This window comes from Pseudomonas sp. BCRC 81390, assembly GCF_030341915.1.
GTDB lineage: Bacteria > Pseudomonadota > Gammaproteobacteria > Pseudomonadales > Pseudomonadaceae > Aquipseudomonas.
The window spans coordinates 111,965-169,033 of sequence record NZ_JATAAG010000009.1; the positions used below are offsets into that span (position 1 = coordinate 111,965).

The following is a 57,069-nucleotide window of genomic DNA, read 5'->3' on the forward strand; positions in this document are numbered from 1 at the left end:
TGTACAAGAACGTGGCGCGCGAGCGTGACTTCTATGGTTTTCTCGCCGCCGACCGGGCACAGACGCCCTACCAGCTGAACAACAAGCCACTGGTGCTCAGCCCGCAGCTGGTCAACAAGGTGCGCAACACCCCGGGCATCCGCCGCGCCCTGGAATTCCATGCCCGCGGCCAGATCGTCGAAGGCCGCCGCGAGTGGTATCACGTCAGCCGCCACTTCACCCGTGACGAAATGGTCGCCCAGGCGCGTCTTGGCTACGACCTGCGCTGGTACTTCCCGGCCATCCGCACCATCAGCCAGGCGCAGTACTGGGACGACCTCGACATCCGCTTCCCGATGGCCCACCGTGACACCCTGGTGCGTGAGGCCAAGGTACGCGGCCTGCACTCGAGCTGGGTATTCGCCATTACCCGCCAGGAGAGCGCCTTCATGGAGGATGCACGCTCCCCGGTGGGCGCCAGTGGCCTGATGCAGTTGATGCCGGCCACCGCCAAGGAAACCGCGCGCAAGTTCAGCATTCCACTGGCATCGCCGGCCCAGGTGCTTAACCCGGACAAGAATATCCAGCTCGGCGCCGCCTATCTGAGCCAGGTGCACAGCCAGTTCAACGGCAACCGGGTGCTCGCCTCGGCGGCCTACAACGCCGGGCCAGGACGGGTGCGGCAGTGGCTCAAAGGTGCCAAGCACCTCAGCTTCGATGTGTGGGTGGAGTCGATCCCGTTCGACGAGACCCGCCAGTATGTGCAGAACGTGCTGTCGTATTCGGTGATCTACGGGCAGAAGCTCAACTCGCCGCAGCCGTTGGTGGACTGGCATGAGCGGTACTTTGACGACATGTGAGGGTCGCTGTACCTGCACCGGCCTCTTCGCGGTGAACCCACGTCGAGGCCGGTGCTGGCAACCCGTCATTCCAGGATTTCGACTTCCATCCCGACTTCAAGCTGTCCACTGCCATCCACCGCCAGGTTCTGCCCGAACAACACATCGCCCTCGCGCTCTCGGAACGTCCTGAGCGTGGCCATCGGCTCGCGGTCCGCACTGCGTTCGCCAGTCGCCGGGTCGATGGTGGTGAAGATGCACCGCACACTGGGCTTGAGCACACGAAAGTCCAGGCTGCCGATACGAATCCGTTTCCAGCCATCCTCGGCAAAGGGTGCCGCCCCCTGCACCACCAGGTTGGGCCGAAAGCGCAGTATCTCCATCGGCCGGCCGATACGCCGGCTGAGCTCGTCCAGCGAGCCCTGGCCGATCAGCAACAAGGGAAAACCGTCCGGAAATGCCGCCCGGTCACTGTTCAAGCCATAGCCATTGGGCAGGTAACGCGCGCGTTGCTCGGGGCAGTGCACCAGGCGCACAGCCTTGCCCAGCAGCTCGCTCAGCCAGGCCGCCGCCGCATCGCCCGCATCCGGCACGCGCAAGGTGTCGCGCCAGATGGTCACGCCGCGCAGCGCATCGTCGGCGGACGGCACCGGCACCGACAACGCTGGCTGCCCCGGCGCCTGGAGCAGCAACTGGCCACTGTCGTCATCACTCGCCCTGACCTGGCCAAGCTGTGGCCAGGCGCGCTGGGTGAGGAAGCGTCCGTTCTCCTCCTCCACCACCATCCAGCGCCGATCGCCCTGCAAGCCTAACAACCCCACCGCCGAAGCCTGCAGGCGTTGCGCCTGCCCGGACTTCACCGGGTACCGATACAGCTCACTGAGAAACATCCCTGCCGCCTTGCGTCATGTCCAAAACGCCAAGCTTATACCGGCAGGGGCCCGGGATCACGCCGTGGCGGTATCCAGCAACAGGCGTTGCTTGACCACGTCGACCAGGCGATCAGGCTGGAACTTGGACAGGAAGTTGTCGCAGCCCACTTTCTTCACCATGGATTCGTTGAAGCTGCCCGACAACGAGGTATGCAACACCACGTAGAGACGACGCAAACGGGCATCGCCACGAATCTCGGTGGTCAGCCGGTAGCCGTCCATTTCCGGCATTTCGGCGTCGGTGAAGATCATCAGCAGCTTCTCACAGACATCCTCACCGGCATCGGCCCAGCCCTTGAGCATGCGCAGCGCCTTCAGCCCGTCACTGGCCACGTGCAGTTTCACGCCCAGCTGGGACAGGGTGTCGCGCAACTGCGCCAGGGCCACGCTGGAGTCGTCCACCAGCAGCACCTCGCGGCCGCGCGCCCGGGCCAGTATCGGGTCAGCGAGTTTATCGCCGGAAACCCGGGCGTTGTACGGCACGATCTCGGCCAGCACCTTCTCCACGTCGATCACTTCGACCAGCTTATCGTCGACCTTGGTGATGGCAGTCAGGTAATGCTGGCGCCCGGCACTGGTCGGCGGCGGCATGATCGCCTCCCAGTTCATGTTGACGATGCGGTCCACACCGCCCACCAGGAAGGCCTGCACCGAGCGGTTGTACTCCGTCACGATGATGGTGCTGTCGGGCCCCGGCTGCAGCGGGCGCATGCCAATTGCCTGGGACAGGTCGATCACCGGCAGGGTCTGGCCACGCAGGTTGACCACCCCGCAGACGAACGCGTGACGCTGTGGCATCAAGGTCAGCTTGGGCAACTGAAGCACTTCCTGGACCTTGAACACGTTGATTGCGAACAGCTGGCGACCGGCCAGGCGAAACATCAGGATTTCCAGGCGGTTCTCACCTACCAGTTGCGTGCGTTGGTCTACCGTGTCGAGAATGCCGGCCATTGGAAAACCCCCAGGCTTGAGTCGGAAAAATAGAAATCATCCACCCTGTATCGGCGGCTTCAGGCCCAGCTTGACCCTTGCTGGAAAATGCCATGAAGACAATTGATATCACTTTACCATCATGCTTTACTGCCGATACCGCCACCGCGAACCAGCCGCCCGGCAAAAGTTCCACACCTTAGCCAAGCATCAGGGAAACCCTTAGCGACAATCGGGTGCAACCTGATGTTCGCGCTATCCTTTAGCCATTAATGTGACGCCATTCTCACTGCATGAATGGAGTCAGGCTTTTGCTAGCTATCGTTTCGGCGTGCCCGTCCTCTGCACCCGTCCCACGCGCGGGGGCATCATGAAGGACAGTGCCTTATCGTTCGATGATGCGCTGCAGAGGTTTCTGCTGGACGCGCAGGTGCTGCTGACCCAGGCGCAGGAGTGCCTGCAGCATCTGGACCTGATCGAAAACGACCCGGATGCCTGCCGTGGCCTCGACAACGCGCTCGATAGCCTGGCCCGGCAAGCCATGCACCTGGGCTTGCGTGAAGTGGCCCATTATACGACCGCCCTGCAACAGCTACTCGCCCCGGCCTGCCACGGCGGTTGCCTGCAGCGCGAAGCGCTGCCAGCGGTAGGGGAGTGCCTGACCCTGCTTGCCTGGCAACTGGAACTGGTCGACCCGTTTACCGGCCGACTCAACCTGGACATCGGCGAGCAACTGGTGCTGCTGGGTGAACTGGCCAAGGTCGTGCAGCAACCGTTTGCGCAAACGTGCACGTATTGCGATGAACAGGGCCGCGTGTGCATCCACCCACCTGGCAAGGCAGCAGACGACACGCACACCGACGGTTCATCGTCCAGGTACTGAACCGGCGCGACGTGCAACTTGCCACGTTCACCAAACCCGGTAAGGCGAACTTGGGAAAATGCAGGAAGTTGGCGGGGCCAGGGTGAGCCACTACCGCACAAGTGATGTGTGACGCGGCAAAAAGGTTAGCACTTTGCCACCCGACAATACCCGACCAGCAGGTATTGCAAAGCGCTACCCAGCCGCGACCGCTGCAATGCGAAGTGGTAATATGCGCAGCCGTGAACCCCTGCAAGCTGTTGAAAGATTGCAAGTTCATGTGTTCGCCAAAAACATCGAAAGTAACTGCGCCAAAGCTCCTGACCAGCATTGTGCAACGCCCTCCATCAGCAATACTCCAGTGGCTTCCCTACCTATGCTCGCACGCTTGATGACTCCTTTGCGCTGCCACTCCCGCGCTGCCCTGCTGCGCTGGGCAACAGTCGGGCTGTGCGTGGCCTCGCTGGTGGCCAACTTGGCGCTGTACCTGAGCAGCCAGGCGATCCCGGTCAGCCTGCTGGTGCTCCAGTTGGCAGCCACGCTGGGCACGGCCATGCAATTGGGCCTGGGCGCCGGCTCGATCAGCCTGCGCCCGGCGGAGCTGGCCGAGCGCATGCTCAAGGTCCAGGAAGACGAGCGTCAGCACTTGAGCCGGGAATTGCACGACGACATCGGCCAGTTGCTCACCGCTGCCAAGCTGCAGTTGCAGTGGTTGCAGCGGCGCATGCCCGACGAGTTGCAGGGCCACTGCGATGCCCTGCGCAGCACGCTGGATGACACCTTGGGCAACGTGCGCAATGTGTCGGCCCTGCTCAACCCGCGGCAGTTGGCCAGCCTTGGCCTGGAAGCCAGCCTGCGGGCGCACCTGGTACGTACCCTGGCCAACAGCGGCGTGCACTGGAGCCTGGCGTGCAACCAGCGCCTGGGCGGTATCGACGAGGCCGTGACCATGGCGGTGTTCCGCATTACCCAGGAAGCCGTGACCAACATGCTGCGCCATGCCCAGGCTCGCAACCTGGTGATCGGCCTGCAACGCACCCCCGAGGGGCTGGCGTTGTCGATCCGCGACGACGGCCGTGGTTTCGTACCCGCCAGGGACCCGGCCGAGGCCGGCCAGCGCGGCCTGGCCGGCATGCAGGAGCGGGTCACCGCACTGCAAGGCAGCCTCGCCGTCACCAGCCAGCCCGGCCAAGGTACGCACATCGAGGCGGTGTTCCCATGGCCACCGCGTACTCAGCAACGCGCCAGGAGCACTGCTACCCATGACCTGTAGACTGCTGCTGGTAGACGACCACTCGCTGATCCGCGCCGGGGTGCGCGCGCTGGTCTGCGACATTCCCGGCTATGACGTCATCGGCGAAGCCGACGACGGCAGCCAGTTGCTGGAACGGGTGCGCATGCTGGCGCCGGATATTGTCCTGCTGGACATCTCCATGCGCTCGACCAGCGGCCTGGATGCGCTCACCCAACTGCGCGCCAGCGGCAACCCCTGCAAAGTGCTGATCCTGTCGATGCACACCGACCCGGACCTGATCATGCGCGCCCTGGAAAGCGGCGCCCACGGCTACCTGCTCAAGGACGCCAGCGCCACCGAACTGGAGCAGGCCCTGGCGGCGGTGCGCAACGGCGAACGCTACCTCAGCCCGGCCATTGCCCACACAGTCATCAACCAGGCATTGCAACTCGCCAGGCAGGGCAAGCAATCCTCTGCCGAACGGTATAGCCTTACCGCACGACAGCTGGAGATCCTGCGCCTGATCGTGCGCGGCAAATCGACCCGGGAAATCGCCGCCGGCCTGGGCCTGTCGATCAAGACCGTGGAAACCCACCGTTCGCAGATCATGAAACGCCTGCAGATCCATGACGTGGCCGGCCTGGTGCTGTTCGCCGTGCGCGAGAAGATCATCAGCCTGGACGACTGAGCAACGGCGACCCGACGGGCAGATGCAAGCGCAATGCTGCGGGCCTGGCCTGGAAGCGCAGGGTGTCGGCCTGCACCGGTTCACCATCGAGGTTGATGTCCAGCCCCTGCGAGCACCTGATCTCGACCCAGGGCAACCTGGCCCGGACGAACAGGCCGTCCCCGGCCAACAGGTCCCGCAGGGTCCCTACCACTTCCTGGGGTGCCGGCAGAATGGCGATGTCGAGCAAACCGTCATTCACCACTGCGTCAGGACACAGCACCTGCCCGCCGCCTGCCTGGCGGCCATTGCCGATACCCAGCGCCAGCAAATCCCCCTGCCAGTCGAAGCCTGGCCCGTGCAACGTCACCGAAGCCGCCTGCAGCTCGCTGAACCGCGACAGCCCGGTGAACAGGTAGGCGGCAGCGCCCAGCACCTTCTTCAGGTCTTCGGAGGTGTTGGCCGTGACCTGGCTGCCAAAACCGCCGGTGGCCATGTTGAGAAACAGTTGCTCACCGGCCTGCCCGAGGTCGATCGGCTGGGCAGGAACGTTCAGCAAGGCCAGCGCCGTGGCGGTCTCCTGGGGGATGCCGGCGGCCTTGGCAAAATCGTTGGCCGTGCCCAGCGGCAGCAGCGCCAGGCTGGCCTCGGTACCCGCCAGCCCCATGGCTTCGGCGACATCGCGCAACGTGCCATCCCCGCCCCCCGCTACGATATGGCTGTAGCCGGCACCCAGCGCCTCGTTGACCAGGCGCCGGGCGTCACCGGCCTCCCAGGTAACCCGCACATCCAGCACCCAGCCGCTGTCGCGCAGGCCTTGCACGGCGCTGCGCACGTCTTCGTTCATCGCCTGCTTGCCGTGCAGGATCAACATTGCCTTGCGCCCTTGCATCTAAGCCCCTCCAGGAATGGACCAACCCAGATCTCGACCCTCGACCAGTGCCGATCGTTGCACGCCCCTGTGCAATTGATCGCCTGAACCGGGTATTTTTTCAACATCCGAGAATGCCCGACTATGCTCTGCTAATGCATGCGACAGGTTTTTGACCCAGGCGCGGAGTTCTTCCAGGCCCGTCGTCCTCTTGACGCTGCGCACCTGCGCCTGTCGCAATCCTGGCCAAGGACGCGCGCCCTGCGGCGGCGCACGCCCCTCATTCCGTGACCTTCAGCGAGGACCCCGGGTCATGCGCATTCTCTGGACGCTGCCTTACCTGCCCTGGCCTACCACCAGCGGCAGCAAGACCCGGCAATACCATCTGCTGCGCGCATTGGCCCAACGGGGCCACCGCATCACCCTGCTGGTGCAATCGAAAATCCCTCTCGACGATGCGGCCCGCGAAGCCCTGGAAGCACTGGTCGAACGCCTGATCGTGCTACCCCGGCGGCCCTTGCACAGCCCGCTCAACCTGCTGGCCGCGCCCATCATCGACTACCCGATGCGGGCGATCATCCATGGCCTGGCGCCCTGCCTGCGGCACCGTTTCGAGCAATTGCTGGACGAGCCCTGGGACGTGATCCAGATCGAACACAGCTACAGTTTCCAGCCCTTCGAGAAGGCCCTGCAGGCGCGCGGGCTACCTTACATGCTCAGCGAGCACACGCTGGAGTCAGTGATGGGTGGCGCCAATCACGATCGCCTGCCGCTGTGGCTGCGCCCGCTCAACGCCTTCGACCGCTGGCGCTACCGGCGCTGGGAGCAGCGGGTATTGCGCCAGCCCACCGAGCTGGTAGCGGTCAGCAGCCACGATGCCGAACTGATCGCGCAGATCAGCGGGCGCCCGGTGAATGTGGTGGTCAACGGAGTGGACTGCGATTTCTACCAACACGTGCAACCCGCGCTGCACAGCCAGCGCCTGCTGTTCGTCGGCAATTTCGAGTATGGCGCCAACCTGGAGGCGATAGAATGGGCGCTGGAAGAGATCATGCCGCAGGTGTGGATGAGCAACCCGGCGGTACGCCTGGCGATCGCCGGGCACGCCATGCCGGCGAGCTGGAAACTGCACTGGAACGACCCGCGCATCGAATGGTTCGGCTACCGCCCCGACCTGCGCGAGCTGCAGCGGCGTTCGGCACTGTTCTTTGCGCCGTTGCGTTATGCTGGTGGCTCCAAGGTGAAGATCCTCGAAGCGATGGCCGCCGGCCTGCCCGTCATCACCACTGGCAAAGGCGTTTCAGGCCTGGCTGTGAACAACGGCGAGCACTACCTGGGCAGTGACGAAGGCGACCAACTGGCGCTGTTGATTACCCAGTTGCTCAACCAGCCCTGGCGCATGAGCCAGTTGAGCGATGCCGGGCGCCAGTTCGCCCGGCAGCGCCACGACTGGCGGGTAGCCGCCCAGCAACTGGAAAATGTGCACATGCACCTGGCCCAGGCGGCGCCGGCCGAAGCCGCAGCACCGACCAATGCCTGGCTGGGCCGCTCAACCAAGTAGCTCGCTGAACGGGATGAACGGCACACTATCGCCCTGCTTCGGCGTGCTGCCTTCGCGCACCTCGACCAACCCATCGGCCCAGGCCGCACTGCGCAACACGCCAGAGCTCTGGTTCTTGTAGATGCGCACCTGGCCCCGCTCGATGCGTGCACGCAGGTATTCGCGGCGGGTGCCGGGCCTGGGCCAGTCGAAGCCCGCTGGCACGTCGAAACGTAGCGGCGTAACCTCGGCCACGCCCTGGCGGCGCAACAGGTAGGGCCGGGCCAGCAGGCCGAAGGTGACCAGGGTCGACGCCGGGTTACCCGGCAGGCCGATCACCGGCACGCCCTGGTAATGGCCGCAGGTCAGCGGCTTGCCGGGCTTGATCGCCAGCTTCCACAGGGCCAGCTCACCGGCTTCGCGCAGGGCGGCTCCGAGGTAGTCGGCCTCGCCTACCGAAACACCACCGGTGGACAGGATCAGGTCGACATCGCCCAGCCGGGCCAGGCAGGCGCGGGTTCGCGCCAGGTCATCCGGCAGGATGCCCGCATCGACCACATCGCAGCCCAGCCGCTGCAGCCAGCTGACCAGTAGCCGGCGGTTGCTGTTGTAGATCTGCCCCGGGCCCAGCGGCAGGCCAGGCTCGACCAGTTCGTCACCGGTGGACAGCACAGCCACCCGCACCTTGCGCACCACCTCCAGGCGCTCATGGCCGAGGCTGGCAGCCAGGCCCAGTTCGATCGGCCCCAGCCGGGTGCCGGCGCTCATCACCTGCTCGCCCTTGCGGGCTTCCTGGCCTTGGGGACGAATGTTCTGCCCGGTTTTCAACGGTTCGAGGAAGCGTACCCGGCCTTCTTCCGCCGCTGCGGTGTTCTCCTGCATCTCGACGCAGTCGGCACCTTCAGGCAGCGGCGCGCCGGTGAAGATACGCGCACAGGTACCGGGTTGCAGTGGTTGCGGCGCATGGCCGGCGAAGATCCGCTGGCTGACCGCCAGCGGCTCGCCCTGCCAGTCGGCCAGGCGCAGGGCATAACCATCCATGGCGCTGTTCGGCCAGGACGGCAGGTCGAGCGCGGCCACCAGGTCGCTGGCCAGCACACGGCCCTCGGCCTCGGCCAGCGGTAGAAGCTCGGTGTCGCGAATCGGGGCCGCTTCGGCCAATGCCAGCAGTTGCTCCAGGGCCTGTTCCACCGGCATCAGTGGCCGGGCCTGGCTGGCCTCAGCCACGGCTGTCACAGGCGGCTGCCTGCTTCAGGTGGGCTACGAAGTTGCACGGGCGATGGCGAGCATCCAGCTGTTCCGCGAGGATACCGTCCCAGCCGGTGCGCACCGCATTGGTCGAACCCGGCAGGCAGCACACCAGGGTACCGTTGGCCAGCCCGGCGAGCGCGCGCGACTGCACGGTGGAAGTGCCGATATCGGCCACGGAAATCTGCCGGAACAGCTCGCCGAAACCTTCCACCTGCTTGTCCAGCAGGCAGGCCACGGCCTCTGGCGTGCTGTCACGCCCGGTAAAGCCGGTACCGCCGGTAATCAGCACCACCTGCACGCGGTCATCGGCAATCCAGGTTGCGACCTGGGCGCGAATCTTGTACAGGTCGTCCTTCAACAGCACCCGCTCGGCCAGACGGTGGCCGGCCGCGCTCAGCCGGTCGACGAACAGTTGGCCCGAGGTATCGGTGTCGAAGGTGCGCGTGTCGCTGACCGTGAGCACGGCGATGTTCAGCGGCACGAAGGGGGTATCTGCCTTGGCTTTCATGGATGTCCGTCACAAGAAGATGGGATGGCCGCAGTTATAACACAGCATGCGGCCATCACAGCGTGACGCCTTTGGCCCTTGCGCTTGGTCAATGCCTTGGCCGAGCCGCTATGCTGCACTGTAGACGGAACTTGCATGGACGCCCTGCGTCTTAATGTCATCTAGCACCATCGCACTGGAGAAACACGATGATTCAACGGACCCTACCCGCCTTTCTGCTTGCCCTGGGCCTGGGCGCGCTCGCTGGCTGCGCATCGCCAACCGTCATTACCCTGAACGACGGCCGCGAAATCCAGGCCACCGATACCCCGAAATTCGATGAAGACTCCGGCTTCTACGAATTCGAGCAGCTGGATGGCAAGCGCACACGCCTCAACAAAGACCAGATCCGCACTGTGAAAGAGCTCTGATTGCAGCTCGCATTTTTGCAAACGCCCTTTTAACAACAAGGGGTTGCGTGCAAAAACAGGATGCAGTAGGATTTCTTTCATCGGAGTGTAGCGCAGCCAGGTAGCGCGTCTCGTTCGGGACGAGAAGGCCGCAGGTTCGAATCCTGTCTCTCCGACCAAATCCTGATCAGAAAGCCCGCCATCGTGCGGGCTTTTTGTTGTGTCCGAGAACCGGTCCCCGCTTGCGCAAGGACCGCATCAAGGCTGAAACGTCAGGCAGTGAGGCGCGAGGTGACTTCACCCAGTTGCCCAGACAAGCCATGCAGGCGCTGCCCGGCCTGTTCGGTATGCTGCACCTCCTCCTGGTTGGCCGTGGCAATGCGGGTGATCTCGACCAGGTTGCGCGAAATGTCTTCGGCCACACTGGTCTGCTCTTCGGCCGCCGTGGCGATCTGCCGGTTCATGTCGCGGATGGCCTCCACTGCCAGGGTGATGCGCTGCAACATCTGGCCTGCCTGTTGCACCTGCTCGGCACCCTCCTCGCTGCGCTGCTGGCCGCTTTCGATGGCCTTGACCGCTCCCACGGCCCCGGACTGTACCGCTTCGATGATCTGCTGGATCTCGGCGATCGACGCCGCTGTGCGCTGGGCCAGGCTGCGCACCTCATCGGCGACCACGGCAAAACCCCGGCCGGCTTCACCGGCGCGGGCCGCCTCGATGGCGGCGTTGAGCGCCAGCAGGTTGGTCTGTTCGGCTATGCCGCGGATCACTTCAAGCACTTTGCCAATGCGTGTGCTGTCATGCTCCAGGTCGCGAACCACCGCCGCCGTGCCAGCAATTTCGCGGTTGACCACGCCAATGATGTCGATGGTCTGCTGCATTACCTGCTCGCCCGCTTGCGCACTGTGGTCGGCGTCGTCCGCTGCGCGGGCCGCCTCGGCTGCATGGCGCGCGACCTCCTGGGCAGTGGCAGACATCTCATGCATGGCCGTGGCCACCTGATCGGTGCGCAGGAACTGATCGTGGGTGCCACGGGCCATGTCGCCGGCGATGCTACGCAGCTGGCCGCTGGCACCTTCCAGCTCCTGGGCGTTGTCCTGCAGGCGGCCGACGGTATCGGCGAGGAAGTCGCGCAAGGTATTGGCCGCACGCGCCAGGCGCCCCAGCTCATCCTCACGATGGCTGTCGACGCGGGCCGCGAAACGGCCCTGGCTCAGCTGCGCCACATATTCGATCAACTGGCGAATCGGCTCGATCAGGCTGCGGTTGACCAGCCACAGGCTGAGCAGCCCCACCAGCACCGCCGAGGCGAGCATCACCAGCAGGCCCAGCCATACCGTGCGTTCGGCGCTGGCACTGAGGCGGGCCGCGCGCTCGCGGGCATCGGCGCGCAATTGCTCGACCAGCTCGCTCATCTGCTCGCTGGCGGCACGGTCCACACCCTTGACCGCCTGGTCGCCGGCAACCGGGTCGCCACCCGCCGCCAAGAATGCCTGGCGGCCCTGCGCATACGCCTGGCCGAGCTGCCGGTGGCTGTCACGCAGTTGCTGCAGCGGTGCCTTGAGACGGGCGTCGCTGCTCTCGATCAACTGCCCGAGCAGTTGCTGCACCTGCTGCTCGCGGGCCTGGAACTGCTGCCAGTACTTGTCCATGTCAGCGGGTTGGCGCCCACGCAACAGCACGTTTTTCCATTCCTGCACCTGGATCTTGAACTGCAGGTTGGCTTCGTCGATCAATTGCGAGGCCTGCAGCGGCCCGTCGACCAGCTCGGCATAGCCGCGCACGCTGGACGAGAGAAACTGAAAACACACCAGGGCGATCAGCAGCATGGCCAACAGGCTGCCGCCGAGCAGCGAGAGAATTTGCACTCTGAGCGATTTACGCAACATCTTGGGTCTCGAGAACCAGGGGGAAGACGGGGGCGGCCGACGCAGCCCCGGTTACTGGCAGGCCAAAAAAAGGCTGCCATCAAGCAATGGCAGCCGGTCAAGCACGCAACAGTCGAGGCAGATACTCTCAGGCAAATACTACAGAAATGTTACAAGGCGAAGACAAGCTAGCCCGCCGTGAACTGCAGCGCCGCCAGCCGTGCATAGAGCGGGCTGTCCTCGATCAACTGGCGATGCGTTCCCACCGCCACCAGCTTGCCTTTGTCGATGACGGCGATACGGTCGGCATGCTGCACCGTGGCCAGGCGGTGAGCGATCACCAGCGTGGTACGCCCGGCCATCAGGCTGGGCAGCGCCTGCTGGATCAAGTGTTCACTTTGCGCATCGAGGGCGCTGGTAGCTTCGTCCAGTAACAGGATCGGCGCATCGACCAGCAACGCCCGGGCGATGGCCAGGCGCTGCCGCTGCCCGCCAGACAGGCCGATGCCGCCCTCGCCCAACGGGGTCTGGTAACCCTGCGGCAGTTGCCGGATGAACGCATCGGCGTGGGCACCGCGGGCCGCTGCCTCGACCTCGGCCAGGCTCGCCTCGGGCCGCCCATAGCGGATATTGGCCTCGACCGTGCCACGAAACAGCGAGGGGTTTTGCGCCACCAGGGCGAACTGCCGGCGCAGTTGATCGGGGTCCAGTTCGGTAATCGCCTCGCCGTCGAGCAGGATACGCCCTTGCTGGGGGTCGTAGAAGCGTAGCAACAGGTCGAACAAGGTCGACTTGCCCGCCCCCGAGGGCCCGACCAGCGCCACGGTCTGCCCCGGCTCGATGGCCAGGCTGAGGCCATCGATCGCCGCAACCGATGGCCGTGACGGATAGGCGAACATCAGTTCCTGCAGCTCGATACGCCCGCTGGCCCGTGGCTGCGGCAGCACCCGTGCCACGCTGGGCGCCAGGATTGCAGAGCTGGCCGCCAGCAGTTCGGCGATGCGCTCGGCTGCGCCCGCCGCCCGCTGTAGCTCGCCGATCACTTCGCTGAGGGTACCAAAGGCACTGCCCACGACCAGGCTGTAGAACACGAAGGCGGCCAGCTCACCCGCGGAAATACGCCCGGCGATCACGTCCATGCCGCCTACCCACAGCATCACGCCCACCGCCCCCAGCACCAGCACGATGACCAGGGTGATCAGCCAGGCACGCTGGGCGATGCGTTGCCGGGCCACGGCGAACGCCGCCTCCACCGTACTGGCGAACAGCCTGCGGTCATGCGCTTGGTGGTTGTAGGCCTGCACGGTCTTGATCTGCCCAAGGGTCTCGGCCACGTAGCTGCCCACGTCGGCCACGCGGTCCTGGCTCTGCCGCGACAGGCGGCGGACCCGTCGGCCGAACAGCAGGATCGGCGCCAGCACCAGCGGCAGGGCCACGACCACGATGCTGGTGAGCTTGGGGTTGGTGATGAACAGCAAAACCACGCCGCCGATGACCATCAGCGCGTTGCGCAGGAACATCGACAGCGATGAACCGATCACCGACTGCAGCAACGTGGTGTCGGCGGTCAGCCGCGACTGGATTTCCGAGCTGCGGTTGTCTTCGAAAAACCCCGGGTGCAAGCCGAGCAGGTGGTCGAACACGGCCCGCCGAATGTCAGCCACGCAACGCTCGCCGATCCATGACACCAGGTAGAAGCGGCTGAAGGTGCCCACTGCCAGAGCCAGCACCAGCAGCAGGAACAGGCCGATGGTCTGGTTGAGCTGGTGCGCGGAGCGGGTCATGAAACCCTGGTCCACCAACAGGCGGATGCCCTGCCCCATGGACAGGGTGATGGCTGCGGTGATCACCAAGGCCAGCAAGGCCAGCAGCACCTGGCGACGGTAGGGACGAAGGAACTGCCAACCCAGGCGCAAGGCGCGGCGTTGGCGCGGGGAAACCGGTTCAGGCATGGCGATGACCACGATGGCAGGGAAAGCGCAGCCTACCACTCATCGGCCTCTGCGGTACCTGCCAGGTGGCTATAGCCTATTGGTCTAACCAGGCGCTGGAGCTTTACCGCCGTTTCTGTTGGACTGTCTCTGCCGTGGCGCTGCGCTTGGCGTCACAGGCCAGTCACGGCGCAGGGTTAACCTGAGCTTGAACCTGATAAGGAGGCACTACATGAGCTTGCAGCATGGCAGCGACAACCAGAAGCCCCGGCCCACCCCGCCTGCGCAGGTGTGTGGCTCGATCATCGACGCCCAGGGGCGCGAAGTACCGATCACCGAGCAGATGATCCAGCAGGCTTGCAAGGCCCTGGAGGAAAGCCGGGTCGAGCGCGTACGCAAAGGTTGATCGGCGAATCCCCTATGACCCGGCGCTTGCGCCGGGTTTTTATTTGGCTGAATCCTGCACTGCCCTGTCCGCGGGTGAACCTGCGCCCACAGGGACCGCACAGGTGCGGAGGACGGAGGCAGCAATCAACAGGCTGTCAAACCAGCACCCCACCCAGGGCACTCACCAGCTGCGCCAACTGCGGCGATTCACCGCGCAAGCGCACCGCCAGCCCTTCGATTTCACGCCGCGGCGGGTACTGCTTGCGCAACTGGTCGAATGCCGCGCGCTGTTGCTGCGGGTCGTCGCTGAGGCTGCGGCGGAAGTCGGCATCGTCACGCCGCGGGTCGTAGACGGCGCGACACAGGGTGGCCAAGGCCCAGGCTGGGTCGGCATCGGCATCCAGCTCGATCTGTGCCAGCGGCGGGCGTGGCAGCAGGTCACCCAGTTGCACGTGTTCCGCTACACCCAGGAAGCGGCACAACGCCTGGTAGATCTGCGCCGTGCCCCGCTGGCGACCGTCGAGGCTATAGCCGGCAATGTGCGGCGAGGCCAGCGTGCAGAGGTCGGCCAGTTGCAGGTCGACCTGCGGCTCGCCCTCCCATACGTCGAGCACCGCATGCACGTCTTCACGCTCGAGCAGCAGTTCGCGCAGGGCATGGTTGTCCACCACCGGGCCGCGGCTGGCATTGATCAACCAGGCGCCCGGGCGCAGACGTGCCAGTTGCGCCTGGCCCAGCAAATGCCAGGTCGGGTGCTCGCCGCCACGCTGCAACGGGGTATGCAGGCTGATCACATCGCATTGCTGCAGGAGGGTATCGAGGCTGACGTAATCGCCGCCCTCGGCGGCCTGGCGCAACGGGTCGCACACCAGCACCTGCCAGCCCAGGCCGTGCAGTACCCGTACCAGGCGCCCCCCCACCTCACCGGCGCCCACCACGCCATACACCCGCTCGGGCAGCGCCACGCCATCCAGCTCGGCCAGGGTCAACAGGCTCCCCAGTACGTAGTCCACCACGCCACGGGCATTGCAGCCCGGCGCGCTGCTCCAGCGGATACCGGCCTCGGCAAAATAGTCCAGGTCCAGGTGGTCGGTGCCGATGGTGCAGGTGCCGACAAAGCGCACGCGGCTGCCTTCGAGCAACTGGCGATCGACCTTGGTCACCGAGCGCACCAGCAGGATGTCGGCGTCCTTGACGCTGGCGGCATCGAGGCTTCGGCCCGGATAACGGCGGATTTCGCCGAAGCCCTGGAAGAAGGCATCGAGCAGCGGGATGTTCTCGTCGGCAACTATCAGCATGGCGCTCTCCTGTCTGGGGAACGCAGTGTAGGCGCAACGCCGGGCGTGATCCAGAGCGCTTCAGTCGGCCTTCTTGCGGATCCAGTAGAGGAAGGTGCCGGCGTCTTCCTGCTGCTGCAGCAGTTCGTGGCCGAGGAAGTTGCAGAACTTGGGGATGTCGCGACGGGTCGAGGGGTCGGTGGCGATGACCTTGAGCAGGCCGCCAGCGGCGAGGTTACGGACGTGCTGGTGCAGCATCATCACCGGCTCCGGGCAGTTCAGGCCGGTGGCGTCGAGGATGGCGTCGGGGGTGAATTCGGTCATGGGGGGCTCCGCAAATGATTCGCCATTGTCGCGCATAGCGCGACGCGCTCCAAGCACCACACGCCCCACTCGCTCTTCTTGCTCTCGCTCTTGCTCTCGCTCTCGCTCTTGCTCTTGCTCTGCTTTTGATCTTGATCTTGATCTTCGCTCGGCCTCCTGAAGTCGCATTCGGCGGCGCCTGAACTATCGCGCGCTTAAAAGCAAAAGCAACGGCAACGGCAATTTCCGGGCTGTGCTCAACGCGGTTTCAAGTCCATCCGGCGCAAATGGCAAGTCACTTCCTCACGGTCGTGGTAAAGCTGCTTGCAGGCAATCGACACCTTGATCTTGCGTGCCTTGAATGTCGCCTCCATGCGCTCGAGCAACCGCCGTACCTCGGCGTAGCGCTGTTTCATCGGCAATTTCAGGTTGACCACCGCTTCGCGGCACAGCCCCTCGCCCAGCCAGGTTTCGATCAGCGAGGTAGTGCGCGCCGGCTTCTCGACGATGTCGCATACCATCCAGTCCACCGGCTGCTTCGGCTGCCAGGTAAAACCATCGGCCATCAGGTGCTGGACCAGCCCGGTATCCATCAGGCTTTCGGCCATCGGCCCGTTGTCGATGGCCGTCACCAGCATGCCCCGACGCACCAGCTGGTAGGTCCAACCACCCGGCGAGGCCCCCAGGTCGACACCGGTCATGTCATCACCCAGGCGCTGCGCCCATTGTTCACGGGGAATGAACTGATGCCAGGCCTCTTCCAGCTTGAGGGTCGAGCGGCTAGGTCCCTCACGGGGGAACTTCAGCCGTGGGATACCCATGGGCCACAGCGCGCTGTTGTTGGCCGGGGCAACGCCGGCGAACACGCGCCGGCCACTGATGAAGGTAAGCAGCAGGCGTGGACGGCTGGCGTCGTCGACCAGGCGACCGGCCTTTTCCAGCGCCTTGCGCAGCGGCACCTCGAATTTGCGGCAGAAGGTGGACAATTCCTTACCTTCGTTGCTGTCCAGCACCTCCAGCCACAGGCTGCCGAACACCGGTAACCCCGCCAGGTGCGCCAGCAGCACACTGATGCGGTCGTTCTCCGGCAACTCGACATAACCGCCACGGGCCCATTGCCGCGGGAAAATCAGCTGATTGAAGCGCAGTTCCCCCATCAAACGCTCGGCACCGCCCTCCTCGCTGCAGACAAACTCGGCGCTGGCACTGTGCGGCTTGCCTTTGGCATAACCGGCGATACCCAGGCGGGCGGCATGTTCGCTGATCTCAGCGCAGACCTCGCCCTCGAAACCGGGCCGGCAATGCATGAACAGGGTATTCATTTCTCACTCCACTACGGCGGGCGCGCCACAGGCGCCGGCAGGGCGGCGATGATAAAGGAAGATTGGAACCCGCGACACGCCCCGCCGGTCCAGAAAAGGGTCAGGTGGCGCAAAGCGGTCTAACCTGACCTTTCAGCCAGGTCCGTAGCCTGCGGACCGATACAGAGCGGTGCCCCGGAACACCTGAGTCGTGCCGGGCACCGGCGCAGAAGGAGTTGGCAATGCCCTCGCTCGATAGCCTGAACACACTCAAGCCCCTCAAGGTCGGCGACCAGACCTACCACTACTTCAGCCTCACCGAAGCCGCCCGGCAGCTGGGCGACCTGCAGCGCCTGCCCATGTCGCTGAAGGTGCTGCTGGAAAACCTGCTGCGCTGGGAGGACGGCAAGACCGTTACCGGCGAGGACCTGCGCGCGCTCGCCCAATGGCTGGGCGAGCGGCGCTCCGACCGCGAAATCCAGTACCGCCCGGCACGGGTACTGATGCAGGACTTCACCGGCGTACCGGCCGTGGTCGACCTGGCCGCCATGCGCGCTGCCATGGCCAAGGCCGGTGGCGACCCGCAGCGGATCAACCCATTGTCGCCGGTGGACCTGGTGATCGACCATTCAGTGATGGTCGACCGCTACGGTACACCACAAGCCTTCAGCGAGAACGTCGACATCGAAATGCAGCGCAACGGTGAACGCTATGCGTTCCTGCGCTGGGGCCAGAGCGCCTTCGACAACTTCCGTGTGGTACCGCCAGGCACCGGGATCTGCCACCAGGTCAACCTGGAATACCTGGGCCGCACCGTCTGGACCCGTGAGGCCGACGGCCGCACCTATGCCTTCCCGGACACCTTGGTCGGCACCGATTCGCACACCACCATGATCAATGGCCTGGGCGTGCTCGGCTGGGGCGTGGGCGGCATCGAAGCGGAGGCGGCCATGCTCGGCCAGCCGGTGTCGATGCTGATCCCGGAAGTGATCGGCTTCAAGCTGACCGGCAAGCTGCGCGAAGGCATTACCGCCACCGACCTGGTGCTGACGGTGACGCAGATGTTGCGCAAGAAGGGCGTGGTCGGCAAGTTCGTCGAGTTCTATGGCGATGGCCTGGCCGAGTTGCCCCTGGCCGACCGCGCAACCATCGCCAACATGGCCCCGGAATACGGTGCCACCTGCGGTTTCTTCCCGGTCGACCAGGTAACCCTGGACTACCTGCGCCTGTCCGGCCGCCCCGAGGCGACCGTGCGACTGGTCGAGCACTACTGCAAAGCCCAGGGCTTGTGGCGGCTGCCAGGACAGGAGCCGCTGTTCAGCGACAGCCTGGCGCTGGACATGCACGAGGTGGAGGCCAGCCTGGCCGGGCCCAAGCGGCCGCAGGACCGAGTGGCCTTGGGCCAGGTGCGCCAGGCCTTCGACCATTTTATCGAACTGCAACCCAAACCCTTGGCCAAGGAAGTCGGTCGACTGGAAAGCGAAGGTGGCGGCGGCGTGGCGGTGGGCAACGCCGACCAGGCCGGGGAAGTCGACTACAGCCACCAAGGCCAGACCCATACCCTGCGCGATGGCGCGGTGGTGATCGCTGCGATCACCTCCTGCACCAACACCTCCAACCCCAGCGTGATGATGGCCGCCGGGCTGGTGGCGAAAAAGGCCCTGGAAAAAGGCCTGCAACGCAAACCCTGGGTCAAGAGTTCGCTGGCGCCGGGTTCCAAGGTCGTCACCGACTACTTCAAGGCCGCCGGGCTCGACACCTACCTCGACCAACTGGGGTTCGACCTGGTCGGCTATGGCTGCACGACCTGCATCGGCAACTCCGGCCCGCTGGATGACGCGATCGAAAAGGCCATTGGCAGCGCCGACCTCACCGTAGCCTCGGTGTTGTCGGGCAACCGCAACTTCGAAGGCCGCGTGCACCCGCTGGTGAAGACCAACTGGCTGGCCTCGCCTCCGCTGGTGGTGGCCTATGCCCTGGCCGGCACCGTACGCCTGGACCTGACCAGCGACCCGCTGGGCATCGGCAAGGACGGCCAGCCGGTGTACTTGCGCGACATCTGGCCCAGCCAGCAGGAAATTGCCGCGGCCGTGGCCAAGGTCGATACGGCGATGTTCCACAAGGAATACGCCGAAGTGTTCGCCGGCGATGCGCAGTGGCAGGCGATCGAAGTGCCCCAGGCGGCGACCTACGTGTGGCAGGCCGATTCCACCTATATCCAGCATCCTCCCTTCTTCGACGGCATCGGCGGGCCACCGCCGCAGGTGACGGATATCCGCAACGCACGAATACTGGCGCTGCTGGGCGACTCGGTGACCACCGACCACATTTCCCCGGCCGGCAACATCAAGGCCGACAGCCCGGCCGGGCGCTACCTGCGGGAACAAGGCGTGGAACCACGCGATTTCAACTCCTACGGCTCGCGGCGCGGCAACCATGAAGTGATGATGCGTGGCACCTTCGCCAATATCCGGATCCGCAACGAAATGCTCGCGGGCGAGGAAGGCGGCAACACCTTGCACGTGCCCAGCGGTGAAAAACTGTCGATCTACGACGCCGCCATGCGCTACCAGCAGGCTGGCACCCCGCTGGTGGTGGTTGCCGGGCAGGAATACGGTACCGGTTCGAGCCGCGACTGGGCAGCCAAGGGTACCAACCTGCTGGGGGTCAAGGCCGTACTGGCGGAGAGCTTCGAACGCATTCATCGCTCCAACCTGGTTGGCATGGGCGTGCTGCCACTGCAATTCATGGCCGGGCACAACCGCAAGCAGCTGGGGCTGACCGGCAAGGAACAGATCGATGTCCTGGGCCTGACCGGCGCGCAGTTGCATCCGGGCATGAGCCTGCCCTTGCGCATCACCCGCGAAGACGGGCAGCAGGAACAGATCGAGGTGCTGTGCCGGATTGATACCTTGAACGAGGTGGAGTATTTCAAGGCCGGGGGAATCCTGCATTACGTGTTGCGTCAGTTGATCACGGGCTGAACCGGGTATGCTTGGGCCGCTCCTACGATAGATGGGCAGCGGCCTAATGCCAGTCAGTTAAGGTTCCAGCAGACTTTACTAGGGCTGCTCTGCAGCCCTTCGCGGGCAAGCCCGCTCGCACAGGGACCGCGCATTTCCAAAGCTCGGCGCTGAATCTGTGGGAGCGGGCTTGCCCGCGAAGGGCCGCAAAGCGGCCCAGATTGCTTAACTGACTGGCATTAGGCAGCGGCCCGTTTCCATTTGCCCGAGAAGGACCACTGTGCCCCGCCTCCACCTGATCGCTCTGCTACTCCTGGCCCTCGGTTACACGCTTGCCCTGCGCCACGGCAACCTTGGCATCGCGACCCTGCCCAGCGTCCTCGCCCTGCTTACCAGCGCCCTGCTTGCTGGCCGCCCGCAGCGCTGGCTCCAAGCCCTGGGCCATATGGTGTTCATCCTGCTGGCGATCGCCCTGGCACTGCACTGGCTGCCCGGTTTCAACGCAGCCAAGGTCATCGACAGCGCTACCCTCAGCCCCGGCGCCCAGCCGTTCACGATGTACCTGAACCTGGACAAGCCGCTGATCGGCGCCTGGCTGCTGCTGGCCTGCCGTTGGCTGGTCCTGTGGCGCAGCCAGGGGCTGCCGGCCAGTCTGCTGTGCGCCCTGCCCCTGACCCTGCTGGCCTGCCTGGGCGGCGCCTGGGCACTGGGCATGGTTGCATGGGCGCCGAAATGGCCCGAACAGGCCTGGCTGTGGCTGTTGAACAACCTGTTGTTGGTCAGCCTGACCGAAGAGCTGCTGTTTCGCGGTTATCTGCAAGGCAGCCTGCAGCGCCTTCTGCGCCATCAGGGGCTGGCCTTGTTCGCAGCCGCCATGCTGTTCGGCCTGGCCCACCTGGGGGCTGGCTGGCAGTGGGTATTCCTGGCCACCCTCGCTGGTGTGGGCTATGGCCTGGCGTACCGCTGGGGCGGCGTGGCGGCAGCCGTGCTTTGCCATTTCGGCGTGAACCTGGTGCATTTCGCGCTGTTCAGCTACCCGATGCTGGCTCTTGGCTAGCTAATCGGTCATCATCTGACTTCTGCGTCATTAATCCGCAAAAAAAACGCAATAATGACGCAAACACGCTTGAACGTGCCTGGCGACTAACCCGGATTACATAATGGCTCATTGCCATAGATCAAGCCTTGCAAATATTCACTCAATAAAACCAAGGGCTTGCCGATAGCTTTGGAAAGCCCTGCGGACTATCAACCCATGCGTAACAACCAGCCGATTACCCAGAGAGAAAGGACTTTCCCTGCCCAGCAGCGGTTGATCTCCACCACCAATGCCAAAGGGGTGATCACTTACTGCAACGATGCTTTCATCGAGATAAGTGGTTTCACCCGCGAAGAATTGACCGGTGCGCCACATAACCTGGTGCGCCACCCGGACGTGCCGCCAGCCGTGTTCGCGCACATGTGGCAAACCCTCAAGCAGGGCCAGCCGTGGATGGGTATCGTCAAGAACCGTTGCAAGTCCGGCGACCACTACTGGGTCAACGCCTACGTCACGCCGATCTTCGACAATAACCAGGTGGTTGGCTTCGAATCGGTGCGGGTCAAGCCCAGTGCCGAACAGATTCGTCGCGCCGAGGCACTCTACCAGCGCATCAACCAGGGCAAGCCGCCCGTACCACGCCGCGACAAGTGGCTACCGGTACTGCAGGACTGGCTGCCGTTCATCCTGATCAGCCAGGTGGGCTTCCTGATTGGCAACTGGCTCGGCCATTCCTGGGGCTTCGCCCTGGCCGCCGGGCTTTCCGTACCGCTCGGCCTGCTCGGCCTGGGCTGGCAGCAGCGCGGCCTCAAGCGCCTGCTGCGCCTGGCCGAGCAGACCACCTCCGACCCGCTGATCGCACAGATGTACACCGACAGCCGCGGGGTACAGGCACGCCTGGAAATGGCCATGCTGAGCCAGGATGCACGCATGAAAACCTGCCTGACCCGCTTGCAGGACAGCGCCGAACACCTCAGCGAACAGGCGCGCCAGTCCGACGCCCTGGCGCACAAGAGCTCTTCGGGGCTGGAACGCCAGCGCGTGGAAACCGAGCAAGTCGCCGCCGCAGTGAACCAGATGGCCGCCACCACCCAGGAAGTGGCCAACCATGTGCAGCGTACCGCCGATGCCACCCAGGAAGCCAACCGCCTGACCAGCCAGGGGCGGCAGATTGCCGGGGAAACCCGCGAAGCCATCGAGCGCTTGTCGGCGGCGGTGGGCGAGACTGGCCAGACGGTCACCCAGCTGGCCAAGGACAGTGACGAGATTGGTGGCGTGGTCGACGTGATCAAGGGGATCGCCGATCAGACCAACCTGCTGGCATTGAACGCAGCCATCGAAGCAGCACGTGCCGGTGAAATGGGCCGTGGCTTTGCCGTGGTGGCCGACGAAGTGCGCCAGCTGGCACAGCGCACCGCCGAGTCCACCGGGCAGATTCACGGGCTTATCGCCAAGCTGCAACAGACTGCCAGCAATGCCGTACTGACCATGGAAACCGGCCACCGCCAGGCGCAGGAAGGCGTCGACCGCGTGATGCAGGCCGACGAGGCACTGGTCGGAATCAGCGAAGCGGTGGCCAATATCACCGACATGGCGACCCAGATCGCCGCCGCGACAGAAGAGCAGACGGCGGTAGCCGACGAGATCAGCCGCAACATCAGCACCATTGCCGAGCTTGCCGACCAGACGGCCGAACAGGCTCAGCATTCGGCGCTGCTCAGCGAAGAGCTGACCAGCACTGCGGGTACCCAGTACTCACTGGTGGAGCGTTTCAACCGCTAAGGCGGTTTCCACTGGTGCGTCGGCTTGTAGGAACGGCTTCAGCTGCGATCACCGGCACAGCCGGTACCAGCCACCGCGTCGCCGGTTTCGCGGATGAATCCGCTCCTACAATTGGCGCCTTACGTGCAGGAGCGGCTTCAGCGGCGATCATTGGCACAGATGGTACCAGCTACCGCGATCACCGGCACAGCCGGTGCAGCCACGAGATTACCAATCCAGGCGCAAGCGGCTCTCGAAATAGCGCTCTTCGCCACTCAGTGGATCCTCGAAACGCAAGCTCTGCGCCAGCAGTTTCAACGGCCGCTGGTAGTCATCCGCCTCCTTGAGCAACTGCGGATAGAACGGATCATTGCTGATCCCCGCACCCAATGCCGCCATGTGCACACGCAACTGGTGGGTCTTGCCGGTGACCGGTGACAACCCATAGCGCCACAGGTCGCCATGCTTCTCCAGCACTTCGGCCCAGGTTTCGCTGTTGGCCTCCCCTTCCACTTCGTGCATGCGGAAAAACGGCTCGCCATGCACCAGGCGGCTTTTATGCACCAGCGGAAAATCGTGTTGCGGCATGGCTGCGGCAATCGCCTGGTAGCGCTTTTCGATGCGCCGCTCGGGGAATAGCCGCTGATAGGCACTGCGACTCTGCGGATTGGCAGAAAACAGCACCAGCCCGGCCGTATGCCGGTCGATACGGTGCAACGGCACCAGGTGTGGGTTGCCGAGGCGATGGATCAGGCGGCGCAGCAAGGTCTGCTCGACGTATTCTCCGGTCGGGGTCACCGGCAGGAAATGCGGCTTGTCCGCCACCACCAGGTGCTCATCCACGTGCAACACCGCCTCCTGCACCGGAATCGGCCGCTCGTTCGGCACTTCTCGAAAGTAGTGCAAACGCATGCCCCGTTTATACGGCAGCTCGGCCGCGACAACGCGCCCCTCGGCATCCAGCACCCGCCCGCGGGCAAAGCGATCGAGCCATTGAGCCCGGTCGATGGCCTTGAAATGGTCACACAGGCAGTCAAGTACCGTCGCCCAGTTTCCGGGTGGCAGGCACACCGTGCTGGCTTGCTGGCGGGCGGGGTCGAAAGGCGTGGTCATGGCGGGGCTCGAAACATTCACGGCCACGCATTATCGCCCAAGCCCGCGCCCTCAACCAGCCTTGGCCATCGCCTCGCTACGGTCCTTCAGCCAACGCAGTACCTGCACCGGCTCCCAGCGGCCAGGGTCGTACAGGGCATACAGCAACCCCTGGTAACCCACCACATCCAGCCCGCGGTGGTAGCCGGCACGCTGAAACAAGGCTTCAATTTCTGCAAAGCAGGTATTGAAGTGTACCTTGCCAAATGGTGTACGGTCGTCGGTGACCAGGCCTTCGAGGCGCAGTTCCAGAACGGCGTCCGCCACCCGTTCGACGGGCATGCGGTTGACGCTGTACTTGAGTTGCTCGACATTGAGCATGGCTTTACCTCGGCACTGTATTTATATACAGCATACGAACATCCCCTTGCCTTCGTCAATGCGCTTCATTGCAGCCCCTCCTCGTAGCCGCTACCGCTGCGAATCGTCAGCACCTGTCGTCGTGGCGTGCCCGGCGTCACCGACAGATGCACCCATTGGTCGAACTCGAGGATCAGTTGGTCGAAGGAAATGGCGCTTTCGCTGATGCGGCGCGCGACTTCGCGCGGGCTTACTTCGACCACCGTAAAGTCGGCGGCCAGCCCTTGCAGATGCTGGCTTGAAGGCGCCCCGCCAATGCGGCTGTTGACTGCCGGGCTGCGATAGCCACTGCTGACGATGACCGGTGCGCCGAACAGCGCGCGAACCTGCTCCAGGACATTGCACAACAGTTGCAGGTTGGCACGCGCCTCGGCTGGCGGGTCGTTGTCAAGCCCTTCCCTGGCGGCGAGCTGCGAAACGGTCATTTCAGCGAGGGTGAAATGGGGGGAAATGAGCATGGTTGGAGTCCTGATGATCGGTGGAAAAGGCCGGCCTCAGCATGCCGGCAAGAGATCATCACGACGCAGCGCGCCACATGGAGCAGGGAGGCGCCTCCCCTGGTGCCGTCATTGCGCGAGAAACGCCACGACCTGCTCGGCATCGAACGGCCAATGCAGCTCAGCACCGTTGTCGCAGCGCCGCAGCACTGGAATGATCAGGCCGTAACGCTCGAACATGGCCTCGCTTTCGGCAATGTCGACCAGTTCCACCAGCAGGCCGTGATCGACAAAGGGCATCAGCACGGCCTCGGCCACTTCGCACAGGTGGCAGCCGAGGGTGCCGAATAGTTGGCATTCAGGCAGCATGGGGCAGGTTCCGGTTTTGGCATGGGGGGAAGCCTATTCTAGGCCGCTCCTGCCCCATGCGCACCTGATCAGGTTCAGTCCTGACTGGTCGCGCCGATACGATGCAACGACAGATCGGCCCCCTGGAACTCCTGCTCATGGCTCAAGCGCAGGCCAAGCAGTGCGCGGATCGCACCGTACACGGCAAAGCCACCGGCCAGCGCCACCAGCACGCCCAGAAGGCTGCCCAGCAACTGGCTGACCAGGCTGACCCCGCCCATGCCGCCCAGGGCCGCCTGGCCGAACACACCACAGGCAATGCCGCCCCACACGCCACACAGGCCATGCAATGGCCATACGCCCAGGACATCGTCGATCCTCCAGCGGTTCTGTGCCGCGGTGAAGGTCCAGACGAACAGCCCGCCTGCGACCAGCCCGGTGACCAGCGCGCCGATCGGGTGCATCAGGTCGGAACCTGCACACACCGCCACCAGCCCGGCCAGCGGCCCGTTATGCAGGAAACCTGGGTCGTTACGCCCGGCCAGCAAGGCCGACAGGGTGCCACCGACCATGGCCATCAGCGAGTTGATCGCCACCAGGCCACTGATTCCCTGCAGGGTCTGTGCACTCATGACGTTGAAACCGAACCAGCCAATGATCAGGATCCACGACCCCAGCGCCAGGAAGGGAATGCTGGATGGCGCAAAGGCCACCAACCGGCCATCGCGATAGCGCCCGCGTCGCGCGCCCAGCAGCAGCACCGCCGCCAAGGCCAGCCAGCCGCCCATGGCGTGCACCACCACCGAGCCGGCAAAATCATGAAACGGCGCGCCAAAGCGGGCCTGCAACCAAGCCTGCAAGCCCAGGTTGCCGTTCCACACCAGCCCTTCGAAGAACGGGTAGACAAACGCCACGATCAGCGCCGTGGCACACAACTGCGGCACGAAGCGCGCCCGCTCGGCAATGCCCCCGGAGATGATCGCCGGGATCGCTGCGGCAAAGGTCAGCAGAAAGAAGCACTTTACCAGCGCATACCCCTGGTCGGCCGCCAGGGCGGCGGCCGGCTGCAGGAAACTGACCCCATAGGCGATCCAGTAGCCGACGAAGAAGTACACCAGCGCCGAGACGGCAAAATCGCTGAGAATCTTCGACAAGGCATTGACCTGGTTCTTGTGGCGCACCGTGCCCACTTCGAGAAACGCGAAGCCGGCATGCATGGCCAGCACCAGAATGGCGCCCATGAGAATGAACAGAGTGTTGGAACCGTGGACCAGAGTGTCCATCGCGCTGTGCATGTTTTCCATGAAGTAGGCAGACCTGTTGAAAAGGCACCAGAACAGTTCAAGAACCTGCATCCATGCACCTGATCGGTGCCAACCCCTTGCCCTGTTTCGGTGAGCCTGGCGGAGCCTGCGCGGTTTTTTCTTGGGATTGTCGTGGATTGGGTTAAGGTTTATCGGTAGCCGCTGCGTTGACGCCCTGAATCGGCGCACTACCTGCCTGGAGCGCCCCGCAACGTGGCAAAGCCCTAGCAAGGCCCATACCAGCAGCGGCACTTGAACCTTCGGCATGTGCTATCACTCGAACTACCAACATTCATCGACAGGGAGACACCCATGGCCAGCAAATCGGCAAAGACTGCACAAGAGATATTGATGGCTGACTTCCAGGCACTGGTGCGCGACACCGAGAAGCTGCTGGCTGACACCGCCAACCTGGCCGGCGACCAGGCGGACGAATTGCGCGGGCAGATTCACGAGCGCCTGGCCCAGGCCCGCGAAACCTTGCAGCTGACCCAGGACTCGGTGCGCGAGCGCGGCCAGGCAGCGTTGGGCAGCGCCGAGCAATACGTGCAGGAAAACCCGTGGCAGGCGATCGGCATCGCAGCGGGCGTCGGGCTGTTGATCGGCCTGCTGGCCAACCGCCACTGAGGGGATAACATGGATAACGACGCCAACGGCGCCAGCGCTGCAGGCAAGCGCCTGGGTGCGGCCGCGCTGGGGCTGCTGCACAGCCATATCGAACTGTTCGGCATCGAACTGCAAGAGCAGAAGGGCCGCACCTTGAGCCTGCTGTTGTTCGCCGGCCTGGCCCTGGTGTTCGCCTTGCTGCTGCTGACGGCCCTGTCCGGGCTGCTGCTGGTGCTGCTGTGGGACAGTTATCGCCTGGCTGGCATCATCGGCCTGTGCGTGTTCTACGGGATTGCCGCGCTGTACTGCGGATTGCGCCTGAAAGCTGCGGTGTTCGATGAGTCGTCACCATTCGGTGCCACCCTCGAGGAACTCGCCAAGGACCGGGAGCGCCTGTTGCCATGAGCCTGCCAGAACTGCCAAGCACGCGTAACCCGCGTGAATTGCGCAAGGCACTGTTGCGCCTGCGCATGGAAATGCACCGCCAGGAAATCCGCCATGAGTCCGGGCAGTTGCTCGAGCCGCTGCGCCGCGTGCGCGGCATGGGCAACTCGCTGCAAGACGGGCTGGGCATCAAGCATGCACCGCTGTGGGGAATTGGCGCTGTAGTAGCGCTGGGTTTCCTCACCGGCAAGGGCGTGCGCAGCGGCAACCTCGCGCGGCTGTTGCGCCTGGGCAGCACCTTGCTACCGTTGGTGCGCCTGTACCTGCAAGGCAGCCGCCGCCCCTGACGGGCTGAATCAATCCTGTAGCGTCAGCCCCTGTGGGAGCGGGTTGATTCGCGAATGCGCAGTTCGACCACCGGCGCATTCGCGGATCAGGCCACTGCCACAGCCCAGGTATGCAACTGCCCCTTGCGCAAGGACGCACGACACAGGAAGCTATCGCCTTCGATGCACAGGAGACCGCGCCTTGGACTGGCACACCCTGCTCACCCGCGAACGCCTGGGCAAAGCGCTGTACAGCGCCGATGAGCTCGGGCGCAGCCCCTTTCACAAAGACCACGACCGCATCATCTTCTCCGGCGCTTTCCGCCGCCTCGGGCGCAAGACCCAGGTGCACCCGGTTTCCAGCAATGACCATATCCACACACGCCTGACCCACTCGCTGGAGGTCAGCTGCGTGGGACGCTCGCTGGGCATGCGCGTCGGCGAAACCCTGCGCGACAACCTTCCGGACTGGTGCGCCCCGAGCGACCTGGGGATGATCGTGCAATCGGCCTGCCTGGCTCATGACATCGGCAACCCTCCGTTTGGCCACTCCGGCGAAGACGCCATCCGCCACTGGTTCCAGCAGGCCGCCGGACGTGGCTGGCTGGACGACATGAGCGACGACGAGCGCGCCGACTTCCTCAACTTCGAAGGCAATGCCCAAGGCTTTCGCGTACTCACCCAGCTGGAGTATCACCAGTTCGATGGCGGTACCCGGCTGACCTATGCCACCCTCGGCACCTACCTGAAATACCCGTGGAGCGCCCGCCACGCCGACGCCCTGGGCTACAAGAAACACAAGTTCGGCAGCTACCAGAGCGAGCTGCCGCTGCTCGAGCAGATCGCCCGCAAGCTTGGCCTGCCGCAACTGGAGCATCAGCGCTGGGCGCGCCACCCGCTGGTGTACCTGATGGAGGCCGCCGATGACATCTGCTATGCGCTGATCGACCTGGAAGACGGCCTGGAAATGGAGCTGCTGCAATACGCCGAAGTCGAAGCGCTGCTGCTCGACCTGGTCGGCGAGGACCTGCCGGAAACCTACCGCCAGCTCGGCCCGGGCGATTCCCGCCGGCGCAAGTTGGCCATCCTGCGCGGCAAGGCCATCGAACATCTGACCAACGCCGCCGCGCATGCCTTCGTCGAGCAACAGCAGGCCTTGCTGGGCGGCCAGCTGGTGGGCGACCTGGTCGAGCACATGCATGGCCCGGCCAAACGCTGCGTACTGCAGGCCAAGGCCATGGCACGCAACAAAATCTTCCAGGACAAACGCAAGACCTTGCACGAGATCGGCGCCTACACCACCCTGGAAATTCTGCTGAACACCTTCTGTGGCGCTGCCCTCGAGCAACACGGGGGGCGCACGCCCTCGTTCAAGAGCCGCCGGGTGCTGGACCTGATCGGCAACAACGCCCCTGACCCGCACGGTTCTCTCTATAGTGCCTTCCTGCGCATGATCGACTTCATCGCCGGGATGACCGACAGCTATGCCAGCGAAATGGCACGCGAGATGACCGGGCGTTCAAGCCCGGCCTGAACCGCGCCACTGCAGCCCGGGCCCTGCCCGGGGCTGCCAGCGCTGACCGAAGGAAACTTCCTACATATATAATCGGCAATATAAACAATGCGATTAAACATTAAAAATTGGTTACCAAACTTGCTTTGACTTTCAGCAGAACATCCATATTTCGTAGCCAGACTTGCATAATCGTGTAAGCCATTTCCCATATAGGGTTAATAGCCCTTCCTCACGTCCCCGATGACTTCCAACTGCGATAAGGTGCCGCCTGTCACCTCGATAGCCCGCAGGGAAGTTGAACATGCAATCCATATTTATTGTCGACGACCATCCTGTCATCCGCCTGGCCGTGCGTATGTTGCTGGAAAACCAGAACTACAAGATTGTCGGCGAGTCGGACAACGGCGTGGACGCCATGCAGATGATTCGCGAAACCAACCCCGACCTGGTCATTCTCGACATCAGCATCCCCAAGCTGGACGGGCTGGAAGTGCTTTCCCGCTTTCAGGCCATGGCGTTGCCCCTGAAGGTTCTGGTGTTGACTGCGCAATCACCGGCATTGTTTGCCGTGCGCTGCATGCACTCGGGCGCCGCAGGCTATGTCTGCAAGCAGGAGGACCTGAGCGAACTGCTGAGTGCAATCAAGGCCGTGCTGGCCGGTTACAACTATTTCCCCAGCCAGGCCATAAAGCACAACCAGGCGGTGGATGCCGACCTGAAACTTTTCCGACAGGTGAATGACCGCGAACTGATGGTGTTGCAACTGTTCGCCCAGGGGCGCAGCAACAAGGAAATAGCCAAGGGCATGTTTCTCAGCAGCAAGACGGTCAGCACCTACAAGAAGCGCCTCATGCACAAACTTCAGGCCGACACGCTGGTCGACCTGATCGAAATGGCCAAGCGCAACGCTTTGGTCTGAGGTTGTCATGGCGTGTCACATCGCTCGCCTGCTGCTCGCCCTGCTCCTGTTCAGCAGCGTGGCACAGGCTACCCCTCCAGGGGCCTCGTCCTACACGCTGCTGGCCCGGTCAACCGCCCGGCCCGCCCAGCCAGCCCTCACCGCCGATCAACGGCGGTGGCTGGAAACCCGTCAGGAACTGGTGCTGGGCACCTCGGCACCGGACTACCCGCCATTCGACATCACCAGCGGCGGCCGTGAATACCAGGGCCTGACAGCCGAATACGCCAGCCTGATCGGCAAGGCACTGGGCTTGCCGGTCAAGGTACTGCGCTTTTCCAATCGGCAGGCCGCGGTGAAAGCGTTGCGGCGTGGCGACATCGACCTGCTTGGCAGTGCCAATGGCTACGAGGCAGCTGCCGACGGCCTGGCGCTTTCGCAGCCCTATGCCGTCGACCAACCGGTGTTGGTAACGCGGGAAGACGAAAGCCGCGCACTCGACAGGGGGCTGCCCGGCATGCGCCTTGGCATGCTCTACCATTACCTGCCCAGGCGGGAGGTGCTCAGTGCCTATCCCCAGGCTGAGTTGCTGGCTTTCGGCTCGTCCAGCGAGGCCTTGAACGCGGTTGCGTTCGGCCAGGCCGACGTGTTCATCGGCGATACCATTTCCACCCACTACCAGCTGAACCGAGGCCATTTGCCGCGCCTGCGCATGGCCAGTTTCGGCAAGCATGAGGCCATCGGCTTCGGCTTTGCCCTGCGCCAGCAGGACAAGCTGCTGATGGAGCTGGTGAATGGCGTGCTGGATAGCCAGCCCTCGGCCATACGCGCCAGCATTTTCAAGCGCTGGAGCGCCGGTGGCGATCTGCTGCTGAGCGAGCGCAAGCTGCAACTGACCGAGGCCGAGGAACAGTGGTTGCGGGACCACCCGGTGATGCGCGTGGTGATCGATGACACCGCCGCGCCGTTGTCCTATTTCGATGCTGCGGGCTATTTCCGCGGGATTACCGCCGACCTGCTGGAACTCATTCGCCTGCGTACCGGCCTGCGCTTCGACGTGCAGCGCGCCAGTGGCATAGCCGACATGATTGCCCGCCTAAAGGATGGCCGCGCCGACGTCATCGCCGCACTGACCACTGGCGGGCAGGCCGAGGGCAACCTGCAAATCAGTCGCCCCTACCTGGAAAGCGCCTACGTGCTGGTCAGCCGCAAGGACAACGAAGCGCTGACCTCGCTGGACCAGATGCAAGGGCGCCGCATTGCCATCAACCGCTACAGCGCGATGGACGCCATGCTGTCGCGCAATTATCCGCAGGTTGGCTGGGTAGAAACGGAAAGCACGTTCTATTCCGTGGCGTTGCTCAAGAGTGGCGCGGTCGACGCGCTGATCACCCCCCTGGTCGACGCCAACCACGCCCTGGCCAGCAACCCCGAGCTGGTCATCCGCACCACCATTGGCAGCGAACCAGCCAATTTCGCCATGGCCTCCGACCCCTCTTCCGCGGTGCTGGTATCGATCCTCGACAAGGCACTGATGAGCATCTCGCCAGAGGAGCTGGGGGTGATCAACAACCGCTGGCGCGGCTTCGGCCTGCACGATGACGGCAACGGCCAGGACTACCGTCGGCTCGCAGTGCAACTGGTGCTGGGCGCTGCCGTGCTCTTGCTGCTGGCCTTGCTGTGGAACGCCCGCCTGCGCCTGCAGATCAGTCAACGTCAACGCGCAGAACGTGCGCTGAACGACCAGCTGGCGTTCATGCGCGCCCTGCTCAATGGCACGCCCCATCCCATGTACGTGCGCGACCGCGACGGCTGCCTGCAAAGTTGCAACTTCAGTTACCTGGAAGCTGTGCAGGCCTGCTCCGATGAGGTCATAGGCAAACGCCTGAACGACAGCCTGTTCGCAGAGTACGAACATATCCGCCAGATCGAAGCGGATTACCAGAGGGTGATGGCAGCCGGCACCCCGCTGATCATGGACCGCCCGCTACGGATCAAGGGCCGCGAGATGACCATCTATCACTGGATACTTCCGTATCGCGACTCGCTGGGCGAGGTGCAGGGCATCATTGGCGGCTGGATCGACATCAGTGATCGCCGCCAGCTGGTGATGGAGCTGCGCCAGGCCAAGCAGCAGGCCGACGATGCCAACCGCGCCAAGAGTACGTTCCTGGCGACCATCAGCCACGAGATCCGGACCCCGATGAACGCGGTCATCGGCATGCTGGAACTGGCCGTCAAGCGTGCCGACCAGGGCCGGGTGGACCGCAGCGCACTGGAGCTGGCCCACCATTCGGCCAAGGACCTGCTGGGCCTGATCGGCGACATCCTCGATATCGTGCGCATCGAGTCCGGGCACTTGAACCTTGCCCCTGAGGTGGTCGACCTGGCGGGCCTGGTCGAATCGGTGGGGCGCATCTTCGAGGGTCAGGCACGGCAGAAAGGCCTGGCCCTGGAAGTACTGATCGACCCCGCCGCACGCTGCCATGCACAGCTCGACCCGCTGCGTTTCAAGCAGGTGCTGTCCAACCTGGTGAGTAACGCCATCAAGTTCACCGAACACGGCCAGGTGCGCATCTGCGTCAGCCTGGATGAAGCCTGCAGCCCCCCTGTGCTGGAGCTGGAAGTGCGCGACAGTGGCATCGGCATACCGGCTGACGACCTGCAACGCCTGTTCAACCCGTTCATCCAGGCCAACCCGCACAGCCAGGGTGCCCGCGCCGGCACCGGACTCGGCCTGGCCATCTGCCGCAACCTGTGCGAAATGATGGGCGGCACCCTGAGTATCAGAAGCCTGGAAGATGTCGGCACCCAGGTACGCTTGAAGATGCCGCTGCAGCGGGTCGACGGTGCAGCGCTGGCGGCTCCGCTGCCCGAGGAGCTCGAGGTGCCTGACCCACGGCTGAGCGTGCTGGTGATCGACGACCATCCGGCCAACCTGCAACTGATGGCACAGCAACTTAATTACCTGGGCCTGGAACATGCCAGCGCATCCGACGGTCACGAAGGCCTGGCCACCTGGCGGGCGGGCGACTTCGATGTGCTGGTGCTCGACTGCAACATGCCGCACATGAACGGCTATCAACTGGCGTCCGCGGTACGGGCCGAGGAAAGCCACGGCAAACGCCCGCGCTGCACCATTCTTGGCTACACCGCCAACGCGCAGCCCGAGGTACGGCGCAAATGCCTCAATGCCGGCATGGATGACTGCCTGCTCAAGCCCATCAGCCTCAGCACCCTCAGCCAGCGCCTGGCCGGCATTCGCCCGCGCCGTTCGCAGCCACGTCGGCGCAAGCTGTATTACCTCGATGGTCTGGCCGCTGTGGTCGGGCACGACCCCAACGACCGTCAGCGCTTCCTCGAGGCCTTGCGGCAGAGCCTGCAGGCCGACCTGGCCACGTTGATGGCGCTGGATCCGCAGCACGACAGCATCGCCATCGCCGAACAGGCGCACAAGGTACTCAGCGCCGCACGCATGCTGGAAGCGCCCGAGCTGATGGCAGCCTGCGAAGCCCTGGAAGCCAGCGGCCTGTCCACCGCCCAGCTGCGCCTGCGACGCCAGGCACTGGCGCGGCACATGGGCCGGGTGGAGCGAGCCCTGGCCAGGGAACTGGCCGCAGATACCTGCACACAGACAGGCAGCCAGGCGTGTTAACTGGTAGACTGCGCGGCGTTATTACCTAAGAGGATTGTTTCATGGCCACAAACCGCTCCCGTCGTCTGCGCAAGAAGCTGTGTGTCGACGAGTTTCAGGAATTGGGCTTCGAGCTGAACCTGGAATTCAAGGAAGATCTGGATGACCAGGCAATCGATGCTTTCCTCGACGCGTTCCTGGCAGAAGCCATGGACGCCAACGGCCTGGACTATGTAGGCGGTGACGATTTCGGCCTGGTGTGCTCGGTCAAACGCGGCTCGGTCAGCGAAGAACAGCGTGCAGCCGTTGAAGCCTGGCTCAAGGGCCGCAGCGAACTGACCAAGATCGAAGTCAGCCCGCTGCTGGACGCCTGGTACCCGGAAAAGCCGATCAACAAGGCCGAGTAATACCGGCCCGATCGCCGAAAAGGCCACCTTCGCGGGTGGCCTTTTTTTTCGGGCCGTGCTTTACCCAGGTGGGTGGTTTTCTGTCGAACCTGGCGCATCGTCGCTGCGCTTGGGGCATAATGCGCATTCTTTCGTCCTGGGGCCATCATCCTGTACAGCCCCAATGCCCTTTCCCCTCGCCGCAGGGTGTTTACTGACCATGATCAAAACGCTTCGTCCCCTTGTACTTGCCGGCCTGCTGCTGCCATTCGCCCTGCCCAGCCAAGCCGCTGCCGTGAATACCACCCTGCCCGCCAAAGTGCAGCAAGCCCTCAAAGCCAGCAAGCTGCAGGACTCGGCGCTGTCGCTGGTGATGCTGCCGCTGGACGGCCCCGGCACACCGACCGTGTTCAATGCCGACGTGTCGGTGAACCCGGCCTCGACCATGAAGCTGGTTACCACCTACGCAGCCCTTGAACTGCTTGGCCCGACCTTTCAGTGGAAGACCGAGTTCTACACCGACGGCACCCTCAGCAACGGGGTGCTCAACGGCAACCTGTACCTCAAAGGCGGTGGCGACCCGAAACTGAACATGGAAAAGCTGTGGCTGTTGATGCGTGACCTGCGCGCCAATGGCGTGCGCACCGTCACCGGCGATCTGGTGCTGGACCGCAGCCACTTCGTGCAGCCCAACCTGCCGCAGTTCAACGATGACGGCGGCGACGTGAACAAGCCGTTCCTGGTCAAGCCGGATGCCTTGATGGTCAACCTCAAGGCCTTGCGCTTCGTCGCCCGCAATGACGGCGGCAAGGTCACCGTCGCGGTCGAGCCACCGATTGCCAGTATCCGCATCGACAACCAGGTCAAGGCAGTCGCCTCCAGGCAGTGCTCGGGTGACGTACGCTACAACCCGGTGCAACAGGCCGATGGCATCAGCGTAACGGTCAGCGGCCAGCTGGGTGAGGGCTGCAACTCGCAAACCTACCTGTCGCTGCTTGACCACCCCACCTACGCCGCCGGTGCCGTACGCGCGATCTGGAACGAGCTGGGCGGCAGCATCCAGGGTGGCGATCGTTTCGAGAACGTGCCCAAGAGTGCGCGCCTGCTGGCGCGGGCCTTCTCGCCAGACCTGGTGGAAGTGATCCGCGACATCAACAAGTACAGCAACAACACCATGGCCCAGCAGTTGTTCCTCAGCCTCGGCGCGCAGTTCCGCACCGATGCCGATGGCGACGATGCCCGCGCTGCCCAGCGCGTGGTGCGTCAGTGGCTGGCGAAAAAGGGCATTACCGCACCACACCTGGTGATGGAAAACGGCTCCGGCCTGTCGCGTGCCGAGCGGGTCAGTACCCGGGAAATGGCCGCCATGCTGCAGGCCGCCTGGAAAAGCCCATACGCTGCCGAGTTCATCAGCTCGATGCCACTGGTGGGCATGGACGGCACCATGCGCAAGCGCCTGAAACGCACGGCAATGACGGGTGAAGGGCACATCAAGACCGGCACGCTGAATACCGTGCGGGCGATCGCCGGCTTCAGCCGTGACAGCAATGGTCATACCTGGGCGGTGGCGGCCATCCTCAACGACCCGAAACCGTGGGGTGCATCGCAGGTGCTCGACCAGGTGCTGCTGGACCTGTACCGCCAGCCGAAGCTGGCCGACAGCACCGCGGCCAACTGACTTCAGCGGCCTTGCAACCCCGGGTCGGCTGACCTGCTCGATGCAGGAACGGCCTTGTTTCGCAATGGGCTGCGTAGCAGCCCCGACCGGTTCATCTTGCGAACTGGAATAAGGGTGTTGCGACGCAGCCCATTGCGACACACGGCCGCTCCTGCATCGCTCGCAGTTGCCACATCAGCCCGACTCCCCCTCCACCCGGTCGCGCCCGGCCTGCTTGGCCGCATACACTCCGGCATCGGCGCGCAATAGCAAGGCATCGGCCCCCTCCCCCGGCCGCCACCCCGCCACGCCAAAACTCGCGGTCACCCTGCCCACGCCTTCCACCGGCACATTGCGCAGCCCTTGCCACAGCTCCAGCGCCAGCAAGCGCGCCTGCTCGGCATCGCTGCCGGGGCACAGCACCATGAATTCCTCGCCACCCAGCCGGCAGAACACGTCGGTACGCCGCAGACGCTGGCCGATGCGCAGGCACAAACTGCGTAGCACGCGGTCGCCGACAGCATGGCCGTAACGATCGTTGACACGTTTGAAGTGATCGATGTCTAGCATGATCACCGCCAGCGCCAGGCCGTCGCGCTGGGCCCGCTCCAGCTCGTATTTCAACCGTTCCTGGAAGTAGCGGCGATTATGGATGCCCGTCAGCGCGTCGGTCACCGACAGCCTCCGCAACTCCTCCTCGACGCTTTTCAGGTCGGAGATATCGGTCAGGTAGCCATGCCACAGGGTGCATCCTTGCTCGCCCACCTCCGGCGTCGCCTCGCCACGTACCCAGCGCAGCCCGGCGCGCGGCAGGCAGACCCGATACTCTTCGCGCCAGGGTGACAGGTGCTCGGCCGAATAACGCACCGAACGGCGCACCCGCTCCAGGTCCTCGGGGTGGATGCGCTCGAATACCACCGTCGCGTCCTCGCGCAACTGCTGCAGGTCGATTTCGTAGATGTCGTACAGGCCCATGCTGGCATAGGGAAAACAGGAATGGCCGTTGCCATCCAGGCGGTACTGATAGATACCACCCGGCACTTCGGCACTGAGTTTTTCCAGCAGGCGGTCACGCGCCGCCAGCGCCTCGTGCACCCGACGCCGTTCCGTGACATCGATGCAGATCGCCAGGTAGCCCGTCCACAGCCCCTGTTCATCGAGCATGGCGGTGACCAGCATGTTGGCCACCAGCTGGCTGCCATCGGCACGCAACAAGGTCCACTCCACCGGTTCGGCGCCGTGTGCCTGCACCGTTTCGGCGAACATGGCCTGGCCAGCAGCGATCGGTCGGCCGTAATGCAGGCTCAAGGCGTGGGCACGCTGGCTCAGCTCCTCGGGCAGTACCAGGTCCTCGAGGCGCAATCGGCCGATCGCCTCGCTGGCCTGGTAACCGAGCATGCGCTCGGCGCCAGCGTTGAACGTGCTGACCACGCCCTTGAGGTTGGTAGCAATGATCGCCACCTGGGTCGCGGCATCCAGCACGCTGCGCAGCTGGTTATGGGTATCTCGCAGTGACTGCTCGCTGACCCGCAGCGCGGCTGTACGCTGCTCGACCAGGGCCAGGGCGCGCTGGTGCTGGCTGAACAGGCTGTAGAGCAAAACGCTGAGCAGCAGGCTCAACGTTCCGCCGAGCAAGCTCACTGCCAGCACCGCCGAGGAGCGGTTGGCCTGCACGAACGCCAGGCTCGGCCTGATACTCAGCTGGTAGTGATGGTCGGCCAGGTGCAACAGTTGCGTGCTGGCAAGCGCCAAGGGGGCGACCGGGTTCTGCGAATCGAACAGCACTTCGGGGCCATGCAAGCCGGCGGGGTCGACGATGCGCACGACCAGGTTGTCATCTACCGCGACCGGCCGCCCGTCACTGACCAGCTCTCGCATGCTCAGCAAGGCCGTGACATAGCCCACTGCCACGCCGGTGGGCCTGACATCGGCGAATACCGGCGCCACCATCAACAGGCCGCGCGCATCCGTGCTGGTATCGAACATGGCCAGCGGCCCGGAAATCGCCATGCTGCCAGGCCCCAGCGCCCGCGCCAGCGCCGCTTGCGAGGTAACCTGGGCAGCGAGGTCCAGCCCAATGGGCAGCCCGGGCAATTCGCCGGACTGGTTATAAAGCACCGGGAAGTAATGGTCACGCAAAGGAGCGGGGTGCCAGCGACCATGCTCGTCCTGGTCGCGGATCACATAGCCCTGCCCGTCATACGCACCAACCTGACGCTCGAATTCGGCGCGCTGCGCAGCTTCGACACGCGGCGCCCAGGCGTAGCCCAGGGTGCGGTGCAACAATGGCCGGGTGTAGCCATTGAACTCGCGCGGGGTGACGACCCTGGAAAAGCTGAAGAACCGGCGCAGCCCATCCAGGCGCTGCTGCTGTTCGTCAAAGCGTTCGGCGATGCGGCTGAAGCGTTCGCTGGCCAGCAGCTCGAAGCGCTGACGCAACTGCTGCTTGTGGAAGGTTTGTGCAGCCAGCGCCAGAACCGCCGTCAGCAGGCCGCCCAACAGCAGGGCGACCAGCGCCGCCGCCCAGGCGGGCACCCGCTCTGTGCACAGGCCAAGCAACCGCGCAAGCACGCCACGCTTCGACATACACCCGTCTCGTCACATCGGCGTCCTGCGGATTATCCTGCCCTGCTGTCAGTTATAGCTATTGGCCACTAGCCGCGCAATGTACCTCGTCGCCTCACCGCAGCTGCAAACGCCAGGCCCGGTGAATGCGGTTGTTGCGGGCGAAGTCCGGGTCCAGGGTCTGGGCGGTGATTTCCTCCACTGCGTACCGCGTCATCAGGTGTTCGTCCAGCTGGAACTTGCGGAAGTTGTTCGAGAAGTACAACACACCGCCCGGCGCCAGGCGGGCCATGGCCAGGTCCAGCAGTTGCACGTGGTCCCGCTGCACATCGAACACGCCCTCCATGCGTTTGGAGTTGGAGAAGGTCGGCGGGTCGATGAAAATCAGGTCGTAGCTGTCGCGGTTGCCTTCCAGCCAGGCCATCACATCACCCTGCTCCAGGCGGTTACGTTCGGAGAAACCGTTGAGCGCCAGGTTGCGCCGCGCCCAGTCCAGGTAGGTTTTCGACAGGTCGACGCTGGTTGTGCTGCGCGCCCCGCCCTTGGCTGCGTGCACGGTGGCCGTGGCGGTGTAGCAGAACAGGTTGAGGAAGCGCTTGCCAGCGGCCTCGCGCTGGATGCGCATGCGCATCGGGCGATGGTCGAGGAACAAGCCGGTGTCGAGGTAGTCGGTGAGGTTGACCAGCAGCTTGACGCCACCTTCGCTGACTTCCTGGAAGCGGCCTTCGGTGGCCTGGCGCTCGTACTGGCGGGTGCCACTCTGCCGCTCGCGGCGCTTGAGCACCACACGCTGCGGCGCGATGCCCAGCGCTTGGGGGATGGCGGCCAGTGCATCGAGCAGGCGCGCCTGGGCCTTGTCCGGGTCGACCGAACGTGGCGCGGCATATTCCTGCACGTGCACCCAGTCCTGGTACAGGTCGACCGCCAGGGCGTACTCGGGCATGTCGGCATCGTACAGACGGTAGCAGTCGACCTGTTCGCGACGGGCCCACTTGCCCAGCTGCCGCAGGTTCTTCTGCAGGCGGTTGGCGAACATCTGCGCCCCTTCCGACAGGCGCGCCGGCTCGCTGGGCAGCGCTGCCTGCAGGTCGATGTCCGCCCCTGACGCGGCAGACTCACGGCGCTCGCCAGTCACGAACTGATCAGGCTGCACCTTGAACAGCAGCAGCTTGCACGGCAACGCGCCGTTCCAGAATGCGTACTGCTTGTGGCTGCGAATGCCCATGCGCTTGCCCAACTGCGGCGCGCCGGTGAACACCGCGGCCTCCCAGCCCATGCAGGCCTGGCGCAGGCGTTCGCCGAGGTTCTGGTAGAGGTACAGCAGGCTGGCCTCGTCACCCAGGCGCTCGCCATAGGGCGGGTTGCTGATGACCAGGCCCTTCTGGTTCTGGTCCGGGCGCGGTTCGAAGGTGCTGACTTCACCCTGGTAGATCTTCACCCAGTCGCCCAGGCCGGCACGCTCGACGTTATTGCGCCCCGGCTGGATCAGCCGTGGGTCGGCCTCGTAGCCACGAATCCACAGCGGCGGCCTGGCCAGGCCGGCTTCGGCCCGCGCCTGCGCTTCTTCATGCACCTTGCGCCACAGCGCCGGCACGTGGCCGAGCCAGGCACTGAAGCCCCAACGTTCACGCCTGAGGTTGGGCGCGATATCGGCGGCGATCATCGCGGCTTCGACCAGGAAGGTACCGACACCGCACATCGGGTCGGCCAGCGCGCCCCCTTCGGCGGCAATGCGCGGCCAGCCGGCACGGATCAGCACCGCCGCCGCCAGGTTTTCCTTCAGCGGCGCGGCGCCTTGCTGCAAACGGTAGCCACGCTGGTGCAGGCTGTGCCCGGAAAGGTCGAGGGACAGGATGGCTTCGCCGCGGTCAAGGCGCAGGTGCACGCGTACGTCAGGGTCGATCTTTTCCACCGACGGGCGCAGGCCTTCGCGGTTGCGCAACTTGTCGACGATCGCATCCTTGACCTTCAGCGCACCGAAGTGGGTGTTGTCGATGCCGGAGCCGTGACCGCTGAATTCCACCGCCAGGGTGCCGTCGGCAGCCAGGTGGTCTGCCCAGTCGACCGCGTGCACGCCGTCGTAGAGATCGTCGGCGTTCTTCATGGAGAAGCGCTTGAGCACCAGCAGCACCCGGTTGGCCAAGCGTGACCACAGGCACAGGCGGTAGGCGGTTTCCATGTCGGCGGCGCCGCGAATGGCCGAGGTGTGCTCACGCACCTCATCCAGGCCGAGGCTGCGGGCCTCTTCGGCAAGCAGGCCTTCCAGGCCTTTGGGGCAAGTGAGATAAAGTTCGAAACGGTCCGACATGAGTAATCCAGCGCCTTGGGCTATTTGACTGACGGGGCAACGCATCACCCCGCGATGTTTGCCGCACCCCTTTCCAGCAGGTGTGCGGGTAGCCTTCCCCGACACGCGAGCGTGCGGTGAACGGCCGGGCCGCCTGACCAATGTGCGCCTGGCCCGGTGGCAAGGACAGCTTAGATCATCAGGCAGTACGTAAAATTCTGGCGATGCCGGGGCCGATGTGACCCTTCGTCGCATTTCAAATTATTTCTGTCATCTGCCAGCAGCGCTGGCGAAATGACGTCAAGGTTCGGCAAACCCTGATCATAGCGGGCTCAACGCTAAACAAGGTTGAGTCGCATTTATTTACTTATCCCCTCACCCTTGGAAAGGTTACGTCCTTATGACAAATCGATCATTCACACCGTGACCTGCATTCGATAGAACTGGTCTCAGGCCGCATCGCAACGAGGCGGCACTTTCAGCTCGCCACGCCGGCAGCGAGCGCACACCGGCAGAAAGACTCTGCCCGGCCTCGGAGAGGCCGACGGGACATTACAGTCAACAAGTGAGGGCAACACCCTATGAGAAGACTTAAGCGTGATCCGTTGGAAAGAGCATATTCACGTGGCTACCAATACGGGGTCACCGGCAAATCCCGCGAACTTTGCCCCTTCAATCTTCCCTCTGTTCGCCAAGCCTGGATCAACGGCTGGCGCGAAGGTCGCGGTGATAACTGGGACGGAATGACTGGCACCGCTGGCATCCATAGACTCAACGAAAATCACGCCGTTGGCTGAACGAGGACACTGAATTCGATTTACCATGCACGCCCTATCCGGGCGGCGGGCGAAGGCCCAGGGGCCCCTTGAAGGGGCCCTTTTTTTGCCTGCCGATCAAACCCGTGGCATCGCAGCGATAGCGTCCACCGCTTCGCGAATCAGCGCAGGCCCCTTGTAGATGAAGCCCGAGTAGATTTGCACCAGGCTCGCCCCGGCGGCGATCTTCTCGGCGGCATGCCGGCCTTCGGTAATGCCACCGGCAGCGATGATAGGCAGCTTGCCACCCAGTTCACCCGCCAGCACCCTGACGATGTGCGTGCTCTTCTGCAAAACCGGCGCGCCCGACAGGCCGCCCGCCTCGCCACCCTGCGGCAGCCCTTCGACACCTTCACGGCCCAGCGTGGTGTTGGTGGCGATCACCGCATCCATGCCCGACTCGATCAGCGCAGCAGCCACCAGGGCGGTTTCTTCGTCGCTCATGTCCGGGGCGATCTTGATCGCCAGCGGCACGCGCTTGCCATGCGTGCCAGCCAGTTGCTCGCGACGCTCGGCCAGGGCATCGAGCAGTTGCTTGAGCGAGTCGCCGAACTGCAGGCTGCGCAGCCCCGGGGTGTTTGGCGAACTGACATTGACCGTGATGTAGCTGGCGTCGGTGTAGACCTTGTCCAGGCAGATCAGGTAGTCATCGACGGCGCGCTCGACCGGGGTGTCGAAGTTCTTGCCGATGTTGATGCCCAGCACGCCTTTGTAACGTGCCGCGCGCACCCGGCCGAGCAGGTGGTCGACGCCCAGGTTGTTGAAGCCCATGCGGTTGATGATCGCCGTGGCTTCCGGCAGGCGGAACAGGCGTGGCTTGGGGTTGCCCGGTTGCGGACGCGGCGTGACCGTGCCGATCTCGACGAAGCCGAAGCCCAGCTGGGCGAAACCGTCGATGGCCGCACCGTTCTTGTCCAGGCCGGCCGCCAGGCCTACCGGGTTGGCGAAGTTCAAGCCCATGACCGTGACCGGCAAGGCCGCCGGCTGCTTGCACAGCACGCCATTGAGGCCGAGCCGGCCACCGGCACCGATCAGGTCCAGGGAAAGGTCGTGGGAGGTTTCCGGAGAAAGCTTGAACAGCAGCTGGCGGGCCAGGGTATACATGGGCGGCAAGGCTCGGGGTGAATGAGGGGGCGATTATAGCCAGCGCGCAGCCGGCATGACAGCAAATCGTGGAGCAGCTGCTCCAGTGCTGCCGCCAGATGGCACATCGGTTGCACCAGACAAGCCCACAGCCTTATCAGTACGGGCGAGGAACCTTGTGAACACAGTACCCCGAGCAACGCCCCTGGCCTGGGTCAACGGCAGCGACGCACCGGAAAAGCCCAGCCTGAACATAGGCTACATGGCCCTGACCGACTGTGCCTCGGTGGTGGTCGCCGCCACCCAGGGCTTTGCCCAGCAGCATGGCCTTACCCTCAACCTCCAGCGCCAGGGTTCCTGGGCCGGGCTGCGTGACAAACTGGTCAGCGGCGAGCTGGATGCCGCACATTGCCTGTATGGCCTGGCCTACGCCGTGCACCTGGGCATCGGCGGCGTACCGGCCAGCGCCATGGCCGTGCTGATGGGCCTGAACCAGAACGCCCAGGCGATCAACCTGTCGCCGGCCCTGCAACGCAAGGGCGTGACCAACCCCGAGGCACTGGCGCGCCTGGTGCACCAGCATGGCGCACGCCTGACCTTCGCCCAGACCTTCCCCACCGGCACCCATGCCATGTGGTTGTATTACTGGCTGGCCAGCCAGGGCATCCACCCATTGCGCGACGTCCACAGCGTGGTGGTGCCGCCAGCGCAGATGGCCGCGCACATCCAGGCCGGGCGCATCGACGGTTTCTGCGTGGGCGAACCCTGGGCCGCCGATGCAGTGGCCAAGGGCCAAGGCTTCACCCTGGCCACCAGTCAGTCGATCTGGCCGGACCACCCGGAAAAGGTCCTGGCCTGTGCTCGCGCCTTCGCCGAACAGTACCCCAACAGCGCCCGCGCGCTGATCAAGGCGATTCTCGCCGCCAGTCGCTTCATCGAGCAAAGCCCGGAGAACCGCCGCAGCACCGCCCAGCTGCTCAGTGGCAGGGCCTACCTGGACACCCCGCTGGAGCACATCGAACCGCGCCTGCTCGGCCATTACCAGGATGGCCTGGGCAACCATTGGCAAGACCCGCATGCCCTGCGCCTGCACGACCATGGCCAGGCCAACCTGCCTTACCTGTCAGACGGCATGTGGTTCATGACCCAGTTCCGCCGCTGGGGCCTGCTGCGCGCAGACCCCGACTACCTCGGCGTGGCCAGCCAGGTGCAGCAACTGGCCCTGTACCGTGAAGCGGCACAGAGCCTGGGCGTAGCCTGCCCCGAGCAGGCAATGCGCAGCAGCCTGCTGATCGACGGCACCCGCTGGGATGGCAGCGACCCCTACGCCTATGCCCGCAGTTTCAGCCTGCATGCCTTGGGCGAGCTGCCCGATGCCCGTGTCGGCGCGTGAGGGGGGACGACCATGTTGCGTATCCTGCTGATCGACGATACCCAGAACAAACTCGGCCGTCTCAAGGCGGCGCTGAGCGAGGCCGGTTTCGAGGTCATCGAAGCCCCAGGCCTGACCATCGACCTGCCTGCCTGCGTCGAAACGGTGCGCCCTGACGTGGTGCTGATCGATACCGATTCACCAGACCGTGATGTGATGGAACAGGTGGTGCTGGTCAGCCGGGACCAGCCACGCCCCATTGTGCTGTTCACCGACGAACACGACCCTGCGGTGATGCGCCAGGCGATCCAGGCGGGCGTCAGTGCCTATATCGTCGAGGGCATCCATGCCGCGCGACTGCAGCCGATCCTGGATGTGGCCATGGCCCGCTTCGAAAGTGACCAGGCGCTGAAGGCGCAGTTGCTCGCCCGCGACCAGCAGCTGGCCGAGCGCAAGCGTGTCGAGCAGGCCAAGGGTTTGCTGATGAAGATGAAGGACTGCAACGAGGAACAGGCCTACACCCTGATGCGCCGGCAGGCCATGAGCCGGCAGCAGAAGCTGATCCAGGTGGCCGAGCAGATCATCGCCATGCACGAGATGCTCGGTTAGCAGCCGGCCTTGCGCTTTGCCCCTACAGATACCAGGTTGCCTGGCAAGGTTGGCCCATCTCTTGCTGAACGAATTGCACCGGTAACCAACGGCGGTTGCCCACTTGATCCCGACAAAGACGTCGCTCTCTCCTCCACGGTCGTGGAGCGGGAAGCGGCGTCTTTTTCGTTCCGCTGCGTTGCCAAGTGAGGTGTTCGATGAGTACCAGCTTCTGGAAGTCCGGGCATGTGCCCACCCTGTTCGCCGCGTTTCTGTACTTCGACCTCAGCTTCATGGTCTGGTACCTGCTCGGCCCGCTGGCGGTGCAGATTGCCGCCGACCTGCAACTGAGCGCACAACAACGGGGCCTGATGGTGGCCACACCGATCCTGGCCGGGGCGATCCTGCGCTTTGCCATGGGCGTGCTGGTTGACCGACTGTCGCCCAAGACTGCCGGGCTGATCGCCCAGGTGGTGGTCATCATCGCGCTTGCGGCAGCCTGGCACCTGGGCGTGCACAGCTATGAACAGGCGCTGCTGCTGGGCGTGTTCCTCGGCTTTGCCGGGGCCTCGTTCGCCGTGTCGCTGCCACTGGCCTCGCAATGGTACCCACCGCAACACCAGGGCAAGGCCATGGGCATCGCCGGTGCCGGCAACTCCGGCACCGTGTTCGCCGCCCTGTTGGCACCGGCGCTGGCCGCAGGCTTTGGCTGGAACAACGTGTTCGGCTTCGCGCTGATACCGCTGTCGCTGGCCCTGCTGGTGTTCGCCCTGCTGGCACGCAATGCCCCGCAGCGGCCCAAGCCGAAAGCCATGGCCGACTACCTCAAGGCCCTGGGCGACCGCGACAGCTGGTGGTTCATGTTCTTCTACAGCGTCACTTTCGGTGGCTTCATCGGCCTGGCCAGCGCCCTGCCCGGCTACTTCAGCGACCAGTACGGGCTGAGCCCGGTCACCGCCGGCTACTACACCGCTGCCTGCGTGTTCGCCGGCAGCCTGATGCGTCCGCTCGGCGGCGCGCTGGCCGACCGCTTCGGCGGCATCCGCACCCTGCTGGGGATGTACAGCGTGGCAGCCATCTGCATCGCTGCGGTCGGTTTCAACCTGCCCAGCGCGGCCGCCGCCCTGGCGCTGTTCGTCAGTGCCATGCTGGGCCTTGGTGCCGGCAATGGCGCAGTGTTCCAGCTGGTGCCGCAACGCTTCCGCCAGGAGATCGGCGTAATGACCGGGCTGATCGGCATGGCCGGCGGCATTGGTGGCTTCCTGCTGGCGGCCGGCCTTGGCACCATCAAGCAGCACACCGGTGACTACCAACTGGGGTTGTGGCTGTTCGCCAGCCTGGGCCTGCTGGCCTGGTTCGGCCTGCATGGTGTCAAACAGCGCTGGCGCACCACCTGGGGCTCGGCAGCCGTTACCGCGGCGCGGGTCTGAGGCACGCCGATGAGCCTGCAACTGCGTTTCGCCCAGGCCAGCGCCACCGGGCCGCGTGAGGAAAACCAGGACGCCCTGCGCCTGGTTACCCCGGCGTCGGAGCTGGCTGCCAGCAAAGGCTACCTGTTCGCTCTCGCCGACGGCGTCAGCCAATGCGCCGATGGTGGCCTGGCGGCACGCGCCAGCCTGCAGGCGCTGGCCCTGGACTACTACGCCACCCCCGCGACCTGGAGCGTGGCCCAGGCCCTCGACCGCCTGCTGCTGGCGCAGAACCGCTGGCTGCGAGCCCAAGGCAGCGGCCAGCCGCTGCTCACCACCCTCAGCGCGCTGGTGCTGCGTGGCCGGCGCTTTACCTTGGCCCACGTCGGCGATTGCCGGGTGTACCGCTGGCATGCCGGGCGCCTGCAGTGCCTGAGCGAAGACCACGTGTGGGATCAGCCCGGCATGCAGCATGTACTGAAGCGTGCGCTGGGCCTGGACCAGCACCTGCTGGTGGATTACCTGGAAGGCGAGCTGCAGGCGGGTGAGTGTTTCCTGCTGCTCAGCGACGGGGTCTGGGCCAGCCTGGGCGACCAGCACATCCAGGCGGTGTTGCGCGAGCAACCCGACTTGCAACTGGCCGTCGATACCCTGGTCGCCAGCGCGCACCTCAACGGCAGCCAGGACAACGCCAGTGCCTTGCTGGTGCAGGTCGAGCAGCTGGGCACGGCCAACCTCGGCGACACCCTGGCCCAGTTGCAGCAATGGCCGGTCCCCGGCCCGCTGCGCGAGGGCCAGCTGATCGATGGCTGGCACATGGAAAAGCTGCTCGCCCACAGCCGCCAGTCGCTGCTGTACCGGGTACGCGATGGCCACGGCCAGCCCTGGCTGCTCAAGACCCTGCCCGCCGCGCGCGAGCAGGAGCCCGGCGCGGCGCAAGGCCTGCTGCTGGAGGAGTGGTTCCTGCGCCGGGTGGCCGGCCGCCACTTCCCCGAGCTGCACCCGGCCGGCCAGCGCCAGCACCTGTACTACGTGATGCGCGAATACCCCGGGCAAAACCTGGCGGCGCTGCTCGCCGAGCACGGCCCATTGCCCCTGTCGCAGTGGCTGGAGCTGGCCCGGCAACTGCTGCAGGCGGTCGGCGTGCTGCACCGGCGCAACCTGCTGCACCGCGACATCAAGCCGGAGAACCTGCACCTGGGCAGCGACGGCCAGCTACGCCTGTTGGACTTCGGCCTGGCCTACTGCCCGGGCCTGTCCGAAGATGCGCTGCACGAGCTGCCGGGCACGCCCTCGTACATTGCCCCGGAAGCGTTCGATGGGCAACCGCCCAGCCCGCGTCAGGACCTGTATGCCGTGGGCGTTACGCTGTACCACCTGCTGACCGGGCATTACCCGTACGGCGAGGTCGAGGCCTTCCAGCGCCCGCGCTTCGGCCAGCCGGTCAGCGCCGCGCGCTATCGCCCCGACCTGCCGGAATGGCTGCAGCACAACCTGCAGCAGGCGGTGGCGGCCGACCCGGCGCAACGTTTCGAAACCGCCGAACACTGGTTGCTGCTGCTCGAGCGCGGCGACCGCCAGGAACTGCCCGACCGGCCACGCCCACTGCTGGAGCGCGAGCCACTGAAGGTGTGGCGCACCCTGGCCCTGCTGTCCTTGTTGTTCAACCTGATCTTGCTGCTCACCCTGCTCAGGGGCTGAGTGCACCTTGCCGATGAGGAAATGCTGATGAATGCGAAAGTCTGGCTGGTCGGTGCCGGCCCTGGCGACCCCGAGCTGCTCACCCTCAAGGCCGTACGCGCCCTGCAGCAGGCCGCCGTGGTGATGATCGACGACCTGGTCAACCCGGCCGTGCTGGAGCATTGCCCCCAGGCCCGGGTGGTTGCCGTGGGCAAGCGTGGTGGCTGCCGCTCCACGCCGCAAGCGTTCATCCAGCGCCTGATGTTGCGCCATGCCCGGCAAGGGCGTTGCGTGGTGCGGCTCAAGGGCGGCGACCCGTGCATTTTTGGCCGTGGTGGCGAGGAGGCGCTGTGGCTGCAGGGGCATGGCATTGAGGTGGAAGTGGTCAACGGCATCACAGCCGGGCTGGCCGGCGCCACGCAATGCGGCATTTCCCTGACCTCACGAGGTGTGAGCCGAGGCGTGACGTTGGTGACGGCGCATACCCAGGACGACAGTGAACTGAACTGGGCGGCCTTGGCCCAGGGCGGAACCACGCTGGTGGTGTACATGGGCGTGGCGCGACTGGAGCAGGTGCGCCAGGGGCTGCTGGACGGCGGCATGGCACCGGGGATGCCGGTGGCGATGATCGAGAATGCCTCGTTACCGCAACAGCGGGTGTGCTGGAGCGATCTGCGGCAGATGCTTGAGGATGCGCGTGGGTTTGGCTTGCGTAGCCCGGCGATATTGGTGATTGGGGCGGTGGTTGGGGAACAGCTAGCTCGGGAATTGGTGGCAATTGCTGGATGATGTGCTGCCTGCGCCGGCCTTTGGTCGTACGATGAATGTTCTCAGGCCACAAGGAGTTCCGCGTGATCAATGTGGGAGCGGGTTTACCCGCGAAGCAGGCGACGCAGTGGATGGCACAGGCTTCGCCCGTGTTCGCGGGGCAAGCCCGCTCCTACAGAATAACGCCCGCTTTGAACATTTGAGCAAGACAGTTGCTCTCACAGGTGTCGTGTCAACTCGAAGCCAGCACAGTACCTGTGGGAGCGGCCTTGTGCCGCGAAGCAGGCGACGCGGAGGATGGCACAGGCTTCGCCCGTGTTCGCGGGGCAAGCCCGCTCCTACAGGAATAACGCCAGCCTTGAACATTTGAGCAAGGCAGTTGCTCCCAGAGGTGCAGTGACAACTCGAAGCAGCGCAGTACCTGTGGGAGCGGCCTTGTGCCGCGAAGCAGGCGACGCGGAGGATGGCACCGGCTGTGCCGGTGTTCGCGGGGCAAGCCCGCTCCTACAGGAATAACGCCAGCTTTGAACATTTGAGCAAGACAATTGCTCCCACAGGTGTCGTGTCAACTCGAAGCGAGCGCAGTACCTGTGGGAGCGGCCTTGTGCCGCGAAGCAGGCGACGCGGTGGATGGCACAGGCTTCGCCCGTGTTCGCGGGGCAAGCCCGCTCCTACAGGGATAACGCCAGCTTTGAACAGTTGGGCAGGGCAGTTGCTCCCGCCAGGCCCATGCGAACCCAAAAAACAGGCAAAGAAAAACCCGGCCGAGGCCGGGTTTTTCGTGAAGCTTCAAACCAATTACTTGGCCTGGGCTTCTACCTGAGCTTCAACGCGACGGTTGATAGCGCGGCCTTCTTCGGTGGCGTTGTCGGCAACCGGACGGGTTTCGCCGTAGCCTACCGAGTCAACACGGCTAGCTTCTACGCCGTACTGCTGGGTCAGGACCTGCTTGACAGCGTTGGCACGACGCTCGGACAGCTTCTGGTTGTAAGCGTCTGGGCCGACGGAGTCAGTGTGACCTTCCACGGTGGTGGTGGTCTGTGGGTACTGCTTCATGAAGTCAGCCAGGTTCTTGATGTCGCCGTAGCTGTTTGGCTTGACGACCGACTTGTCGAAGTCGAACTTGACGTCCAGCTCAACGCGAACGACTTCGGCAACAGCCGGGCAGCCATCAGCGTCAACGGTAACGTTGGCCGGGGTGTCCGGGCACTTGTCAACGTTGTCGCAAACGCCGTCGTTGTCGGAGTCGGAGCAGACTTCGGCAACAGGAGCCGGAGCAGCTTCAGCTTGCTTCGGGCTACCGCCGAAGTTCAGGCCAACGCCAACGCTCGGGGCCCACTCGGTGTCGCCCTGGTCGATGTTGTACTGAGCTTCAACGCCAGCACGGGCGTAGAACATGTCGGTGATGTACCACTTGGCGCCAGCGCCAACGTTGGCGAAGGTGGAGTGGTCACGACCGCCACGGCCGGTCTGGCCCAGCGACTGGTGCGAGAAACCAGCGGAAACGTACGGACGGATAGCGTCGTACGGGTTGTTGAAGTGGTAAACGGCGTCCAGGGCGGTGTTCGAGCCCTTGATGTTCTTGCCGTCTTCGCCACGAGCGTTGTGAACTTCGTCGTAGCCCAGACGCAGCTCAACGTCGTCGGTCAGGAAGTAACCGATCGAACCGCCGAACAGGTTGCCGTCGTTCTTGAAGTCGCGCTGGCTGTCGAAGAACTCTTTCTTGTAGAAGACTTCAGTTTCGACGGCGCCTTGGCCTTGCGCCATAGCGCCAATCGAAGTGGCGGCTACAAGCGAACCAATGGCCAAGCCCAAGGTGTTTTTCAATTTCATCCGTTAAATCCCCATCTGGTGATAGTTAAGCAGTCCCACCACAAACAAGGGGGACAACTCGACGGCAAGTCTAGCAGAACTCGCCGGTTCGTTAGAGATATTTGCACGCCCCTAAGTTTCATCAAGGCCGGCAAATTTCTCCCGAAGCTTGTCTAGCGCGCGCTTGTAGCGCATTTTCGTCGCGCTCAGGCCCATGTGCATGATGTCGGCAATTTCCTGAAATTCCAGCTCTGCGACAAAACGTAGCACCAGAATTTCCCGGTCAATCGGGTTCACATGCACCAGCCACTTGTCCAGCCCGCCTTTTTCTTCCGGCTTCGGCGCCTTTTCTTCGGACGCCTCTTCCACCGGGTCGAGGCTCAAGGCATCCATCAAGCGCCGCTTGCGACGCTCCTTGCGGTACTGGGTAATGCATTCGTTGTAGGTGATGCTGTAGAGCCAGGTCTTGAACTTGGACTTGCCCTCGAAGTTCTTCAACCCGTAGAGCACTTTCAGCATGACTTCCTGACAGACATCGTCCGCGTCACGGTCGTTCCCCAGATAACGCGCACAGACGTTGAACAGGGTCCGTTGATAGCGCCGCATGAGCTCCTCATAGGCGCGGGTAACGTGGTACAGCTCCTCATGCGAACGCGCCACCAACTCTTCGTCGGTGAGCTCGCGGGGGTCATAGCGCATGGGCGGCGAATGAACTTTATTCAAAACGGATCTGGCCGACAGTCAGGTCAATGTCGCCGCGTGACCCCGTGGGTCGATTTTCGCGGCGGCATACATTAACAGCTTTTGTGCGGTTAGCGGCTATTGACTCGCTGTTCCAGCAGCTCGCGGTTGGACAGCGACACCAGTTCGCCATCATCGGTCAGCAGCGTGGTCTTCACCGTACCGATCTCCTCGATCTGCCCTTCGACCTCGCCAATCCGCACCTGCTGGCCGACCTGGTACAGCTCGCGCACGTAGATGCCGGCCAGGATCTGCCCGGCAATTTCCCGGCTGCCAAGGCCCATCGCCAGCGCAACGGCCAGACCAACGGTAATCAGCCCGATCACGATCACGTGGTTGAGCAGGTCGGTTTTCACCTCCAGCTGGCTGATGGCCACCGAGATGCTGATGATGATCACCAGGCCCTGGGTGATTCGCCCCAGGCCTGCCGAGTATTCCAGGCCAATGCCTTCGGCAGCGCCACGCACCAGGCCGTTGGCGACCTGGGCCAGGAGCACGCCGGCGAGCAGCACCAGGGCCGCGCCGAATACCTTCGGCAGGTACAGGGCGAGCATGTCGAGGGTCGCCGAGACCCGCTCCAGGCCCAGCGACTCCGCCGCCGAGACCAGGAAGATGAGCAGCACGAACCAGTACACGACCTTGCCGATCAAGGTCGAGATCGGCACCTGGATGCCGACCCGGCCGAGCATCTTGGTCAGCCCGGTGCCGGCCATCAGGCGGTCCAGGCCGAACTTGGCCAGCAGCTTGGACAACAGCGTGTCGAGCAGCTTGGCCACCACGAAACCGAGCAGCACCACGACCAGCGCGCCGAACAGGTTGGGGATGAAGTTCGCTACCTTGGTCCAAAGGGCAGTCATGGCAGTGACCAGGCTCTGGGTCCAGAGATCGAGTTCCATATTCAATCGGCCTTATCTGCTTTGCTGCCATTGGCAGCGTTGCGGGAAGAGTGTCGACGCACCGGCGCAACATGCGCCGCGCCATTGTTCACGGCAATCAGCAGCGCCTGGCTCCAACGGCCAAGCAGGCTGAACAGATCACCGGCACCAACCTGACGGTTGGCAGTTTTCAGCACGCGACCCAGGCAGGCGGCGTCATCTCGGTCGTCCCGGTCATTGCCGGAGGGTGACGCCTTGAGCAGGTCACGCAGGGATTCTTCAAACGGATCGTGCATGGGCACCTCGCGCAGTGTCAGTCAGAGACGAGATGGCCGGGCGATGGGTCACACATTCATACCCACCGCAATCTGCGGAACAGCCACCACTGCCCCACCGCCAGCCCCAGCACGACGATGCAGGCAAACAGGAAGCCATAGGGGTTTTCCGCGCCCGGGATGCCGCCGACATTGATGCCCAGCAGCCCGGTGACGAAGCTCATGGGCAGGAAGATGCAGGTGATGATGCCGAAACGGTACATGGTCCGGTTCATCCGCTCGCTGCGCCGGCGATCCTGGCTCTCCAGCACCAGCGCGGCGCGTTCGCGGGCCAGTTCCAGCTCTTCGAGGTAGCGGATCAGGCTGTTGTTGAGTTCGTTCCAGTAATCGGCGTCGGCGTTGGCGAACCAGCTCCATTTGCTGCGCGACAGCTGGGCGTAGATTTCCCGCTGCGGGGCGAGAAAACGGCGCAGGCTGGCAGCGCGCCGGCGAATCTGCTGCAGGCAACCGTTCTCCGGTGTGTACCGCTCGTCGGACTCGACCTTTTCTTCCTCCAGGTCGACCTGCTCGGACAGGTCGCTGACCAGCGCCTGAACCTTTTCTGTCAGCAGTTCGCCCATCAGCAGCAAGAGCTCGGAAGCCGATTTTGGCCCCCTGCCTTCTTCGAGCTGCTGGAGAATTTCGTCACTGGCACGCAAAGGCCGCAGGCGCAGCGAAATGACCCGCTGCGCTTCGGCGAAGATGCGCACCGAGACCATGTCTTCGGGCTCGGCACCCGGGTTGAGGTTGACCCCACGCAGGAACAGCAACAGCTGCTCTTCCGCCATGGGCAGCAGGCGCGGGCGGGTGTTTTCCTCGAGCAGCAGCTCGCAGGCGAACTCGCTGAGCCCACTGTCATGCAGCAGCCAGGTGCGGGTTTGCGGATGGCTGCGGTCCCAGTGCAGCCACAGGCTCTGCCCGGGTTGCAGCTGCAGGCTGTCCAGTTCGGTACGGGCAATCGAGCGCGCGCCGCCTTTGCCATCGAGCACCAGGGCATGCACCAGCCCCCACTGCGCGTTGTCTTCCTCGAACATCAAAGCTCCATCAGCGCGTGCGGCGCATCACTCCGGCATTTCCAGCGGGCTTGGCGAGACCAGCACGCCATTGTTGTCGGCATATACATACTCGCCCGGGCGGAAGGTCACCCCGGCGAAAGTCACCGGCACATTGAGGTCGCCGATGCCACGCTTGTCGGTCTTCATCGGGTGGCTGGCCAGGGCCTGCACGCCGACATCGGTCTGGATCAGCACGTCGACGTCACGCACGCAACCGTAGATCACCAGGCCTTCCCAGCCGTTCTTCGCGGCCTTTTCCGCCAGCATGTCGCCAAGCAAGGCACGGCGCAGCGACCCGCCGCCATCGACCACCAGGACCTTGCCCTTGCCATCGAGCTCGACCTGCTCCTTGACCAGCGAATTGTCCTCGAAGCACTTGATGGTGACGATCTGGCCACCGAAGGAATCGCGGCCACCGAAATTGCTGAACATCGGTTCCAGCACCTGTACCAGGTCCGGGTAGGCGTCACACAGGTCGGGCGTTACGTAATGCTGCATGGGAAGCTCCTGTCAGTCACAACGAAAGCGGTTATCGGCCAAGGCTACACCGTAGAGCCCATTGCAGTCATCCGGGACTGGGCAGTCAGTTGTGTTTTGCCGGTACAGGCCTCTTCGCGGGTAAACCCGCTCCCACAGGTACTGCACCGCTGTTGAAACGGGTGCAGTACCTGTGGGAGCGGGTTTACCCGCGAAAGGGCCGGCGCAGGCGCAACCCATTCAACTGGCGGGCACAGGCTGCGCCGCCACCGTCGAGGCATGCACCGGCACCAGCGGGTCACGCAGCCAACGCTCCACCAACGGCCACACCTGCACCTGCGCGGCCTTGCTCACCAGCATGTCGACATGCCCGAAGGCCTCGAAGCCTTCCTCGCGGCCCAGCCGCAGAAACTGCTTGCGTTCCCCGCCCAACTGCTCGAACAGCTTGCGGCAGGCCCATACCGGGTCCTGGAAGTCGCCCGCGCCGGCCACTGCCAGCAACGGCACATCCACCTCGGCAAGCCCGGCCCACCAGTCGTTGTGCTTGTCGCCAAAGCGCCCGAACAGGCCATGCCAGCGCATGCTCTCCAGGGCCAGGCCAATTGGCTCGTCCTCTGGCCCGCGCTTGAAACGCGGCCCGGAGATCTGCCCCCAGCGCTTGAGCAACAGCTTCGCTCCCCAAATCAGTGGCGGGACCTTCAACGGCCAGTACACACGGCTGATCTGGGTGCCGAACAAGGCCACGCTGGCCACCTGCCCGGCCTTCAGAAAGCCACCCCCAAGGGCTGCCACCAAAGTCGTGCCGCCCAGCGAATGACCGACCCAGTGTGGCACCTGGCCCGACTGCTCGCGCACGAACGCAGCAATCAGCGGCAGGTCATCACGGGCATAGGCAGCGACGTTGTTGTGCTTCCACTCGCGGTTGCGCGGCGACAGGCCGTGGCCACGCATTTCCGGGATCCACACATCGAAGCCGGCGCGGGCAAGAAAGGCACCCAGGCCGACACCCTTGGGCGAGTACCAGAAGCGACGGTTGGAAAAACTGCCGTGCAGAAGGATGACCGGCGCGCCCTGGGCCTGCCCCTGGTCGGCCAACCCCAGGCGGGTCACTGCCAACTCGACGCTGGGGTCAGGGCCGTTGCCGGCCTTGATCCGGTACACATCTTCGCTGAGGTCGCCGCGGCGTTCGGCACTGAGCAGGGCCACGGGGAATAGAGTGCTGCTGCTTTGCATAATTTTGCTTGGTGCATAAAAAAGGGCGGGATCCATTGCTGGAACTCGCCCTGGAAAAACCAGGCGGGGGTACGCCAGACGTCCCCCCGCGTTCTACTGCGTCAGGCCTCGCCCTGCCCCTCGGCCAGGTAGAACCAGGTTTCGAGTACCGAATCCGGGTTCAGCGACACGCTGTCGATGCCCTGCTCCATCAGCCACTTGGCCAGGTCCGGGTGGTCCGACGGGCCCTGGCCGCAGATGCCGATGTACTTGCCGGCCTTGTTGCAGGCGGCAATGGCGTTGGCCAGCAGCTTCTTCACCGCAGGATTTCGCTCGTCGAACAGGTGGGCGATGATGCCCGAGTCGCGGTCCAGGCCCAGGGTCAGCTGGGTCAGGTCATTGGAACCGATGGAGAAGCCGTCGAAGTATTCGAGGAATTCTTCGGCGAGGATGGCGTTGGACGGCAGTTCGCACATCATGATCACGCGCAGGCCGTTGTCGCCACGGGCCAGGCCGTTTTCGGCGAGCAGGTCGACAACCTGGCTGGCTTCGCCCAGGGTGCGCACGAACGGCACCATGATCTCGACATTGGTCAGGCCCATCTCGTTGCGCACACGCTTCAGCGCACGGCATTCCAGTTCGAAGCAGTCACGGAACGACTCGCTGATGTAGCGCGAGGCACCGCGGAAGCCCAGCATCGGGTTCTCTTCTTCCGGCTCGTACAGCTTGCCGCCGATCAGGTTGGCGTACTCGTTGGACTTGAAGTCCGACAGGCGCACGATGACCTTTTTCGGGTAGAAGGCCGCGGCCAGGGTGCTGATGCCCTCGACCAGCTTCTCGACATAGAAGCCGACCGGGTCGTTGTAGCCGGCGATGCGCTTGTCGACGCTGTCTTTCAGGTCGGCAGGCAGGCCGGCATAGTTCAGCAGCGCCTTGGGGTGCACGCCGATCATGCGGTTGATGATGAACTCCAGGCGCGCCAGGCCTACGCCAGCATTCGGCAGTTGAGCGAAGTCGAAGGCGCGGTCCGGGTTGCCGACGTTCATCATGATCTTGAACGGCAGGTCGGGCATGGCATCGACCGAATTCTGCTTGACGTCGAAGCCCAGCTCGCCCTCGAAGATGAAGCCGGTATCGCCTTCGGCGCAGGATACGGTGACGCCCTGGCCGTCCTTCAGCACCTGGGTGGCGTTGCCGCAACCGACCACGGCCGGGATGCCCAGCTCACGGGCGATGATTGCCGCGTGGCAGGTGCGCCCGCCACGGTTGGTGACGATGGCGCTGGCGCGCTTCATGACCGGTTCCCAGTCCGGGTCGGTCATGTCGGACACCAGCACGTCGCCCGGCTGGACCTTGTCCATTTCCGAGACGTCGTGGATCACCCGGACCTTGCCGGCGCCGATGCGCTGGCCGATGGCGCGGCCTTCGACCAGGACGGTGCCCTTTTCCTTCAGCAGGTAGCGTTCCATGACATTGGCGCTGGAACGGCTCTTCACGGTCTCGGGGCGGGCCTGGACGATGTACAGCTTGCCGTCGTCACCGTCCTTGGCCCACTCGATGTCCATCGGCCGCTGGTAGTGCTGCTCGATGATCATGGCCTGCTTGGCCAGCTCGCTGACTTCGGCATCGGTCAGGCAGAAGCGCGCGCGTTCGGCACGGTCCACTTCCACGGTCTTGACCGAACGGCCGGCCTTGGCTTCGTCGCCATAGACCATCTTGATCGCCTTGCTGCCCAGGTTGCGGCGCAGGATCGCCGGGCGGCCGGCCTGCAAGGTGCTCTTGTGCACATAGAACTCGTCAGGGTTGACCGCACCCTGCACCACGGTTTCGCCGAGGCCATAGGCGCCGGTGATGAACACCACGTCACGGAAGCCCGACTCGGTGTCGAGGGTGAACATGACGCCGGCGGTGCCGGTTTCCGAGCGGACCATGCGCTGCACGCCGGCCGACAGGGCGACCAGCTTGTGGTCGAAGCCCTGGTGCACGCGGTAGGCGATGGCGCGGTCGTTGAACAGCGAGGCGAACACTTCCTTGGCCGCGCGGATCACGTTGTCCACACCACGGATGTTGAGGAAGGTTTCCTGCTGGCCGGCGAACGAGGCGTCCGGGAGGTCTTCGGCAGTAGCCGAGGAGCGCACGGCAACGGCCATGTTGTCGTTACCGGCGGCCATTTCGG

General features: G+C 64.3%; 50 protein-coding genes, 1 tRNA gene and 1 pseudogene (2 of these 52 only partly in view). 25 read left to right on the top strand and 27 right to left on the bottom strand.

Annotated features, from left to right (window positions below):
- Window positions 1-839, top strand: the end of a protein-coding gene (locus QSV36_RS04215; protein ID WP_289130131.1) for a transglycosylase SLT domain-containing protein. Its footprint begins 1,087 nt before the window's first position; the window shows 839 of its 1,926 coding nt (coding positions 1,088-1,926); its start codon lies off the left edge, out of view; the stop codon is at window positions 837-839.
- Between the two features lie 65 nt (window positions 840-904).
- On the opposite strand, the gene QSV36_RS04220 is transcribed toward QSV36_RS04215, so the two are convergent.
- Together QSV36_RS04220 and QSV36_RS04225 are read right to left on the bottom strand one after the other, a co-directional pair.
- Window positions 905-1,708 carry an MOSC domain-containing protein gene (locus tag QSV36_RS04220; RefSeq protein ID WP_289130132.1) on the bottom strand — a complete coding sequence of 268 codons (804 nt, stop codon included), beginning with the start codon at window positions 1,706-1,708 and terminating at the stop codon, window positions 905-907.
- Window positions 1,709-1,765: 57 nt separating this feature from the next.
- Window positions 1,766-2,701, bottom strand: a complete 936-nt coding sequence (locus QSV36_RS04225; protein WP_225777025.1) for a chemotaxis protein CheV — start codon at window positions 2,699-2,701, stop codon at window positions 1,766-1,768.
- A 349-nt stretch (window positions 2,702-3,050) separates the two neighbouring features.
- On the opposite strand from QSV36_RS04225, the gene QSV36_RS04230 reads away from it, so the two are divergent.
- From QSV36_RS04230 to QSV36_RS04240, 3 genes are all read left to right on the top strand, one after another.
- Entirely contained in the window at window positions 3,051-3,563 is a 513-nt protein-coding gene (locus QSV36_RS04230) for a histidine kinase (RefSeq protein WP_289130133.1), read from the top strand.
- A 355-nt stretch (window positions 3,564-3,918) separates the two neighbouring features.
- Window positions 3,919-4,815, top strand: coding sequence for a sensor histidine kinase (locus QSV36_RS04235; protein ID WP_289130134.1), 897 nt, complete (start codon window positions 3,919-3,921; stop codon window positions 4,813-4,815).
- Window positions 4,805-5,464 (top strand): response regulator, encoded by a 660-nt coding sequence (locus QSV36_RS04240; protein WP_289130135.1) that lies wholly within the window; start codon window positions 4,805-4,807, stop codon window positions 5,462-5,464. The genes QSV36_RS04235 and QSV36_RS04240 overlap by 11 nt, the downstream gene beginning before the upstream one ends.
- Here the strand turns inward: QSV36_RS04240 and yegS are convergent.
- Window positions 5,448-6,335 carry a lipid kinase YegS gene (gene yegS / locus QSV36_RS04245; protein ID WP_289130136.1) on the bottom strand — a complete coding sequence of 296 codons (888 nt, stop codon included), beginning with the start codon at window positions 6,333-6,335 and terminating at the stop codon, window positions 5,448-5,450. The two genes, QSV36_RS04240 and yegS, sit on opposite strands and share 17 nt — an antisense overlap.
- A 292-nt stretch (window positions 6,336-6,627) precedes the next feature.
- Here yegS and QSV36_RS04250 point away from each other — a divergent pair, with 292 nt between their 5' ends.
- Window positions 6,628-7,875, top strand: a complete 1,248-nt coding sequence (locus tag QSV36_RS04250; RefSeq protein ID WP_289130137.1) for a glycosyltransferase family 4 protein — start codon at window positions 6,628-6,630, stop codon at window positions 7,873-7,875.
- Here QSV36_RS04250 and QSV36_RS04255 read toward each other — a convergent pair.
- Together QSV36_RS04255 and moaB are read right to left on the bottom strand one after the other, a co-directional pair.
- Window positions 7,864-9,090, bottom strand: a complete 1,227-nt coding sequence (locus tag QSV36_RS04255) for a molybdopterin molybdotransferase MoeA (protein WP_289130138.1) — start codon at window positions 9,088-9,090, stop codon at window positions 7,864-7,866. The two genes, QSV36_RS04250 and QSV36_RS04255, sit on opposite strands and share 12 nt — an antisense overlap.
- Window positions 9,074-9,613 (bottom strand): molybdenum cofactor biosynthesis protein B, encoded by a 540-nt coding sequence (gene moaB / locus QSV36_RS04260; protein ID WP_225777018.1) that lies wholly within the window; start codon window positions 9,611-9,613, stop codon window positions 9,074-9,076. The genes QSV36_RS04255 and moaB overlap by 17 nt, the downstream gene beginning before the upstream one ends.
- Before the next feature lie 188 nt (window positions 9,614-9,801).
- Between moaB and QSV36_RS04265 the strand changes: the two genes are divergently transcribed.
- Together QSV36_RS04265 and QSV36_RS04270 are read left to right on the top strand one after the other, a co-directional pair.
- Window positions 9,802-10,023, top strand: a complete 222-nt coding sequence (locus QSV36_RS04265; RefSeq protein WP_025338312.1) for a YgdI/YgdR family lipoprotein — start codon at window positions 9,802-9,804, stop codon at window positions 10,021-10,023.
- A gap of 81 nt (window positions 10,024-10,104) precedes the next feature.
- A tRNA-Pro gene (locus QSV36_RS04270) sits at window positions 10,105-10,181 on the top strand.
- Between the two features lie 93 nt (window positions 10,182-10,274).
- On the opposite strand, the gene QSV36_RS25990 is transcribed toward QSV36_RS04270, so the two are convergent.
- The 3 genes and pseudogenes from QSV36_RS25990 to QSV36_RS04280 all read right to left on the bottom strand — a co-directional run bounded on the left by QSV36_RS25990 (window position 10,275) and on the right by QSV36_RS04280 (window position 13,822).
- Window positions 10,275-11,042 carry a methyl-accepting chemotaxis protein gene (locus QSV36_RS25990; RefSeq protein ID WP_502945630.1) on the bottom strand — a complete coding sequence of 256 codons (768 nt, stop codon included), beginning with the start codon at window positions 11,040-11,042 and terminating at the stop codon, window positions 10,275-10,277.
- 165 nt (window positions 11,043-11,207) lie between these two features.
- Window positions 11,208-11,891, bottom strand: a pseudogene (locus QSV36_RS25995) (methyl-accepting chemotaxis protein); the annotation flags it as partial.
- 167 nt (window positions 11,892-12,058) lie between these two features.
- Complete coding sequence (locus QSV36_RS04280) at window positions 12,059-13,822, bottom strand: ABC transporter transmembrane domain-containing protein (RefSeq protein ID WP_289130149.1); 1,764 nt, start codon at window positions 13,820-13,822, stop codon at window positions 12,059-12,061.
- A 211-nt stretch (window positions 13,823-14,033) separates the two neighbouring features.
- On the opposite strand from QSV36_RS04280, the gene QSV36_RS04285 reads away from it, so the two are divergent.
- Entirely contained in the window at window positions 14,034-14,207 is a 174-nt protein-coding gene (locus QSV36_RS04285) for a PA1571 family protein (RefSeq protein WP_289130151.1), read from the top strand.
- Between the two features lie 136 nt (window positions 14,208-14,343).
- Here QSV36_RS04285 and pdxB read toward each other — a convergent pair whose 3' ends face one another.
- From pdxB to rlmM, 3 genes are all read right to left on the bottom strand, one after another.
- Entirely contained in the window at window positions 14,344-15,486 is a 1,143-nt protein-coding gene (gene pdxB / locus QSV36_RS04290; protein ID WP_289130155.1) for a 4-phosphoerythronate dehydrogenase PdxB, read from the bottom strand.
- 60 nt (window positions 15,487-15,546) lie between these two features.
- On the bottom strand, window positions 15,547-15,789 hold the full coding sequence (gene tusA, locus QSV36_RS04295; protein ID WP_289130159.1) for a sulfurtransferase TusA: 243 nt from the start codon (window positions 15,787-15,789) through the stop codon (window positions 15,547-15,549).
- A 236-nt stretch (window positions 15,790-16,025) separates the two neighbouring features.
- Window positions 16,026-17,090, bottom strand: a complete 1,065-nt coding sequence (gene rlmM, locus QSV36_RS04300) for a 23S rRNA (cytidine(2498)-2'-O)-methyltransferase RlmM (protein WP_289130163.1) — start codon at window positions 17,088-17,090, stop codon at window positions 16,026-16,028.
- A gap of 221 nt (window positions 17,091-17,311) precedes the next feature.
- Between rlmM and acnA the strand changes: the two genes are divergently transcribed.
- The 3 genes from acnA (at window position 17,312) to QSV36_RS04315 (ending at window position 22,853) form a co-directional block, all read left to right on the top strand.
- Window positions 17,312-20,053 carry an aconitate hydratase AcnA gene (gene acnA / locus QSV36_RS04305; protein ID WP_289130165.1) on the top strand — a complete coding sequence of 914 codons (2,742 nt, stop codon included), beginning with the start codon at window positions 17,312-17,314 and terminating at the stop codon, window positions 20,051-20,053.
- Window positions 20,054-20,312: 259 nt separating this feature from the next.
- Entirely contained in the window at window positions 20,313-21,089 is a 777-nt protein-coding gene (locus QSV36_RS04310; RefSeq protein ID WP_289130168.1) for a CPBP family intramembrane glutamic endopeptidase, read from the top strand.
- Window positions 21,090-21,287: 198 nt separating this feature from the next.
- Entirely contained in the window at window positions 21,288-22,853 is a 1,566-nt protein-coding gene (locus QSV36_RS04315) for a methyl-accepting chemotaxis protein (protein ID WP_289130171.1), read from the top strand.
- Window positions 22,854-23,060: 207 nt separating this feature from the next.
- Here the strand turns inward: QSV36_RS04315 and QSV36_RS04320 are convergent, their stop codons facing one another.
- The 5 genes from QSV36_RS04320 to QSV36_RS04340 all read right to left on the bottom strand — a co-directional run bounded on the left by QSV36_RS04320 (window position 23,061) and on the right by QSV36_RS04340 (window position 26,433).
- Window positions 23,061-23,945 carry a pseudouridine synthase gene (locus QSV36_RS04320; RefSeq protein ID WP_289130173.1) on the bottom strand — a complete coding sequence of 295 codons (885 nt, stop codon included), beginning with the start codon at window positions 23,943-23,945 and terminating at the stop codon, window positions 23,061-23,063.
- A 51-nt stretch (window positions 23,946-23,996) separates the two neighbouring features.
- Entirely contained in the window at window positions 23,997-24,305 is a 309-nt protein-coding gene (locus QSV36_RS04325; RefSeq protein ID WP_225777006.1) for a transcriptional regulator, read from the bottom strand.
- Between the two features lie 65 nt (window positions 24,306-24,370).
- Window positions 24,371-24,802: a D-Ala-D-Ala carboxypeptidase family metallohydrolase gene (locus QSV36_RS04330; RefSeq protein ID WP_289130176.1), complete on the bottom strand. Its 432-nt coding sequence runs from the start codon at window positions 24,800-24,802 to the stop codon at window positions 24,371-24,373.
- A 108-nt stretch (window positions 24,803-24,910) separates the two neighbouring features.
- Window positions 24,911-25,150 (bottom strand): glutaredoxin family protein, encoded by a 240-nt coding sequence (locus QSV36_RS04335; RefSeq protein ID WP_225777004.1) that lies wholly within the window; start codon window positions 25,148-25,150, stop codon window positions 24,911-24,913.
- A 74-nt stretch (window positions 25,151-25,224) separates the two neighbouring features.
- A complete protein-coding gene (locus tag QSV36_RS04340; protein WP_289130179.1) occupies window positions 25,225-26,433 on the bottom strand; it encodes an ammonium transporter in 1,209 nt (402 codons plus the stop codon).
- Between the two features lie 312 nt (window positions 26,434-26,745).
- Between QSV36_RS04340 and QSV36_RS04345 the strand changes: the two genes are divergently transcribed.
- The 8 genes from QSV36_RS04345 (at window position 26,746) to dacB (ending at window position 35,861) form a co-directional block, all read left to right on the top strand.
- Window positions 26,746-27,060 carry an ElaB/YgaM/YqjD family protein gene (locus tag QSV36_RS04345; RefSeq protein WP_170029062.1) on the top strand — a complete coding sequence of 105 codons (315 nt, stop codon included), beginning with the start codon at window positions 26,746-26,748 and terminating at the stop codon, window positions 27,058-27,060.
- A gap of 9 nt (window positions 27,061-27,069) precedes the next feature.
- Complete coding sequence (locus tag QSV36_RS04350; protein WP_225777001.1) at window positions 27,070-27,444, top strand: phage holin family protein; 375 nt, start codon at window positions 27,070-27,072, stop codon at window positions 27,442-27,444.
- On the top strand, window positions 27,441-27,770 hold the full coding sequence (locus QSV36_RS04355; protein WP_289130181.1) for a hypothetical protein: 330 nt from the start codon (window positions 27,441-27,443) through the stop codon (window positions 27,768-27,770). The genes QSV36_RS04350 and QSV36_RS04355 overlap by 4 nt, the downstream gene beginning before the upstream one ends.
- 181 nt (window positions 27,771-27,951) lie before the next feature.
- Window positions 27,952-29,283, top strand: coding sequence for a deoxyguanosinetriphosphate triphosphohydrolase (locus QSV36_RS04360; protein ID WP_289130182.1), 1,332 nt, complete (start codon window positions 27,952-27,954; stop codon window positions 29,281-29,283).
- Window positions 29,284-29,566: 283 nt separating this feature from the next.
- Window positions 29,567-30,184, top strand: a complete 618-nt coding sequence (locus tag QSV36_RS04365; protein WP_225776998.1) for a response regulator transcription factor — start codon at window positions 29,567-29,569, stop codon at window positions 30,182-30,184.
- 7 nt (window positions 30,185-30,191) lie between these two features.
- Window positions 30,192-33,818 carry an ATP-binding protein gene (locus tag QSV36_RS04370; RefSeq protein ID WP_289130183.1) on the top strand — a complete coding sequence of 1,209 codons (3,627 nt, stop codon included), beginning with the start codon at window positions 30,192-30,194 and terminating at the stop codon, window positions 33,816-33,818.
- A 41-nt stretch (window positions 33,819-33,859) separates the two neighbouring features.
- Window positions 33,860-34,204, top strand: coding sequence for a YggL family protein (locus tag QSV36_RS04375; RefSeq protein WP_004376110.1), 345 nt, complete (start codon window positions 33,860-33,862; stop codon window positions 34,202-34,204).
- Window positions 34,205-34,403: 199 nt separating this feature from the next.
- Entirely contained in the window at window positions 34,404-35,861 is a 1,458-nt protein-coding gene (gene dacB, locus QSV36_RS04380) for a D-alanyl-D-alanine carboxypeptidase/D-alanyl-D-alanine endopeptidase (RefSeq protein ID WP_289130186.1), read from the top strand.
- 174 nt (window positions 35,862-36,035) lie between these two features.
- On the opposite strand, the gene QSV36_RS04385 is transcribed toward dacB, so the two are convergent.
- Together QSV36_RS04385 and rlmKL are read right to left on the bottom strand one after the other, a co-directional pair.
- Window positions 36,036-38,426, bottom strand: coding sequence for a sensor domain-containing diguanylate cyclase (locus QSV36_RS04385; protein ID WP_289130188.1), 2,391 nt, complete (start codon window positions 38,424-38,426; stop codon window positions 36,036-36,038).
- Between the two features lie 94 nt (window positions 38,427-38,520).
- On the bottom strand, window positions 38,521-40,713 hold the full coding sequence (gene rlmKL / locus QSV36_RS04390; RefSeq protein ID WP_289130190.1) for a bifunctional 23S rRNA (guanine(2069)-N(7))-methyltransferase RlmK/23S rRNA (guanine(2445)-N(2))-methyltransferase RlmL: 2,193 nt from the start codon (window positions 40,711-40,713) through the stop codon (window positions 38,521-38,523).
- 560 nt (window positions 40,714-41,273) lie between these two features.
- Between rlmKL and rmf the strand changes: the two genes are divergently transcribed.
- Window positions 41,274-41,489, top strand: a complete 216-nt coding sequence (gene rmf, locus QSV36_RS04395; protein ID WP_003248687.1) for a ribosome modulation factor — start codon at window positions 41,274-41,276, stop codon at window positions 41,487-41,489.
- Window positions 41,490-41,585: 96 nt separating this feature from the next.
- Here rmf and QSV36_RS04400 read toward each other — a convergent pair whose 3' ends face one another.
- Window positions 41,586-42,611 (bottom strand): quinone-dependent dihydroorotate dehydrogenase, encoded by a 1,026-nt coding sequence (locus tag QSV36_RS04400; RefSeq protein ID WP_289130192.1) that lies wholly within the window; start codon window positions 42,609-42,611, stop codon window positions 41,586-41,588.
- A gap of 157 nt (window positions 42,612-42,768) precedes the next feature.
- On the opposite strand from QSV36_RS04400, the gene QSV36_RS04405 reads away from it, so the two are divergent.
- From QSV36_RS04405 to cobA, 5 genes are all read left to right on the top strand, one after another.
- Window positions 42,769-43,983: a CmpA/NrtA family ABC transporter substrate-binding protein gene (locus QSV36_RS04405; protein ID WP_289130195.1), complete on the top strand. Its 1,215-nt coding sequence runs from the start codon at window positions 42,769-42,771 to the stop codon at window positions 43,981-43,983.
- Window positions 43,984-43,995: 12 nt separating this feature from the next.
- Window positions 43,996-44,571: an ANTAR domain-containing response regulator gene (locus tag QSV36_RS04410; protein ID WP_225776991.1), complete on the top strand. Its 576-nt coding sequence runs from the start codon at window positions 43,996-43,998 to the stop codon at window positions 44,569-44,571.
- A 197-nt stretch (window positions 44,572-44,768) separates the two neighbouring features.
- Complete coding sequence (locus QSV36_RS04415; RefSeq protein ID WP_289130197.1) at window positions 44,769-45,980, top strand: nitrate/nitrite transporter; 1,212 nt, start codon at window positions 44,769-44,771, stop codon at window positions 45,978-45,980.
- Between the two features lie 9 nt (window positions 45,981-45,989).
- Window positions 45,990-47,660, top strand: coding sequence for a bifunctional protein-serine/threonine kinase/phosphatase (locus QSV36_RS04420; protein WP_289130199.1), 1,671 nt, complete (start codon window positions 45,990-45,992; stop codon window positions 47,658-47,660).
- A gap of 27 nt (window positions 47,661-47,687) precedes the next feature.
- Window positions 47,688-48,428 carry a uroporphyrinogen-III C-methyltransferase gene (cobA, locus tag QSV36_RS04425; RefSeq protein WP_289130200.1) on the top strand — a complete coding sequence of 247 codons (741 nt, stop codon included), beginning with the start codon at window positions 47,688-47,690 and terminating at the stop codon, window positions 48,426-48,428.
- A gap of 777 nt (window positions 48,429-49,205) precedes the next feature.
- Here the strand turns inward: cobA and QSV36_RS04430 are convergent.
- The 8 genes from QSV36_RS04430 to ppsA all read right to left on the bottom strand — a co-directional run.
- On the bottom strand, window positions 49,206-50,240 hold the full coding sequence (locus QSV36_RS04430) for an OmpA family protein (protein WP_170029049.1): 1,035 nt from the start codon (window positions 50,238-50,240) through the stop codon (window positions 49,206-49,208).
- A gap of 111 nt (window positions 50,241-50,351) precedes the next feature.
- Window positions 50,352-50,918: an RNA polymerase sigma factor SigX gene (sigX, locus tag QSV36_RS04435; RefSeq protein ID WP_033696348.1), complete on the bottom strand. Its 567-nt coding sequence runs from the start codon at window positions 50,916-50,918 to the stop codon at window positions 50,352-50,354.
- A gap of 113 nt (window positions 50,919-51,031) precedes the next feature.
- The gene (locus QSV36_RS04440) at window positions 51,032-51,856 is read right to left on the bottom strand and encodes a mechanosensitive ion channel family protein (protein WP_170029048.1); all 825 of its coding nucleotides are present in this window, start codon (window positions 51,854-51,856) and stop codon (window positions 51,032-51,034) included.
- A gap of 2 nt (window positions 51,857-51,858) precedes the next feature.
- Complete coding sequence (locus QSV36_RS04445; protein WP_004376140.1) at window positions 51,859-52,131, bottom strand: hypothetical protein; 273 nt, start codon at window positions 52,129-52,131, stop codon at window positions 51,859-51,861.
- Between the two features lie 56 nt (window positions 52,132-52,187).
- A complete protein-coding gene (gene cmaX, locus QSV36_RS04450; protein ID WP_289130203.1) occupies window positions 52,188-53,183 on the bottom strand; it encodes a divalent cation transporter CmaX in 996 nt (331 codons plus the stop codon).
- Between the two features lie 27 nt (window positions 53,184-53,210).
- The gene (gene rraA / locus QSV36_RS04455) at window positions 53,211-53,702 is read right to left on the bottom strand and encodes a ribonuclease E activity regulator RraA (protein ID WP_225776985.1); all 492 of its coding nucleotides are present in this window, start codon (window positions 53,700-53,702) and stop codon (window positions 53,211-53,213) included.
- A gap of 219 nt (window positions 53,703-53,921) precedes the next feature.
- Window positions 53,922-54,914: an alpha/beta fold hydrolase gene (locus QSV36_RS04460; RefSeq protein WP_289130204.1), complete on the bottom strand. Its 993-nt coding sequence runs from the start codon at window positions 54,912-54,914 to the stop codon at window positions 53,922-53,924.
- A gap of 101 nt (window positions 54,915-55,015) precedes the next feature.
- On the bottom strand, window positions 55,016-57,069 hold the 3' portion of the coding sequence (gene ppsA / locus QSV36_RS04465; RefSeq protein WP_289130206.1) for a phosphoenolpyruvate synthase. 322 nt of this gene lie beyond the right edge of the window; only the last 2,054 of its 2,376 coding nucleotides appear in the window; its start codon lies beyond the right edge, outside the window — the gene reads right to left on this strand; its stop codon occupies window positions 55,016-55,018.

Coding starts and splice junctions, on each gene's coding strand:
- QSV36_RS04220 (WP_289130132.1), bottom strand. CDS start 1,708: ATGTTTCTCAGTGAGCTGTATCGGTACCCGGTGAAGTCCGGGCAGGCG.
- QSV36_RS04225 (WP_225777025.1), bottom strand. CDS start 2,701: ATGGCCGGCATTCTCGACACGGTAGACCAACGCACGCAACTGGTAGGT.
- QSV36_RS04230 (WP_289130133.1), top strand. CDS start 3,051: ATGAAGGACAGTGCCTTATCGTTCGATGATGCGCTGCAGAGGTTTCTG.
- QSV36_RS04235 (WP_289130134.1), top strand. CDS start 3,919: ATGCTCGCACGCTTGATGACTCCTTTGCGCTGCCACTCCCGCGCTGCC.
- QSV36_RS04240 (WP_289130135.1), top strand. CDS start 4,805: ATGACCTGTAGACTGCTGCTGGTAGACGACCACTCGCTGATCCGCGCC.
- yegS (WP_289130136.1), bottom strand. CDS start 6,335: ATGCAAGGGCGCAAGGCAATGTTGATCCTGCACGGCAAGCAGGCGATG.
- QSV36_RS04250 (WP_289130137.1), top strand. CDS start 6,628: ATGCGCATTCTCTGGACGCTGCCTTACCTGCCCTGGCCTACCACCAGC.
- moaB (WP_225777018.1), bottom strand. CDS start 9,613: ATGAAAGCCAAGGCAGATACCCCCTTCGTGCCGCTGAACATCGCCGTG.
- QSV36_RS04265 (WP_025338312.1), top strand. CDS start 9,802: ATGATTCAACGGACCCTACCCGCCTTTCTGCTTGCCCTGGGCCTGGGC.
- QSV36_RS25990 (WP_502945630.1), bottom strand. CDS start 11,042: ATGGCCCGTGGCACCCACGATCAGTTCCTGCGCACCGATCAGGTGGCC.
- QSV36_RS04280 (WP_289130149.1), bottom strand. CDS start 13,822: ATGCCTGAACCGGTTTCCCCGCGCCAACGCCGCGCCTTGCGCCTGGGT.
- QSV36_RS04285 (WP_289130151.1), top strand. CDS start 14,034: ATGAGCTTGCAGCATGGCAGCGACAACCAGAAGCCCCGGCCCACCCCG.
- pdxB (WP_289130155.1), bottom strand. CDS start 15,486: ATGCTGATAGTTGCCGACGAGAACATCCCGCTGCTCGATGCCTTCTTC.
- tusA (WP_289130159.1), bottom strand. CDS start 15,789: ATGACCGAATTCACCCCCGACGCCATCCTCGACGCCACCGGCCTGAAC.
- rlmM (WP_289130163.1), bottom strand. CDS start 17,090: ATGAATACCCTGTTCATGCATTGCCGGCCCGGTTTCGAGGGCGAGGTC.
- acnA (WP_289130165.1), top strand. CDS start 17,312: ATGCCCTCGCTCGATAGCCTGAACACACTCAAGCCCCTCAAGGTCGGC.
- QSV36_RS04315 (WP_289130171.1), top strand. CDS start 21,288: ATGCGTAACAACCAGCCGATTACCCAGAGAGAAAGGACTTTCCCTGCC.
- QSV36_RS04320 (WP_289130173.1), bottom strand. CDS start 23,945: ATGACCACGCCTTTCGACCCCGCCCGCCAGCAAGCCAGCACGGTGTGC.
- QSV36_RS04325 (WP_225777006.1), bottom strand. CDS start 24,305: ATGCTCAATGTCGAGCAACTCAAGTACAGCGTCAACCGCATGCCCGTC.
- QSV36_RS04330 (WP_289130176.1), bottom strand. CDS start 24,802: ATGCTCATTTCCCCCCATTTCACCCTCGCTGAAATGACCGTTTCGCAG.
- QSV36_RS04335 (WP_225777004.1), bottom strand. CDS start 25,150: ATGCTGCCTGAATGCCAACTATTCGGCACCCTCGGCTGCCACCTGTGC.
- QSV36_RS04340 (WP_289130179.1), bottom strand. CDS start 26,433: ATGGAAAACATGCACAGCGCGATGGACACTCTGGTCCACGGTTCCAAC.
- QSV36_RS04345 (WP_170029062.1), top strand. CDS start 26,746: ATGGCCAGCAAATCGGCAAAGACTGCACAAGAGATATTGATGGCTGAC.
- QSV36_RS04350 (WP_225777001.1), top strand. CDS start 27,070: ATGGATAACGACGCCAACGGCGCCAGCGCTGCAGGCAAGCGCCTGGGT.
- QSV36_RS04355 (WP_289130181.1), top strand. CDS start 27,441: ATGAGCCTGCCAGAACTGCCAAGCACGCGTAACCCGCGTGAATTGCGC.
- QSV36_RS04365 (WP_225776998.1), top strand. CDS start 29,567: ATGCAATCCATATTTATTGTCGACGACCATCCTGTCATCCGCCTGGCC.
- QSV36_RS04370 (WP_289130183.1), top strand. CDS start 30,192: ATGGCGTGTCACATCGCTCGCCTGCTGCTCGCCCTGCTCCTGTTCAGC.
- QSV36_RS04375 (WP_004376110.1), top strand. CDS start 33,860: ATGGCCACAAACCGCTCCCGTCGTCTGCGCAAGAAGCTGTGTGTCGAC.
- dacB (WP_289130186.1), top strand. CDS start 34,404: ATGATCAAAACGCTTCGTCCCCTTGTACTTGCCGGCCTGCTGCTGCCA.
- QSV36_RS04385 (WP_289130188.1), bottom strand. CDS start 38,426: ATGTCGAAGCGTGGCGTGCTTGCGCGGTTGCTTGGCCTGTGCACAGAG.
- rlmKL (WP_289130190.1), bottom strand. CDS start 40,713: ATGTCGGACCGTTTCGAACTTTATCTCACTTGCCCCAAAGGCCTGGAA.
- rmf (WP_003248687.1), top strand. CDS start 41,274: ATGAGAAGACTTAAGCGTGATCCGTTGGAAAGAGCATATTCACGTGGC.
- QSV36_RS04400 (WP_289130192.1), bottom strand. CDS start 42,611: ATGTATACCCTGGCCCGCCAGCTGCTGTTCAAGCTTTCTCCGGAAACC.
- QSV36_RS04410 (WP_225776991.1), top strand. CDS start 43,996: ATGTTGCGTATCCTGCTGATCGACGATACCCAGAACAAACTCGGCCGT.
- QSV36_RS04415 (WP_289130197.1), top strand. CDS start 44,769: ATGAGTACCAGCTTCTGGAAGTCCGGGCATGTGCCCACCCTGTTCGCC.
- QSV36_RS04420 (WP_289130199.1), top strand. CDS start 45,990: ATGAGCCTGCAACTGCGTTTCGCCCAGGCCAGCGCCACCGGGCCGCGT.
- cobA (WP_289130200.1), top strand. CDS start 47,688: ATGAATGCGAAAGTCTGGCTGGTCGGTGCCGGCCCTGGCGACCCCGAG.
- QSV36_RS04430 (WP_170029049.1), bottom strand. CDS start 50,240: ATGAAATTGAAAAACACCTTGGGCTTGGCCATTGGTTCGCTTGTAGCC.
- sigX (WP_033696348.1), bottom strand. CDS start 50,918: ATGCGCTATGACCCCCGCGAGCTCACCGACGAAGAGTTGGTGGCGCGT.
- QSV36_RS04440 (WP_170029048.1), bottom strand. CDS start 51,856: ATGGAACTCGATCTCTGGACCCAGAGCCTGGTCACTGCCATGACTGCC.
- QSV36_RS04445 (WP_004376140.1), bottom strand. CDS start 52,131: ATGCACGATCCGTTTGAAGAATCCCTGCGTGACCTGCTCAAGGCGTCA.
- cmaX (WP_289130203.1), bottom strand. CDS start 53,183: ATGTTCGAGGAAGACAACGCGCAGTGGGGGCTGGTGCATGCCCTGGTG.
- rraA (WP_225776985.1), bottom strand. CDS start 53,702: ATGCAGCATTACGTAACGCCCGACCTGTGTGACGCCTACCCGGACCTG.
- QSV36_RS04460 (WP_289130204.1), bottom strand. CDS start 54,914: ATGCAAAGCAGCAGCACTCTATTCCCCGTGGCCCTGCTCAGTGCCGAA.